At 37.9% G+C, this 49,044-nt stretch carries 47 protein-coding genes and 1 tRNA gene; 25 read left to right on the top strand and 23 right to left on the bottom strand.

Annotation, left to right across the window (positions count from 1 at the left end):
• Positions 1–208 precede the first annotated feature (208 nt).
• The gene (locus RM539_RS17585) at positions 209–874 is read left to right on the top strand and encodes a class I SAM-dependent methyltransferase (protein WP_311504733.1); all 666 of its coding nucleotides are present in this window, start codon (positions 209–211) and stop codon (positions 872–874) included.
• Positions 875–1,031: 157 nt separating this feature from the next.
• Here RM539_RS17585 and RM539_RS17590 read toward each other — a convergent pair.
• From RM539_RS17590 to dnaE, 4 genes are all read right to left on the bottom strand, one after another.
• Positions 1,032–1,105: transfer RNA gene (locus RM539_RS17590), tRNA-Asp, on the bottom strand.
• Positions 1,106–1,191: 86 nt separating this feature from the next.
• Entirely contained in the window at positions 1,192–2,121 is a 930-nt protein-coding gene (locus RM539_RS17595) for a DUF58 domain-containing protein (RefSeq protein ID WP_311504734.1), read from the bottom strand.
• An 81-nt stretch (positions 2,122–2,202) separates the two neighbouring features.
• Entirely contained in the window at positions 2,203–2,520 is a 318-nt protein-coding gene (gene trxA, locus RM539_RS17600; RefSeq protein WP_311504735.1) for a thioredoxin, read from the bottom strand.
• 313 nt (positions 2,521–2,833) lie between these two features.
• Positions 2,834–7,222: a DNA polymerase III subunit alpha gene (dnaE, locus tag RM539_RS17605; RefSeq protein WP_311504736.1), complete on the bottom strand. Its 4,389-nt coding sequence runs from the start codon at positions 7,220–7,222 to the stop codon at positions 2,834–2,836.
• 465 nt (positions 7,223–7,687) lie between these two features.
• Here dnaE and RM539_RS17610 point away from each other — a divergent pair, with 465 nt between their 5' ends.
• From RM539_RS17610 to RM539_RS17635, 6 genes are all read left to right on the top strand, one after another.
• Positions 7,688–8,032 carry a PadR family transcriptional regulator gene (locus tag RM539_RS17610; protein ID WP_311504737.1) on the top strand — a complete coding sequence of 115 codons (345 nt, stop codon included), beginning with the start codon at positions 7,688–7,690 and terminating at the stop codon, positions 8,030–8,032.
• The gene (locus RM539_RS17615) at positions 8,005–8,703 is read left to right on the top strand and encodes a hypothetical protein (RefSeq protein WP_311504738.1); all 699 of its coding nucleotides are present in this window, start codon (positions 8,005–8,007) and stop codon (positions 8,701–8,703) included. The genes RM539_RS17610 and RM539_RS17615 overlap by 28 nt, the downstream gene beginning before the upstream one ends.
• A gap of 237 nt (positions 8,704–8,940) precedes the next feature.
• Complete coding sequence (locus tag RM539_RS17620; protein WP_311504739.1) at positions 8,941–10,824, top strand: TlpA family protein disulfide reductase; 1,884 nt, start codon at positions 8,941–8,943, stop codon at positions 10,822–10,824.
• Positions 10,825–11,006: 182 nt separating this feature from the next.
• Entirely contained in the window at positions 11,007–12,005 is a 999-nt protein-coding gene (locus RM539_RS17625; RefSeq protein WP_311504740.1) for a hypothetical protein, read from the top strand.
• Positions 12,006–12,289: 284 nt separating this feature from the next.
• Positions 12,290–14,179 carry a sensor histidine kinase gene (locus RM539_RS17630; protein WP_311504741.1) on the top strand — a complete coding sequence of 630 codons (1,890 nt, stop codon included), beginning with the start codon at positions 12,290–12,292 and terminating at the stop codon, positions 14,177–14,179.
• Positions 14,176–14,934 carry a LytR/AlgR family response regulator transcription factor gene (locus RM539_RS17635; protein WP_311504742.1) on the top strand — a complete coding sequence of 253 codons (759 nt, stop codon included), beginning with the start codon at positions 14,176–14,178 and terminating at the stop codon, positions 14,932–14,934. The genes RM539_RS17630 and RM539_RS17635 overlap by 4 nt, the downstream gene beginning before the upstream one ends.
• A 116-nt stretch (positions 14,935–15,050) precedes the next feature.
• On the opposite strand, the gene RM539_RS17640 is transcribed toward RM539_RS17635, so the two are convergent.
• Positions 15,051–15,500 (bottom strand): ferritin-like domain-containing protein, encoded by a 450-nt coding sequence (locus RM539_RS17640; RefSeq protein WP_311504743.1) that lies wholly within the window; start codon positions 15,498–15,500, stop codon positions 15,051–15,053.
• 275 nt (positions 15,501–15,775) lie between these two features.
• Between RM539_RS17640 and RM539_RS17645 the strand changes: the two genes are divergently transcribed.
• Positions 15,776–16,363, top strand: a complete 588-nt coding sequence (locus RM539_RS17645) for a 30S ribosomal protein S16 (protein WP_311504744.1) — start codon at positions 15,776–15,778, stop codon at positions 16,361–16,363.
• 15 nt (positions 16,364–16,378) lie between these two features.
• Positions 16,379–16,906 carry a ribosome maturation factor RimM gene (rimM, locus tag RM539_RS17650; RefSeq protein ID WP_311504745.1) on the top strand — a complete coding sequence of 176 codons (528 nt, stop codon included), beginning with the start codon at positions 16,379–16,381 and terminating at the stop codon, positions 16,904–16,906.
• Between the two features lie 147 nt (positions 16,907–17,053).
• Here the strand turns inward: rimM and RM539_RS17655 are convergent, their stop codons facing one another.
• Positions 17,054–20,191: a leucine--tRNA ligase gene (locus RM539_RS17655; RefSeq protein ID WP_311504746.1), complete on the bottom strand. Its 3,138-nt coding sequence runs from the start codon at positions 20,189–20,191 to the stop codon at positions 17,054–17,056.
• Between the two features lie 143 nt (positions 20,192–20,334).
• A complete protein-coding gene (locus RM539_RS17660) occupies positions 20,335–21,261 on the bottom strand; it encodes a ketopantoate reductase family protein (RefSeq protein ID WP_311504747.1) in 927 nt (308 codons plus the stop codon).
• A 259-nt stretch (positions 21,262–21,520) separates the two neighbouring features.
• Here RM539_RS17660 and RM539_RS17665 point away from each other — a divergent pair, with 259 nt between their 5' ends.
• The 11 genes from RM539_RS17665 (at position 21,521) to RM539_RS17715 (ending at position 27,990) form a co-directional block, all read left to right on the top strand.
• Positions 21,521–21,868, top strand: a complete 348-nt coding sequence (locus tag RM539_RS17665; RefSeq protein WP_311504748.1) for a hypothetical protein — start codon at positions 21,521–21,523, stop codon at positions 21,866–21,868.
• A gap of 179 nt (positions 21,869–22,047) precedes the next feature.
• Positions 22,048–22,926 (top strand): cell division protein FtsX, encoded by an 879-nt coding sequence (locus RM539_RS17670; protein ID WP_311504749.1) that lies wholly within the window; start codon positions 22,048–22,050, stop codon positions 22,924–22,926.
• A 114-nt stretch (positions 22,927–23,040) separates the two neighbouring features.
• Positions 23,041–23,298, top strand: a complete 258-nt coding sequence (locus RM539_RS17675; protein WP_311504750.1) for a DUF3098 domain-containing protein — start codon at positions 23,041–23,043, stop codon at positions 23,296–23,298.
• 2 nt (positions 23,299–23,300) lie between these two features.
• Positions 23,301–24,095, top strand: coding sequence for an undecaprenyl-diphosphate phosphatase (locus tag RM539_RS17680; protein ID WP_311504751.1), 795 nt, complete (start codon positions 23,301–23,303; stop codon positions 24,093–24,095).
• A 13-nt stretch (positions 24,096–24,108) separates the two neighbouring features.
• Positions 24,109–24,393, top strand: a complete 285-nt coding sequence (locus tag RM539_RS17685; RefSeq protein ID WP_311504752.1) for a nucleotidyltransferase family protein — start codon at positions 24,109–24,111, stop codon at positions 24,391–24,393.
• Positions 24,383–24,712, top strand: coding sequence for a HepT-like ribonuclease domain-containing protein (locus tag RM539_RS17690; protein ID WP_311504753.1), 330 nt, complete (start codon positions 24,383–24,385; stop codon positions 24,710–24,712). The genes RM539_RS17685 and RM539_RS17690 overlap by 11 nt, the downstream gene beginning before the upstream one ends.
• The gene (truB, locus tag RM539_RS17695; protein WP_311504754.1) at positions 24,702–25,424 is read left to right on the top strand and encodes a tRNA pseudouridine(55) synthase TruB; all 723 of its coding nucleotides are present in this window, start codon (positions 24,702–24,704) and stop codon (positions 25,422–25,424) included. Before RM539_RS17690 ends, truB begins: the two co-directional genes overlap by 11 nt.
• A gap of 16 nt (positions 25,425–25,440) precedes the next feature.
• Positions 25,441–26,157: a TonB family protein gene (locus RM539_RS17700; protein WP_311504755.1), complete on the top strand. Its 717-nt coding sequence runs from the start codon at positions 25,441–25,443 to the stop codon at positions 26,155–26,157.
• A 4-nt stretch (positions 26,158–26,161) separates the two neighbouring features.
• Complete coding sequence (locus RM539_RS17705; RefSeq protein ID WP_311504756.1) at positions 26,162–26,743, top strand: DNA-3-methyladenine glycosylase I; 582 nt, start codon at positions 26,162–26,164, stop codon at positions 26,741–26,743.
• A 4-nt stretch (positions 26,744–26,747) separates the two neighbouring features.
• A complete protein-coding gene (locus RM539_RS17710) occupies positions 26,748–27,323 on the top strand; it encodes a hypothetical protein (RefSeq protein WP_311504757.1) in 576 nt (191 codons plus the stop codon).
• Positions 27,298–27,990 (top strand): DUF2490 domain-containing protein, encoded by a 693-nt coding sequence (locus RM539_RS17715; RefSeq protein WP_311504758.1) that lies wholly within the window; start codon positions 27,298–27,300, stop codon positions 27,988–27,990. Before RM539_RS17710 ends, RM539_RS17715 begins: the two co-directional genes overlap by 26 nt.
• 17 nt (positions 27,991–28,007) lie before the next feature.
• Here RM539_RS17715 and aat read toward each other — a convergent pair whose 3' ends face one another.
• The 3 genes from aat to RM539_RS17730 all read right to left on the bottom strand — a co-directional run bounded on the left by aat (position 28,008) and on the right by RM539_RS17730 (position 29,993).
• A complete protein-coding gene (gene aat, locus RM539_RS17720; protein WP_311504759.1) occupies positions 28,008–28,646 on the bottom strand; it encodes a leucyl/phenylalanyl-tRNA--protein transferase in 639 nt (212 codons plus the stop codon).
• 97 nt (positions 28,647–28,743) lie between these two features.
• The gene (locus tag RM539_RS17725) at positions 28,744–29,115 is read right to left on the bottom strand and encodes a DUF3127 domain-containing protein (protein ID WP_311504760.1); all 372 of its coding nucleotides are present in this window, start codon (positions 29,113–29,115) and stop codon (positions 28,744–28,746) included.
• 5 nt (positions 29,116–29,120) lie between these two features.
• A complete protein-coding gene (locus tag RM539_RS17730; RefSeq protein WP_311504761.1) occupies positions 29,121–29,993 on the bottom strand; it encodes a flavin reductase family protein in 873 nt (290 codons plus the stop codon).
• A 112-nt stretch (positions 29,994–30,105) separates the two neighbouring features.
• On the opposite strand from RM539_RS17730, the gene RM539_RS17735 reads away from it, so the two are divergent.
• Positions 30,106–31,260: a sensor histidine kinase gene (locus tag RM539_RS17735; protein WP_311504762.1), complete on the top strand. Its 1,155-nt coding sequence runs from the start codon at positions 30,106–30,108 to the stop codon at positions 31,258–31,260.
• Here RM539_RS17735 and RM539_RS17740 read toward each other — a convergent pair.
• The 3 genes from RM539_RS17740 to greA all read right to left on the bottom strand — a co-directional run bounded on the left by RM539_RS17740 (position 31,257) and on the right by greA (position 32,642).
• Positions 31,257–31,667, bottom strand: coding sequence for an acyl-CoA thioesterase (locus tag RM539_RS17740; protein WP_311504763.1), 411 nt, complete (start codon positions 31,665–31,667; stop codon positions 31,257–31,259). The genes RM539_RS17735 and RM539_RS17740 overlap by 4 nt on opposite strands.
• Positions 31,667–32,062: an HIT family protein gene (locus RM539_RS17745; protein WP_311504764.1), complete on the bottom strand. Its 396-nt coding sequence runs from the start codon at positions 32,060–32,062 to the stop codon at positions 31,667–31,669. The genes RM539_RS17740 and RM539_RS17745 overlap by 1 nt, the downstream gene beginning before the upstream one ends.
• Before the next feature lie 103 nt (positions 32,063–32,165).
• Positions 32,166–32,642, bottom strand: a complete 477-nt coding sequence (gene greA / locus RM539_RS17750; RefSeq protein WP_311504765.1) for a transcription elongation factor GreA — start codon at positions 32,640–32,642, stop codon at positions 32,166–32,168.
• A gap of 265 nt (positions 32,643–32,907) precedes the next feature.
• Here greA and RM539_RS17755 point away from each other — a divergent pair, with 265 nt between their 5' ends.
• Positions 32,908–33,339 (top strand): Rieske (2Fe-2S) protein, encoded by a 432-nt coding sequence (locus RM539_RS17755; protein WP_311504766.1) that lies wholly within the window; start codon positions 32,908–32,910, stop codon positions 33,337–33,339.
• 118 nt (positions 33,340–33,457) lie between these two features.
• On the opposite strand, the gene RM539_RS17760 is transcribed toward RM539_RS17755, so the two are convergent.
• Complete coding sequence (locus RM539_RS17760) at positions 33,458–35,797, bottom strand: TonB-dependent receptor (RefSeq protein ID WP_311504767.1); 2,340 nt, start codon at positions 35,795–35,797, stop codon at positions 33,458–33,460.
• Positions 35,798–36,189: 392 nt separating this feature from the next.
• Between RM539_RS17760 and RM539_RS17765 the strand changes: the two genes are divergently transcribed.
• Complete coding sequence (locus RM539_RS17765; RefSeq protein ID WP_311504768.1) at positions 36,190–38,610, top strand: hybrid sensor histidine kinase/response regulator; 2,421 nt, start codon at positions 36,190–36,192, stop codon at positions 38,608–38,610.
• Here the strand turns inward: RM539_RS17765 and RM539_RS17770 are convergent.
• The 8 genes from RM539_RS17770 to RM539_RS17805 all read right to left on the bottom strand — a co-directional run bounded on the left by RM539_RS17770 (position 38,600) and on the right by RM539_RS17805 (position 45,708).
• Positions 38,600–39,958 (bottom strand): sigma-54-dependent transcriptional regulator, encoded by a 1,359-nt coding sequence (locus RM539_RS17770; protein WP_311504769.1) that lies wholly within the window; start codon positions 39,956–39,958, stop codon positions 38,600–38,602. The genes RM539_RS17765 and RM539_RS17770 overlap by 11 nt on opposite strands.
• Before the next feature lie 319 nt (positions 39,959–40,277).
• Positions 40,278–40,613 carry a hypothetical protein gene (locus RM539_RS17775; RefSeq protein WP_311504770.1) on the bottom strand — a complete coding sequence of 112 codons (336 nt, stop codon included), beginning with the start codon at positions 40,611–40,613 and terminating at the stop codon, positions 40,278–40,280.
• A gap of 535 nt (positions 40,614–41,148) precedes the next feature.
• On the bottom strand, positions 41,149–41,550 hold the full coding sequence (gene arfB, locus RM539_RS17780) for an alternative ribosome rescue aminoacyl-tRNA hydrolase ArfB (RefSeq protein ID WP_311504771.1): 402 nt from the start codon (positions 41,548–41,550) through the stop codon (positions 41,149–41,151).
• Positions 41,551–41,553: 3 nt separating this feature from the next.
• Positions 41,554–43,104, bottom strand: coding sequence for a DUF4301 family protein (locus tag RM539_RS17785; RefSeq protein ID WP_311504772.1), 1,551 nt, complete (start codon positions 43,102–43,104; stop codon positions 41,554–41,556).
• Positions 43,094–43,672, bottom strand: coding sequence for an AAA family ATPase (locus RM539_RS17790; RefSeq protein WP_311504773.1), 579 nt, complete (start codon positions 43,670–43,672; stop codon positions 43,094–43,096). The genes RM539_RS17785 and RM539_RS17790 overlap by 11 nt, the downstream gene beginning before the upstream one ends.
• Complete coding sequence (pnuC, locus tag RM539_RS17795; protein WP_311504774.1) at positions 43,633–44,265, bottom strand: nicotinamide riboside transporter PnuC; 633 nt, start codon at positions 44,263–44,265, stop codon at positions 43,633–43,635. The genes RM539_RS17790 and pnuC overlap by 40 nt, the downstream gene beginning before the upstream one ends.
• A 43-nt stretch (positions 44,266–44,308) precedes the next feature.
• Positions 44,309–45,052, bottom strand: coding sequence for a phosphoglycerol geranylgeranyltransferase (locus tag RM539_RS17800; protein ID WP_311504775.1), 744 nt, complete (start codon positions 45,050–45,052; stop codon positions 44,309–44,311).
• Complete coding sequence (locus tag RM539_RS17805) at positions 45,049–45,708, bottom strand: 4'-phosphopantetheinyl transferase family protein (protein WP_311504776.1); 660 nt, start codon at positions 45,706–45,708, stop codon at positions 45,049–45,051. The genes RM539_RS17800 and RM539_RS17805 overlap by 4 nt, the downstream gene beginning before the upstream one ends.
• A 63-nt stretch (positions 45,709–45,771) precedes the next feature.
• Between RM539_RS17805 and ahcY the strand changes: the two genes are divergently transcribed.
• Positions 45,772–47,088, top strand: a complete 1,317-nt coding sequence (gene ahcY, locus RM539_RS17810) for an adenosylhomocysteinase (RefSeq protein WP_311504777.1) — start codon at positions 45,772–45,774, stop codon at positions 47,086–47,088.
• Positions 47,089–47,161: 73 nt separating this feature from the next.
• Here ahcY and RM539_RS17815 read toward each other — a convergent pair whose 3' ends face one another.
• A complete protein-coding gene (locus RM539_RS17815) occupies positions 47,162–47,494 on the bottom strand; it encodes a putative signal transducing protein (protein ID WP_311504778.1) in 333 nt (110 codons plus the stop codon).
• Between the two features lie 345 nt (positions 47,495–47,839).
• Between RM539_RS17815 and RM539_RS17820 the strand changes: the two genes are divergently transcribed.
• On the top strand, positions 47,840–48,871 hold the full coding sequence (locus RM539_RS17820; protein ID WP_311504779.1) for a hypothetical protein: 1,032 nt from the start codon (positions 47,840–47,842) through the stop codon (positions 48,869–48,871).
• Positions 48,872–49,044: the final 173 nt, after the last annotated feature.

Raw genomic sequence — 49,044 nt, forward strand, 5'->3', positions numbered from 1 at the left:
AAAGTGGTAGGTGTTGGAATAACCGGAATAGATACCGAGAAAAGCTCTACTGGCCAAGCATCTTTGCAACACTCTCTACAGGAACTCCTTTAAAGAGGGTAACCGCGGTCGCAAATATAAGTGGATTGGTATAGGTTCTACACTCCAGGTTTTAATACTTACTTTGACGTACATACTCTTTAAAGTTACAAACCGATTTATCATTTTAATGGCAAAAAAGAAAAATATAAAAAAGCCGTGGCTAACTAAAGATGCCATGGCGCAGATTTATGAACACAACTTATGGGGTGGTAAGAAAACTGAATTCTACTCCGGTTTAGGCTCACATCATCCTGAAACTGTAAATTCATACATAGCTGCAGTATCTGCTTTTTTGAAAGACTTTAAAACTCCTCCGGTGGTTTGTGATCTGGGTTGCGGGGATTTTAATGTTGGCAAAGAACTGGTAAAGTATTGCAAAAAGTACATTGCTATAGACATAGTTCCGGAGCTTATAACGCATAATAAAAAAGAATTCAAAGCAGATAATTTAGAATTCCATGCTTTAGATATTGCAACAGATGATTTGCCTTCTGGAGATTACGTGATACTGAGACAGGTGTTGCAACATTTATCGAATGCTGAAATAAAAAGTGTGGTGGAAAAATTATATGATTTTAAAGCTGTAATTCTAACCGAGCACTTACCGGAAGAAGACTTTGAACCCAATAAGGACATTATTTCCGGACAGGGAATCAGGCTAAAAAAACAAAGCGGCGTAGACCTTTCCGCATCACCGTTCAACTTTAAGGTCAAAGAAGAAAAACAACTATTGTCTGTTCAATCTCCCGGTTTTAAAGGAGTTTTGGTAACTAAAATATATAAAGTAAACTAACCACAGATTCCACCTTTCCCTCGGCAGTTTTCCCTAAACACACAATCATGAATTAGGCTTGATCCATGAATGATCCATGATTCAGGATCAGCAACAAACTCATTAAAATTCAGGTATAAAAAAAGCCTCTCATTTCTGAAAGGCTTTTGCAACTATGCGGTCTGGACGAGACTCGAACTCGCGACCCCCTGCGTGACAGGCAGGTATTCTAACCAACTGAACTACCAGACCGTTGCTTTATTGCGAGGGCAAATATACCACCGTTTTACAATCCTGCAAACCTTTTTTAATTTTTTTTCATCAAAAAAAAATCGTCTTCAACCAAGCTTTTGTCTTTCAACAAGATAAGAAGTTATAATTTTTTCAAAATTTCTATTAATATCCGCCTGCACGTAATTAATCTTATACCTGGCACATTCCAGCTTCATTGCTTCAATGTACTTCTCCACCTCCTGCCGATAATTTTCCCTGATATTTTCCGAATATAAATCTACCTGAGCACCGGTTTCCACATCGGTAAACCGTTTGGGAACATTGTCAAAATCAAAATTCAGTTCCCTTTCAGCATCCATAACATGAAAAAGCACCACTTCGTGTTTGTTATACTTTAAATGTCGTAAAGCCTCAAACAATTCCCCCTCCTCCACATCGGCCTGAAACATATCGGAGAATAAAAAAACCAAAGATCGTTTTTTCAATTTTTCAGCGATCTGGTGCAAATATTTATAAGTATCAGTAGCTTTTCCTGTTGGCTTATTGGTAATAAGATGACTTAAAGTATTTAACAGCATATAGTGATGCCGCTCGCTGCCTTTTTCAGGCGCATAAAACTCAAATTCATCGCTGTACACACTCAAACCCACCGCATCGCGCTGCCGCTTCATCATTTGCATGATACAGGCCGAAGCCAGGGCAGAAAAGCCAATCTTATTTAAGGAACCTATGCTTTGTTTTGACAATTTTGGATAATGCATGGAAGCCGAATTGTCCACGATTAAATGACACCTTAGATTGGTTTCCTCTTCATATCGTTTGGTATAGAGCTTATTGGTCCTGGCAAAAAGTTTCCAGTCGATATGTTTCGTGCTTTCACCGTCATTATAAATTTTATGCTCAGCAAATTCCGCAGAAAAACCGTGAAACGGACTTTTATGAATGCCCGAAATATAACCTTCCACCACCTGCCGCGCCAAAAGATCCAGATTGGTAAAGCCTCCACTTTTATTTATTTCTTCCTGTAAATTCATTAATCCAATTTCCAACTCCTGAATATAAACAAAAAAGGCCCGATTTTCATCAGGCCCTTTGATATTCTAGTTATGATCGTACTATAATAGTTGATCTATTGCTTCAGCATATGTATTTTTAGGAGCAACACCTACCTGGCGCCCAACAACTTCCCCATTCTGAAAAACCAAAACGGTCGGGATATTTCTAACTCCGTATTTCGCCGCAAATTCCTGATTTGCATCCACATCAAGCTTTCCAATCACAGCTTTTCCTTCATATTCCTGACTAATTTCATCAATTATAGGGCCTACCATTCTACAAGGTCCGCACCATGCAGCCCAAAAATCGACCATTACAGGTTTATCGCTTTTCAAAACTTTTTCTTCAAAAGTCGCATCTGTTATTTCAATTGCCATAATATATTATTTTGATTCGATTTTATACAATACGTAAAAATAGTCAATTATTTCTGCAAATCTTACACCCCTTACATCATATTTAACTATCTGCAGATTGGCTGTTTTTATGTTGCGGGTCCTCCGCTTCGCTTCGGCCGGGCTTTCCGCGCTACAAGGTAGCTTGCTACAATCCCTACCCGAAACCCCTCCGGCTTTCAGCCACCTCCCCTTAAAAAAGGGGAGGAACCATTTCTAACAGCAAGAAACTGAATATTGCCTGTTGATAAGCATTCCCCTCTCCCTTTTGGGAGAAAAGATCGGGTGAGGCTTACTAATTCAACTTATAATTCAACTGCTCCTCTTCCAGCGCCTCCAGCAACTCCTGCGAAATTTTTACTTTCTGGCGTTTACTGGGCATGTGCAGCTTCACCTGCTCCTTCATTTCATAAACCACAAAATTCAGTTTATGATCCCCGCGATGTGTTCTGAAAAGATCTTTTAAAGCAGTAATTTTCTCCTCCTTGAGGTCATTTATATCCAGTTGAATGGTAAGTTTTTTCGCATAGGTATCCATAAGGTCATGCAACAGCTGAAAACTGTTAAACTGGATCCTGGGTTCGCTCTTTTTCCCGGTTTCCTTATTGGTCCAGCCTTCTTTTATAAAAGCTTTGATATGCACAAAGGAATTCGGCACCAGAAAATGCCTGAACTTCAGGTATTCTTCCCCAAACATCCGGAATTCATAAGTTTCATTATAATCCTCTACAAAAAACGTAGCCCAGCCTTTGCCCATTTTTGAGGTGCGGTGCTGCACATCGCTTATCACACCGCCAAGAGAAAGTTCCCGGTTTACAAACTTCTCCATCTCGTTAAAATCGGCTAAAGTGGCATTGCAGAAATACTGCAGTTCCTTTTTAAAGTCGTCCAACGGGTGCCCGGAAATGTAAATTCCCACCACTTCTTTTTCCCTCCTTAGCTTTTCCATAGTGCCCCAGGAATCACATGGCGGCACCGTTGGTTCAGGGATTTGTACATCACTGGCTTCTCCAAACAAGCTTACCTGCGAAGAATTTTCGTTCTCCTGAAATTTCGCAGCGAATTTTATCACCTTTTCCAAAAAGCTCATACTGTCTCCGTCATTATGGAAATATTGTGCCCGGTGTGTATCTCCAAATCCGTCAAAGCCACCGGCCAGAGCCAGACTCTCAAAAGCTTTCTTATTGGCCGCCCGTAAATCTATCCTTTTGGCCATATCAAAAATGGAACGGTAAGGTCCCACTTCAGATTTACGATTTTCAACAATTGTAGCCACTGCTCCTGCTCCCACTCCTTTTATCGCACCCATTCCAAATCTTACGGCATTGTCTTTATTTACCGAAAATTTATAGTAGGATTCATTTACATCGGGTCCAAGCACATTTAGCTTCATACGCTTGCACTCTTCCATAAAGAAAGTGACCTGCTTAATATCATTCATATTATTGGAAAGTACGGCTGCCATATATTCCGCAGGATAATGAGCTTTTAAGTAGGCCGTTTGGTAAGCAATCCAGGCATAACAGGTGGAGTGGGATTTGTTAAAGGCATAGGCCGCAAATGCTTCCCAGTCTTTCCAGATTTTCTCCAGCACTTCCCTTGGATGACCTTTGGCTTCTCCCCCGTCTAAAAACTTCGGTTTTAGCTGTTCCAGTAAAGCAAAGATCTTTTTACCCATTGCCTTCCTCAACATATCGGCATCACCTTTGGAAAATCCTGCCAGTTTCTGCGAAAGCAGCATCACCTGCTCCTGGTACACCGTAATTCCGTAGGTTTCCTGCAGGTACTCTTCCATATCGGGTAAATCGTAGGCTATTTCTTCATTTCCATGCTTACGTGCAATAAAACTCGGAATATATTCCATCGGGCCGGGCCTGTAAAGCGCATTCATGGCAATAAGGTCATCAAAAACAGTGGGTTTAAGGTCTTTCATGTGCTTCTGCATCCCGGGAGATTCATACTGAAATATCCCTACCGTTTCTCCCCGCTGGAAAAGCTTATATGTCTCCTCATCGTCCAGCGGAAAATTATCAGGATCCAGGTCTATATCATGCCGGCCTTTTACAATCTTTACCGTGTCCTTTATTAAGGTCAAAGTCTTAAGGCCCAAAAAGTCCATTTTCAATAAGCCGGCACTTTCCACCACCGAGTTATCAAACTGGGTGACATATAAATCGGAATCCTTAGCGACAGATACAGGCACATAATTAGTAATATCACTTGGGGTAATAATTACTCCGCAGGCATGGATACCCGTATTTCTAACCGATCCCTCAAGAATACGGGCCTGGTTAAGAGTTTCTGCTTCAAGATCGTCTCCTTCAGCAATATTGAGAAGTTCATTGATCTTCTCCATTTCCTCACTTCGGAATTTACTTTTCAGCGTTTTCTCATCTACTCCAAAAATCTTCCCGAGTTTGGTATTCGGAATAAGTTTCGCAATCCTGTCTGCATCCATCAGCGGCAAATCCAGCACTCGTGCCGTATCACGGATGGAAGATTTGGCGGCCATGGTTCCGTAGGTAATAATCTGCGCCACCTGATTGGCCCCGTATTTCTTGATCACGTAATCCATTACACGGCTCCGGCCTTCATCATCAAAATCAATATCAATATCGGGCATGCTCACACGATCCGGATTCAGGAAACGCTCAAACAGCAGGTCGTACTTTATGGGATCAATATTTGTAATTCCCAGGCAATAGGCCACGGCACTTCCCGCCGCCGAACCACGCCCCGGTCCTACTGACACATCCATATTTCGTGCTTCACGAATAAAGTCTTCCACAATAAGGAAATATCCGGGATAACCGGTATTTTCTATTACCGAAAGCTCAAAGTTCAGCCGTTCTTCAATTTCCGGCGTAAGATCACTATAGCGCTTTTTGGCACCTTCAAAAGTAATGTGCTTTAAATAGGCATTTTCGCCTCGTTTCCCCCCATCTACTTTATCTTCCTCCACTAAAAAAGCCTCCGGAATGGTAAACGCCGGTAATAGTACATCCCGTGCCAGTTCAAAAGGCTCAATTTTATCTACAATTTCCTTCACATTGGAAATCGCTTCAGGTAAATCTTTAAAGAGATTTTTCATCTCTTCTCCAGACTTAAAATAGTATTCCTGGTTTGGCAAACCATAGCGATAGCCTCGGCCACGGCCGATTGGCGTGGCTTGTTTTTCCCCGTCTTTTACGCAAAGTAAAATATCGTGCGCATTGGCATCTTCCTGTTTCCAGTAATAGGTATTATTGGTGGCAACAAGTTTTACATCATGAGTTTTGGCAAAATCTATCAACACGGGGTTCACCCGGTTTTCATCTTCCTGGTTGTGCCGCATAATCTCCATATAAAGATCATCGCCAAATTCTTCCTTCCACCATAACAAGGCTTCTTCTGCCTGCCTTTCCCCAACATTCAACACCTTACTGGGAACTTCCCCATACAGGTTTCCGGTGAGTACAATTACATCTTCCTTATATTTTTTAATCACCTCCCTGTCTATCCGCGGAACGTAATAAAAACCCTCGGTATAGGCGATGGAAGACATCTTTGCCAAATTATGATAGCCTTTCTTATTCTTAGCCAGCATCACGATCTGGTAACCATTGTCTTTCCTGGATTTGTCAAGATGATTTTCGCACACAAAGAATTCACACCCCACAACAGCCTTTAATTCTTTAGCTTCTGCAGGCTGATTATTTTCCAGCGCTTCAGCATTTTTGGCTTTGACCGATTTGTTATAGGCACCAACCTCTTTCACAAAATGGAATGCACCCATCATATTGGCATGATCGGTAAGTGAGACCGCCGGCATATTTTCTTCTCCTGCAGCTTTTACAAGGTCGGGAATGCTGATGGTAGACTGCAATACCGAAAACTGGGAGTGGTTATGCAAATGCGCAAAAGGAACCTCATCCAGTTTTTCAAGGTTTTCCTCAATTTCGGCCGTTGTAATCTCATCGGAAGGTTTCTCCTTTTGAAGTTGTTTCCTTATTTCTTCGGAAGCTTTCTTGAGATTAATATGTTTTAGGCCGATAAGTTGTACCGGCTGCGGATTTGCTTCTGAAAAGTTCTCAAAATAATCTGCCGGAACATCCAGTTGTTCTTTGGTGAACATTCTTTTGCGCACCAGCTCCAGGAAACAACGGGTAGTCGCCTCCACATCGGCAGTAGCATTGTGGGCTTCAGCAAAAGGTTCGTCAAAAAGATATTCGTGTAGCTCGGTTAAAGTTGGAAGTTTAAATTTACCGCCGCGGCCACCGGGAATTTTACACATTTCTGCAGTCACCTCGGTACATGTATCCAGAATTGGCAATTTTTGTAATGAATTTTCCATCTGAAGGCGAAAAAATTCAGCTCCCATAATGTTAACGTCAAAACCAACATTTTGGCCCACAACAAATTTTGACTTATTGAGCGCAGTTTGAAATTTTTCTAGAACTTCATTTAAAGTTATTCCACTTTCCTCTGCGAGTTCAGTAGAAATACCATGAATTTTCTCTGCATCATAAGGAATATTAAAACCTTCAGGTTTTACCAGATAATCCTGACTTTCCACAAGCCTTCCCAGCTCATCATGTAACTGCCAGGCAATCTGGATACAACGTGGCCAATTGTCAGAATCAGTTAGGGGAGCATCCCAGCGCTTTGGTAATCCGGTAGTTTCAGTATCAAAAATCAGGTACATCGAGGTAGGCTTTAAATGATAAGTAGAAAAGCTATTACAGCATCATCCTATCTGGCTAAATTAAGAATAATTTAAGGTGAGTAAAAACCAAAATATCATCAGTTATCAACCATCGAATTTGCAGTTCACGCTGCTCTCTTGCAGTTGGTCGGAAATTACTTCTGAACACTGAGAGCAAGAAGTTTATTTATCCAAATTAAAAAATTGGTACGACATTACTGGTGGTGACGTATCCTAAAAGTATTGGAGGATTTAACTACTGCTTTTTGATTGGTACTAAAAACCATACTTAGATCTGTCTCAATTCGGAAGTTCGTTCTCACTTGCAATGCCATTATCCTACGGAAAATCAAGCTTGCAAGCTCATCTGTTTTTATGCAGGACGTTGTAACCAATAAAAAAAATCAGATTTATTAGCTATACATCGAACTTCTATGTATATTTATTGTTCTAATTAAAAATTAAATGGAAAACTTATCAAAAGAATTAATTGGGGCCTCTTCAATACCAATTATTTTATCAATTCTTTCAAAGGGCGAATCTTATGGGTATGAAATAATTCAGAGTATTAAGGAAATTTCTGGTGGAAAAATGGAATTTGGAGAAGGAACCCTCTATCCTGTTCTCCACAAATTAGAAAAAAAAGGATTAGTTCAATCGACTTGGAAAAAGGCAGAGTCTGGAAGAAAGAGGAAATATTACCAAATCAGTAATGAAGGAAAAAAAGAGCTTTCCGTTGAAAAAGAAAACTGGATGACTATTAACGAAATTATCACTAAACTATGGAAAGCAGAGCCAAATTTAATTTAGAAAGAAGTATAGAGGATTGGAAAACTACATTAAAGTCCAAAAAATCTTTTTCAGAAAGTAATGTTCAGGAATTAGAAAATCACTTACTGGATTTGATGTCTGATTTATCTAAAAAAGACCTAACTCAAGAAGAATCGTTTCTTGTTGCGAGAAATAGAATTGGAAACATAGATGAAATTAGTTCAGAATATGAAAAAGTTGATAGTAGTGCGGCTTTTATAAATACACTAATTCCATATTTAAAAGGAGCTTTAATATATATCGCAATTGATACCCTAATTGAATTATTAACTAATTCTCTTTTAATATCTTCAGTATCCCTTGAACTAAATCACTCCACCATTAGGATTATATATCTCCTGCTATTAGTAATTGTTCCTTTAGTTCTTTGCAGTTCAGTATATTTCAGTTTTAAAAAAGGAAAACCAATATTGAAAAAACTTATTAATATTCCTGTACTAGTACTAATTATTATTGCCTCAGAGGCTCTAAACGGGATAATGAGGTTGTTTATAATAAGAAGATTAACAAATCAGATTCCCAATCTGTACTCTACCATCGTTGCTGATTTTTCATTTTATAAACTAATAGGAGGTTTCCTTTTATTGACCTTTTCATTCATTCTATTTAAAAAGAATAAGAAAAATAATGAAGTAAAAATAGCTGAATAAAATACTATAACTACAGATAACCAATGCTATTAATACCCGGATTTAATCCATTTTTTTCGTGGGAGGCTTCTAAAAATATTGAACAATAACTGGTATTAGGAAGTCTTTAATGATCACAAATTTTGAAGAATTGGATAATCAAGCTCGCCAACTCATACTGTTATCATGAGATGTTAAAATAATTTGAAATACTTTTTTATTACCTTTAAAAGGTTAATTTTTTTTTAAACCATAATTTTGAAAGCAAAACTTTCGATTCTTTCCGTTCTCATCGCCTTTTTTAGCCTGACCGACCTGACCGCACAAAACCCAGCCTACGACCCGGCTTTATCTCCTGAAGTTCCTGAAAATATTGAAAAATGGATGGATGCAGAACTGGCAAAGGTTAAACAGGAACCTATCCAGGATTATGAAAGCGACAGGTTCTTCAGCAAAGAACCAGCTAAATTGATTGGTTATATCAAAGGTTATGACAGAAAAGCAGGATTCGATACTGGGATTTATTATGCATCAAATCAATTAACGCGGGAAGATTACCCGGTTACAATTGAAATCCAACCAGATGGAAGGTTTGAAGCAGAGATTCCTTTGATCCATCCCATAACATCTTATTTAAACTTCAATAACAAGTCATTAAATTTTTACCTCGAGCCCGGGCAGACCTTGGGAATAGTACTGGATTGGGAAAAATTTCTCGAAGCAGAACGTCACAATAGCAGGTACTATCCCCAAGATGCCGTGGTTTTTAAAGGTAAGCTGGCAAGGATCAATGAAGAAATCACAGGCTTAAATTTTTCTCCTTTTAATTACTCAGATTTTAAAGAGAATACTCTAAGCCTTTACTTTGAAGATCTAAGAAAATTAGCTCTGGACGAAAAGAAGGAAAATGAAAGACTAATAGCAAAATATATTTCAGAGAATAAATTATTGGAAAAGACAAAAATACTCCTGACCAATAAAAAAGAACTCATCACAGCAACACGGATTTTGAACTACATAATGTATAAAAAGGATTTTCAAAGGTCATATCCAGATAATGAAATCTTAAAAGAGAAAATCGAGCCAGAACATTATAGCTTCTTAAAAGACCTTCCACTTAATGACCAGTCACTTCTTGTAGACCGGGATTTTGGTCAATTCATAAACCGTTTCGAATATGCAGATCCTATAAAATTTGTTGCAAACCAAAAAAGATTTAATCCTGAAATTAGCTTGCTTGAATATTTTGATTTGCAAAAGATCCCTCTCACAGAAGAGGAAATAAACCTTTATAAACCTCATTCTTTTGAGTCGACGGCAACGGATGAAATCAAAAAGTTTGAAGAAAAAATAAAACCAGTTAATGAGAAATATTCAGAAGAAATTCAAGCTTATAGAAATAAATATGTAAATCCATACATAGAAGAATATGAATCTATTGATTTTATGGAGCCATGGCATAAAAAGGATTCGGTAATGGTAAATCACCTTCATTTAGAAAATGATTTGGCCTACGACATCACAAAAGTTAGAAGCTTAAAATTTACTATGGGACGAATAACAGATGCAGATGTGGCTAATCAATTTTGGAGTGAACTTTCTGCTACTATTGACAATGGCTTCCTAATAGAAGAGGGCAATAGAATTATTCAAAAAAAATTTCCTAAACTGAATGCTAAGCCCGATAATGCAAATACTCATACAATTGCTATAAAATCCGAAACTATTTCTCTTCCAAGTGGTAAAGCAAAAGATCTATTTTATGAAATAGTCGATCAATACCAGGGCAAAATCCTCTTTATTGACTTTTGGGCAACAACCTGCGGACCTTGTATAGCCACCATAAAAAGGATGAAAGAAACCAGAAAGAAGTATGAAAATAATCCCGATTTTGAATTTGTTTTCATCACAGATGAGGCTTTATCTCCAATTAATAGCTATAATAATTTTGTTAAGAAGCAGGAAATGAAAAACCTACACAGGGTGACTACCGACATTTATAATAGGTTCCGGCAGCTTTTCCAATTTAATGGTATCCCGCGGTATGTTGTCCTTAATAAACAGGGGGAATTAATAGATGGAGATTTCCCCATGAACAATTTCAATTATGAGTTACCAAGGATTCTGGAGAAACATAAATAAGTTTATTGCTTGAAAAAGACTCAAAAAATCAACTTTACTTAGAATATTTTTGAGTTGTATGATGTCTAAGGTTTTTCAAGTTCATTTTTAATAGATGACAAGGGAAAAATTATTGCTAGAGACTTGAGAGGAGAATTTTTATTTGATGTTCTTAAATTACACATCAAAAATGCAAAATGATAATGGCTCAAAAACAAAAACCAACCATGGAAAAATCACCCTTCATAATCCTGTTGCTTTTAATTAGTGGTTCCTGTTTCTCCCAGGGAATTGTTCAAAAAATGGACTGGAAAGCTGGAGACTCCAAAGCAATAAGTATAAAACTAAAAGGGAAAGAAATAAGAAACGGCATAACTACTACAGACACTATAGTATCTATAAAGAACCAGCTTTTTATCGAGGAGGAAACAGTGGACAATTCTAAAATCAGGTTTAAAACGGAGAATAAACTTGTTGCTCTAGGAAGCACTTTCTACGATGAGTTATTGGGCGAACTTTCCAGTCAGCCTAATCTCGACAGGGAAATTGTAGTAAGTAAGGATTCATTGTCCTCGACCTTGTTAAATGAAAAGGAATACCATTCCGATTTGCGAAAAATCCATAGCGGGATAATAGAAGTTTTAAAGGATAAAGCTCCTGGAAAGCTAGAGGCTGCAACTGTTCAGCTGAACGATCTCTTGGCTGAACTTCAGGAAAGCGATGAAGCCTTGAGGACCCTGGACCTTATCCTGGATTCATACAAAATCAGATATACAGAGGTTGACACCCTAATCACAGTGGATACTATGGCAAATCCTTTCCAATTAGAAAATTTTAACGGTGCCAAAGTAAAAACTTATATGGCAAAAACCGAGAACCCCAATACCTTTAATGTTGTCAGGGAAAAGGAATTTGACTTTGAAGCTTATAAAAAGTCGATGTCGGCTTTTTCCAACCAGGCCACAGAAGCAGTCGGAGGAATGGTTGGTGAAGAAAATAAAACAAATGGGGTTGACCAGATAGGGGAAATATTTAAGGCCCAGTTCAACTCATTCGAATTTGGCGCATCTGAATCACTTACTGTTACCCGGCAATTAGGTTCAAACTGGCCTGTGAGGCTATTCCAGGAGACGGTTTTGAAGTTAAAAAACTCAGATGATGAGTCAATTGCGATGATTGATATCATGATCGATATAAATTAAAAATGCTATTGCTCCTTATTTCCGAAAGGCCAAGGGCTACCTGCTAATTTAAAATATTTAAAGCCAATCCTGGCAAATCTTTAAAGTCTGGGATTTTGGGTAAAATGGTGCAGGCCAAGTATCCAAAGAATTGCTGAATATAAATTACCTATAGCTTTACACCAATTATTAATGAGTTTTTGCAACCCGTCAGATTATATCGCACTTCGTCGGAAAACACTTCTGGACACTGAAATAAGAAAGTTTATTTGCTCTATACAACGAACTTTCTAATATTTACTGCAATGAATAAACTTCTACTTCTAATCCTTTTCATAAGTTGCTGGGGTAATTCTTTTAGTCAATCAGAAATCAATCTCACTCCTGAACAAGAAAAGGAAGCCTGGAATTTTCTTTTACAACAGTTTTATCCCAGTGAAAGATTCTATGATGACATCAGCTACTATTTAATTAATCCAACTGAGAAAGACAGTTTAACACTTCAAAATCTAATTGATCAGATTGATCCTCTAATCTCTCAGACTGTTTCTTATTCCAAAACAAAGGAAGAAGCTAATTTCCTCATAGAGATTAGTACAATAAAAGACTCTACAAAAAACGCTATAAATTTTCGTGTTGACCAAACCAACTTAGAAATTGGAAACAAAAATGGTTATTATAACAACGAGATTATTTTACAGAACTTATCTTTGGGAGCCCCCGAAGAATATCGCGCCAGTACAATATTTAAATGGGCATTAAAAGGTTTAATTAAAGCAGATTTTTCCAGGTACAGAAAGATTCCTGAGAGCAATTTTGAATCTGAGAGCATACTAATTAACCCGTCCATAGATCAACAAATTTTAATAGATCAACAGATTTTAAATGACGACTCATATTATAAACTTACAGATTTAGACAAGTTCTTGATATGGAAATTATATTCCAATGATTTTAAAGAGCAGGTAGAAAGTTATATTGTGGACAGGTATGGATACTGGGCCTGGTTAAATTTTATATTCTCACCAGATGTCCTTCAGACATTAAAACTCCTGGTTTTTGTATTTCTTATCATCCTGATAGCCTCCCTACTTTTTTGGCCTATAACGCATTTCAAATTAAGATATAAAATTCTTAATTATGTTTTGCCAAGCCTTATCCTTGCTATTATAACCGCGTCTCTATTTCTGCTTTACAGCTATTTCAAAATCCTGCCCAGTCAAACGCATCCCTCTGGTGACGCATACGAACACAGGGGTATCGTAGTCTTTCTTGCACTCATACGCAGTATTAGTGTTTTTGCAGTTTTATTTTCATTACTTCTATTTACTTTAGATCATTTTATTCTCACCCAATCCAGAACTTTATTTACCCGGTTTTTAACAAGAACCGCAAATTTTGTAATATCAGTATTAGTTGCAGGACTTTCCATATTAGGACTGACTCAAGATTTTAGTTCTAAATCTATATCGATAATAATTTTCGGAAGTATTTGTTTGCTAACTTTCAGTTTGGTCCGCAGTATATTCTTTTACTTTAGGGAAAAAAACGAAAATTTAATCCTGGAAAAAGATCTTCAGTTAAGCCAGCTTACAGCATCCAAAGCCGAAGCCGAAGTCGCGTCCCTTCACGCACGCATCAATCCGCATTTCCTGTACAACTCTCTCAATTCAATTGCCGGCCTCGCTCATATCAACGCAGACAAAACTGAAAAGATGGCTTTGTCGTTATCAGATTTGTTCCGGCATAACCTCAACAGAAAAAACCAGCCCTTTTGTACCATCCAGGAAGAAGTCGATGCTACCAAAGCTTATATGGAAATTGAACAAATCCGCTTTGGCGAAAAACTTCAGTTCAATACTGAAATTAATGAAACACTCTTTGATTATCTCATTCCGAGGAACATTATTCAGCCTTTACTGGAAAATGCAATTAAACACGGGGTTTCCACATTAGATTCCACCGGAAAAATTAAACTCAGTATCATTCAAATTTGGGAAAACATAGAAATCTCAGTGTTCGACAATGGTCCTGCTTTTGAAGAAGGTAGTATTTCAGGATATGGGCTGCAAAGTATTTATGATATTCTAAATTTGACCTATAAAGATAAGGCCGAACTTTCCCGTGAAAACACTCCTGAAAAAAGAATTTGGATATGCATTTCCAAAAATGAATTAAAAAAAGCTGCCCAATGATTTATAGAACTTTAATAATTGAAGACGAAGAGCCGGCAAAAATCAGGCTTACCAGGCTTTTATCAAAATATCCTGAGAAAATCAATATCATTGGATTCGCTATTAACGGAGAAGATGGACTTACACAGATCCACAATCTCCAACCCGATCTTATTTTTCTCGATATCCAAATGCCCGGGATGACAGGTTTTGAAATGCTGTCGAAACTTAAAAAAATCCCCCTCGTGATTTTCTGTACAGCCTATGATGAATATGCACTACAGGCTTTTGAAACTAACAGCATCGATTATCTGCTTAAACCCGTAAAGCAGGAACGACTGCAAAAGAGTCTTTTAAAACTCGATAACTTTCATCCTCATTTTGGGAAAGCTGAAATATTTGATTTTTTGCAATCAATAGAAAATAGTAAGCCTAAGAAAGAACTGACGAGCATAACGGTAAAAACCGACAAAAAAATTATCTTTTTAAAACTTCGGGAGATTGCATATTTTAAAGCAAAGGATAAATATATAAGCGCACTTATGAAAAATGGTCAGGAACATCTGGCTGAGCAAAGTCTACAAAATTTAGAATCTCAGCTTCCTGATTATTTTAGAAGAATCCATAGGTCTTTGCTATTAAACACTGACTATATTAAAGAAGTTCACGGCTATTTTAATAGTCGTTTCGCTTTTATACTCGAAGACAAAGAAAGAACAAAGCTTATTAGCGGAAGATCCTATCAAAAAGAAATTAAAGAATGGCTAAATGCATAAAAAAAGCCTCACAAACAGTGACCATAAGGTACTTATTTGTGAGGCCTGATACGAACACTTAAACTACTACTACTTCAGTCAAACATTTGTTCGTATCTTTTCTTCTTCATCTTTATTTAATCAAATTGCTTTTCAAGAATTTTTACTTTATTGAGCGATTCCATAATAGCATTTTTCTGCTTCATTAAAATGTTTCCTGTAGAAGCCGGGATACTGGAATCTTTAAGAATATCCTCATAATCTTCTACTGCTGCCTTTTCACCTCTCGCAGCTTCTTCAAGCACAGCTTCCTCTTTATCTGAGGAAAGCTTTGTTTTTAAATTCATCCACGTTCTGTGAGCATCACCTGCCAAATCTGAACCTTTTTCTGGCTCTTCGCCAAATTTGGCTATTTCAGCTTTAAGTTCATGACCAAAGTCATATCGTTCCTGTGCCTTGCTTTTAAAAAATGATTTTAATTCTGAATTCTTTACATTTTCCGCTGCAAATTTGAAACCTTTCTCTGCATCGTAACTTTTTTCTAAAAGTTCATTTAATTTCTTGGCAACTTCTTTTGAATAACTCATAGCTATTGATTGTTTTTATTTCTTACTAAGATACATCTCTATATCACTGATACCAACCCATTTAACAGGGTTTAGCACTAATTAACTGCTTTTAACAGCATCCAAATTACTTTCCCTAAAAGCATCATAATTAGCATTTCAAGCTTCTGAACCAGTTTATATTATAGCAGAATTATAAAGAAAATTGAATATCCAAAAACTTGTAAATTAGAAAAATGTAGTATCTTTGCAGCCTTATTAATAACCGGGGTCGGGAACCCCACAAATTAATTTTTATGCCTGTAAAAATAAGATTACAAAGACACGGTAAAAAAGGAAAACCTTTTTACTGGATTGTTGCCGCCGATTCGCGAGCAAAAAGGGACGGTAAATACCTTGATAAAATTGGGGTTTACAATCCAAATACTAATCCTGCAACTATCGAATTAGATGTTGACGGTGCGGTAAAATGGTTACAGAACGGAGCACAACCTACAGATACTGCCCGTGCTATCCTTTCTTACAAAGGTGCTTTGCTTAAAAAACATCTTGCTGTTGGAGTTAGAAAAGGCGCTTTAACCGAAGAAGAGGCTGAGAAGAAATTCCAGGCCTGGTTAGAGGAAAAAGAAGGTAAAATTAACTCTAAGAAAGAAAATTTAACCAAAGACCAGCAAGCAGCCAGAGCTAAAGCTTTGGAAGCTGAAAAAGAAGTAAACGCTAAGCGTGAGGCTGAAGCTAAAGGTACTGAAGAAGAAACTGCTGCCGATGAAAATTATGAAGGCGCTGCAGTAACTGAAGGAAATGAACCTGAAGCAAATGTTGAAAAAGAAGTGGACACTGAAACTGCCGACGAAGCAGCTACAGAAGAAAAAAAGAACGCTTAATTCAACCTGCCGGCGATGACTAAAGAGGAGTGTTTCTATTTAGGAAAAATCGTTAGCAAATTTAGCTTTAAAGGGGAGGTGCTTATAAAACTGGACACCGATGAACCTGAATCTTACACAGAAATGGAATCAGTTTTCGTTGAATATAACGATAATCTGGTTCCATTTTTTATTGAAAGAAGTGCACTTCACAAAAGCACTCTGTTACGTGCCAAATTTGAGGATATTGATACTGAATATGATGCTGAAGATATTATAGGTTGTGAACTTTATCTCCCTCTCACCCTGCTGCCAGAACTGGAAGAAAACCAGTTCTATTTCCATGAAATTATTGGCTTTACTGTTATAGATGCCACCCATGGCAATATTGGAGAAATAGCTTCTGTAAATGATTCTACCGCGCAGGCACTATTTGAAATTAAGAAAAATGGTAAAGAAATCCTTATCCCAATGAATGACGAGTTCATTGAAAAAGTGGATAAAAAGGAGAAAACCATCTACCTTAGCACTCCCGAGGGCTTAATTGATCTTTACCTGGGGTAATTATTTTAATTTCAGTTGTGGTTTGCAGTTTTTCCAGCTTAATCAGGTAAAATATTTTTCAGAATTAAATATCCTTTATAGATCAAGAGAGGATATTAAAAACCCTGAAAATTAATTCAGGGCTTATCAGCTAACAATTTCGAGTACTTAAATCACTAAATTCACTATCTTACCCGGAACAACTATCACTTTTTTAGGGGCTTTACCAGATAATTGATCTTTGGTTCTCTCATCAGCAAGAACGGTGTTCTCAATTTCTTCTTTGCTAAGATCCAGAGGCAATTCCATAGTGAAGCGCATCTTCCCATTGAAGGATACAGGGTAATTCTTAGTGCTTTCCACAAGAAATTTTTCCTCATAAACAGGATATTCCGCAGTGACTATAGAATCTGAATGACCTAATTTTGCCCACAATTCTTCAGCGATATGCGGCGCATATGGCGCTATTAAAACTGCCAGTGGCTCCAGCACTTCCCGCTGATTACAATTTTGAACCGAAAGCTCATTTACACAAATCATAAATGTGGAAACCGAAGTATTAAAGCTGAAGTTTTCAATATCCTCAGTCACTTTTTTAATAGTCTTATGCAAAGTTTTTAAAGAGTCTGCCGAAGCTTTTTCTTCTGAAACCTGAAATTCTTCACCGTTGTGATATAATTTCCAGAGTTTTTTAAGGAAATTATGCACCCCGGTAATCCCGGCAGTGTTCCATGGTTTTGCCTGTTCCAAGGGGCCCAGGAACATCTCATACATTCTTAAAGTATCGGCACCATAATTTTCACAAATATCATCAGGGTTTACCACATTATATTTGGACTTGGACATTTTTTCGACCTCTCTTCGAACAATGTAAGTATCATTATTACCATCTATAAAATTTCCTTCTTCCCCTATAAACATTGCATTATAGTATTCAGGTCTTGATTTTTTAAATCCATCAATATCTAACTGGTTCGAATCATTAATTAGACTGACATCAGTATGGACTGAATAAGGATGATATCTAATCGTAAATTCTTTGTTTTGAATTCTAGATTGAATTTCTTCATCAAAAAGGTGACTTAGTGCATTTTCACATTGTCCTGGCTCGTCTTGAGATTCTTCCATATTTTTTCTTGAAATAAAAATAGGCTTGTCACTAATATCTATTTTAGTTATAAATGCTTTCTTATATTTATCTTTTACGGTGTTAAGATCATCTGTTACATTCTCAAATAATTCTTTTTTAGATTTTGATTCTCCAGTTTTACCTTGGAAACTCAAAGAGTTTCTATCATACACTTCGATGGTATTCCCCAATTTAAAAGAAAAAGCACTCGTTCCCAAAATCATTCCCTGGTTAATCAGCTTTTTAAAGGGCTCTTCAACAGAAAGGTATCCACGATCCTTAAGGAATTTTGTCCAGAAACGGGAATATAATAAATGGCCGGTGGCATGTTCACTTCCACCGATATATAAATCCACGTTTTGCCAGTATTCCTGCGCTTCTTTAGAAACAAAGGTTTCCTCATTATGAGGATCCATATACCTGAACAGGTACCAGGAACTTCCCGCCCATCCAGGCATAGTGTTTAGTTCCAAACGAAAGATGGTCTCCTCATCAATTTCCTGATTAGGAACTATTACATTATTTACTGTATCCCACGCCCACTCAGTAGAATTCCCCAAAGGTGGTTCCCCAGTTTCGGTGGGTAAATATTTTTCAACTTCAGGTAAAGTGAGTGGCAAATGTTCCGCAGAAATCATTTGCGGCATTCCTTTCACGTAATAAACCGGAAAAGGTTCTCCCCAGTATCTTTGCCTGCTGAAAACTGCATCCCGTAGCCTGTAATTTGTTTTTCCGTAGCCATGACCTGTTTTTTCCAATTCCAGGATAACTTTCTGAAGTGCCTCCTTATATTTTAATCCGCTGAGAAAATCTGAATTTGCAATCACCGTTCCTTCTTTTCCTGAAAAAGCTTCTTCAGAAATATCAGCATTTTCGAAAATATTGTTGATTGGCAGATCATAATGTTTGGCGAAATCATAATCCCGTTGGTCGCCGCAGGGAACCGCCATTACCGCGCCGGTTCCGTAGCCAGCCAGCACATAATCTCCAATCCAGATTGGCACCGGCTCTTTGGTAAAAGGATGCTCGGCATAAGCACCGGTAAAAACTCCGCTAATGGTTTTCACATCGGCCATACGTTCACGCTCACTACGCTTCGCACTGGCCGCTATATAAGCATCCACTTCTTCTTTTTGTTCAGGAGTCGTGATTTTCTGTACCAGTTCATGTTCCGGTGCCAACGTCATAAAAGTGACTCCGAAGATTGTATCGGGACGCGTGGTGAAAACACGAATCCCCCCAGCCCCCGAAGAGGGAGCTTTTTCGGAGTCTGCTTTCTCTTCCCCTTTGGGGAAGGATAGGATGGGGAATTCCACCATAGCTCCCACCGATTTCCCAATCCAGTTTCGCTGACTTTCTTTTAAACTTTCTGTCCAGTCGATTTTATCGAGATCCTGAAGCAGACGTTCTGCAAAGGCAGAAATCCGCATGCTCCACTGCGTCATTTTTTTCCGAACAACAGGGTAACCGCCACGCTCTGAAACTCCGTTTACAATCTCGTCGTTAGCGAGAACAGTTCCCAGTTGCGGACACCAGTTTACTTCGGTTTCAGCTAAATAGGTAAGACGATATTTAAGCAATATCTTCTGTTTTTCTTCGGAAGTAAAAGTGCTCCATTCTTCCGCAGTAAATTCTTCAATGTCTTCGTCACAAGCCGCTTTTACTCTTTTATTTCCTTCCACAGAAAAAATTTCTTCCAGTTCAGAAATTGCAAGGGATTTATCCTGCTCCTTATCATACCAGGATTCAAAAAACTGAATAAAAATCCATTGTGTCCATTTATAATAATCGGGATTGCTGGTGCGCACTTCCCTGCTCCAATCAAAGGAAAAACCAATTTTATCCAGCTGCTCCCGGTAACGTTTTATATTATTTTCAGTAGTAACCGCCGGATGCTGACCTGTTTGTATGGCATACTGCTCTGCCGGAAGACCAAAACTATCGTAACCCTGCGGGTGTAATACGTTAAAACCTTTATGCCTTTTATAGCGGGCATAAATGTCGCTGGCAATATATCCAAGAGGATGCCCTACGTGAAGGCCCGCCCCGGAAGGATATGGAAACATATCCAACACGTAATATTTGGCTTCTTCAGAAGTATTTGAGGCTTTAAAGGTTTGATTTTTGGCCCAGTATTCTTGCCATTTGGCTTCAATTTCGTTGAAGTTGTATTTCATTTCTTCTCTTAACTATTGGTCATTGCGAGGAATAATGGTGTGGCAATTTAAGACTGCTTCACTTCGTTCGCAGAGACGTTATCACTAATTGCCTGCAAATTTACAATTTTATAATTCTAAAGAATTCTCCTGGTGTGCAATTCTTAAGCTTTTCGGGCTGTATTCTCCATGGGCAGCAAAAGCTCGAAAAGCATTAGGTTAACTGGGGTAGAAATTTGCAATTTTTCACCCTCCTTTACAATATATCCGTTAAAATTTTCCAATTCTGAAGGTTTGCCATCCATGATATCCCGCTGTGTAGAGGTCGTTGTTCCTTTGGACTGACTGTTTACTAATTCAAAGGCCTTTTCTATATGCTCATTTTTTATTGCAATTCCTTTTGCATTTGCCACCGTTTTTACTTCCTGCGCAGTTTTCTGCATAAGATTATATAAATAATCACTTTCCCTAATTTTATCAATTGGTACACGGGTTAAACCGCCAATAGCACTAACGGTAGTGATATATAAAAATTTTTTCCAGATTTCCAACTGAATATCTTCAGGAATAGAATTACTGATCCCCGCGCTGTCAAAAGTCTTCTTTAACTGCTCAATACGGCGGGTTTTTGAATTATCCAATTCCCCAAAAATAATATTTGGCTCCAGGGCAGTATGTTTAATCTTACCGGGAGCTTCAATAAAACTGATTATGTGGCAAAGGCCGCCTATGATATTGTTCTCAGGAATCACTTGAAGCAGCTTTTCCACATTACTGGCACCGTTTTGCAAAGGCAGCACCATGCTGTTTTTACCAATTAAAGGTTTTATGGCTTTTGCGGCTTCAGAAATTTGCCAGGATTTCACACCAAGAAGTACCAGTTCTGGCGTGGAAACTTCAGAAACATCATTGGTAGCCACTGTTGGTTCCACTTTAAAATTCCCGTTGATACTCTCCACTTCCAGTCCGCGTTTACTTATTGCTTCAAGGTGTTTCCCACGAGCGAGCATACTAACCGAGTTACCTGCTTCTGCAAGTTTGCCGCCAAAGTAACCGCCTACTCCGCCAATTCCATATACCAGTATTTCCATTATTGTTTTTTCAAATTTAAGAAACTAGAAAATCCATGTCTCCACTTTTGATAGAATATCCCATAATTTGCCGATGGAAAGATAACCTCTGTAAATTTTAACATTTTTTTATATCTTAGTCGCGGAGTCCAGAAACCATAAACGGGGCGAACCGAAAAGCCATAAGAGTAGGATTAAAAAAATTAAACATTTTATGAAATCTAAAACTACATTTTTTATGTTAGCCATCATTGGCTCACTTACTTTAACAAGTTGCTCAATGCGACTTGTTGATTTTACCGTCATCAGTTCTAAAAATGTCAATCTGGACATAGATAGGTCTCAAGGGGTAAAAACTGAAGGTAAAAAAACTTATTTTCTTGGAATTGGATGGAACATTAAAGACGCTATGGATGAGGCTTTGGAAAGTGCCGGTCCGGAATATGATCTTCTTATAGACGGGGTTGTACGTTATGGAACCTATCCATTTATCGCAACTGTTACTGTTGAAGGAACAGCAGTAAGCTCTTCAGCAATGAAGGCAGGTATGAGTGAAGCTGATTACAAGGAATGGTTAGAAAATCAAAATGTTTTAAGCGAAGAAACTGCAGTTGTCATAGAAGAATAATCTATTCGACCTAATGAACTTAAAGGAGACTGTTTAAAGACCAAGGTTTTTTAAGCAGTCTCTTTTTTTACATAACTCCTGTAAAAGTATTGCAAACCAAATAAAAAAAATCTTTGAACGTTTTAGAGAAAAGGGAATCATTAACTTTCTTATTTTTACAAAAAATCTGAGTTCAATTTATGAGCACATCTTTTGAAAAGTACCAGAAACGCAGGCTGATTTCCTCTTATTTTTCAGTAGTAATCAGTATCGCGTTAGTACTTTTTTTATTGGGAATTCTTGGTTTACTGGTCCTGAATACGAAAAAAGTAGCCGATCATTTTAAGGAACAAATTGCTATGACCGTTTATTTTACAGATACGGCCAAAGAGGGTGAAATGGAAGACTTAAATAAAAGCCTTAGCAGTGCCGATTATACAAAATCTGCCACTTTTGTTTCCAAAGAAGAAGCGGCGGAGCAACACAGTGAAGAAATTGGTGAGGATTTTATGGAGTTCCTGGGATACAATCCCCTGCAGAATTCTATAGATATTTATATGAATGCCGATTACGTCTCATCTTCCCGGGCAGATTCTATCGCTACCGACCTCACCTCCAGAAGTTTTGTGGATGAAGTGGTATATGACAAACCCCTGATTTCTCTGCTGAATGAAAACGTACAAAAGATTAGCCTTTGGGTGTTAGTTATAAGCGCCGTTTTTACATTTATCGCGGTATTGCTCATTAACAGCAGTATCAGGCTGGCTGTTTATTCCAAAAGGTTTACCATTAAAACCATGCAGATGGTAGGTGCAACTAAAGGATTCATCAGAAGGCCGTTTATATGGCAGAGCGTAAAATTGGGAATAATTGGTGCTGTACTGGCTTTAATTGGAATGGCTGCCGTTTTATATTATCTTAATAAAAGTTTTACGGAATTAAACCTGCTGGGAGATGTAAAATTACTATCTGCTTTATTTATAGGTGTTTTTCTCATTGGAGTTATTATTACCTGGATTAGCACCTATTTTGCCACCTCCCGGTTTTTAAACCTAAAAACTGATGAACTTTATTATTAAAGAAGTAAGAAAAATGTAAATCCCTGAATTGAGGGTAAATCTTCTGAGTCGGAAATTATTAAAAGTTATAACGAAACGTCAACTACAAAACCTTCTTTAGTGAAAAATAAAAATATGAATAAAAACAATAATCCCGCCCCACAGCATACTTCTTTCGTTTTTGGAAAGAAGAATTATTTAGTGATGTTTATAGGACTTGCAGTTATTGCACTGGGTTTTATTTTAATGGCCGGGGGAGGCAGCGATGATCCCAATGAATTTAATCCCGCCATTTATAATTTCCAGAGAATACGGCTTGCTCCAACTCTGGTATTAATAGGTTTTGCTATTGAAGTATATGCTATTTTGTTAAATCCCAATAAAAGAAAATAAGTTTGGAATTATTAGATGCTGTTATTCTTGGAATAATACAGGGCCTCACCGAATTTCTGCCTGTTTCTTCCAGCGGCCATCTTGAACTGGGAAAAGCAATACTTGGAGATAACAGTGTTCCGGAAGAATCTCTTCTTTTTACTGTTGTACTGCATTTTGCCACTGCCTTAAGCACACTCGTGGTTTTCAGGAAAGATGTAGCCGAAATTTTTAAAGGCCTTTTTCAATTTAAGTGGAACTCAGAAACAGAATTTTCCGTAAAAATCATTATATCAATGATTCCTGCCGCACTGGTAGGCCTTTTTTTTGAAGAAGAACTGGAAGTGCTGTTTGGCGGAAACATCATGTTTGTTGGCTTTATGCTTATTATTACCGCGCTTTTGCTATGGTTGGCAGACAAGGCCAAAAACACCGGAAAAAGTGTTAGCTACAGTAACGCACTTATAATTGGCATTTCTCAGGCCATAGCAGTCTTGCCCGGAATTTCAAGAAGTGGCGCCACCATATCTACTTCGGTTTTACTGGGGAATGATAAAACCAAGGCGGCAAGATTTTCCTTTCTAATGGTTGTCCCATTGATTTTCGGAAAAATTGCCAAAGACATTTTAGATGGAAATATTGCACATACCGGAATTCAAACTTCAGTTTTGATTTTAGGTTTTATAGCGGCATTTCTTGCCGGGCTTGCCGCCTGCACCTGGATGATAGCTCTGGTTAAGAAAAGCAAGCTCTCCTATTTCGCAATTTACTGTTTTATTGTAGGCCTTATTGCTATTATTTTTGAGTATATGAATTAGTTATCTTTGTATTATGAATGCAAAGATAAATCAAATAATCATCGACTGTTTAAAGGCATATGACCCCCGGGAAATAGGTGTGTTTGGCTCCTATACCCGCGGAGAAATGAATAATGACAGTGATATTGATATTTTGTATTCCCTGGATAAAAAAATCTCCCTTTTTGATATTGTTCAAATTAAACTGGACCTCGAAGAAAAATTGAATCGGAAAATAGACTTTATTTCCAAAAAAGGTTTAAAAGAATGGATAACTCCTTATGTAATGAAAGATCTGAAAGTTATCTATGAAAAATAGCTTTGGATACATTCAGGATATGTTAGAACATATCTCTTATATAGAAGATTTTCTGTTTGAAGTGACTGAAGAGGAGCTGAGTAAGAATAAAGAAAAGGAATTTGCTATCATCAGAAGTTTTGAAGTTATTGGAGAAGCCGGAAAAAAGGTAGATGAACAACTAAAACTTAAATATCCTGATATTTCCTGTAAAAAGATGGCAGGATTCAGAGACATTCTTATCCATGACTATGACAGAATAATGACCGAAATCCTTTGGGTTACAGCAACAAAAGAATTACCGCCGCTCAAGGCAAAACTTCTTGAAAATGAATCATAAAGAATTTACTGCAGAAGATTTTAAATCGGGACAAATCCTTTTATTTGACAAGCCTTTACACTGGACTTCCTTTCAGCTGGTAAACAAGGTACGGGGGCTTATCAGGAAAAGCTGCGGCATTAAAAAAATTAAAGTGGGCCATGCCGGTACACTGGATCCCCTGGCTACAGGTCTACTAATTATCTGTACCGGAAAATTTACGAAGAAAATTAATGAACTGCAGGGACAGGAGAAAGAATACACCGGCACCTTTAGTTTGGGAGCTACCACTCCTTCTTACGATCTGGAAACTGAAATTGATCAAAATTATCCTGTTGATCATATTTCCGAAGAAGATCTTAAAATAGCTATAGAAAAATTTACAGGGGAGATTGAACAAATACCACCGGTTTTTTCTGCATTAAAAAAAGATGGTAAACGACTTTACGAATACGCCCGAAAAGGCGAAGAAGTAAAAATCCAGCCTAGAAAAGTTAATATTCCTGAATTTGAAGTGGATTCAGATAAATTTCCGCTTATTGACTTTAGGGTGGTTTGCAGCAAAGGGACTTATATTCGATCCCTGGCGCACGAGTTTGGGCAGGAATTAAATAGCGGTGCGCATCTTTCCGCATTAAAAAGGACAAGAATCGGTGAGTTTTCAGTGCAAAATTCTTTAGACCTGGAATCTTTTCAGAAATTGTTACCTTCACGGGAGAATAATTCTGAGTGAAGATAATTCTTAACCTATGGAGGAGTTTTTTGACAAACACAAAGCGCTGATAATAACCGTTTTATTATTTCTGGTATTATTGCTTGCGCTTTACAACTTCAATTTCTCCAGCCGCAATGTAGCAACTTCAGAAATGCTGGTAAACCTTGAACAGGTTAAGGAGTTGCAAAATGAGGAACAGGAGGAGCCTGAAGAAACTCCGGCGCAGCAACAACAGCAGGTCCAAACGCACAGGGCATATAATAAAAATCAGGAAGCAAGACAACAGAATTTTGACCGGCAGCTGAATGAAATTTTTGAAAGAAACAGTGCAGCCCGGGAACAAACTTCCGAAGAAACAGAGAGCAATTCTTCAACTGGGGATTACAATTTAAGCAAAAGAAAAAAGGAACAATCGCAAAAAAGATCTGACGGTAATAATCGCAGCGAAGCTACTTCAGCAAAATCGGGAACGATGGAAAACAGTTCCATTTCTTTTTCTCTAAAAGGCAGAAATGCTGTAGAAATTCCTAATCCAATCTACACCTGCGACACGTCCGGGAGAATAGTGGTAAATATTACCGTAAATGCTGACGGAAGAGTGACTAACACCGGGCTTAACAAGGCCAGCTCTACCTCAACTAACGAGTGCCTGATTGAACAGGCACTGCAATATGCTGCAGGAGCCAGATTTACACCTTTGTCCGGTCGTAATTCCCAGCCCGGTAGTATAAGTTATCAATTTAAACCTTAAACCTATGTCTGAGTCTGAAGTTAAGCGTTGCGGCTGGTGTGTGGGCGATCCTCTTTATGAAGCCTATCACGATAATGAATGGGGGGTTCCAGTTTATGATGATGATACAATTTTTGAATTTCTAATCCTGGAGACATTTCAGGCCGGTTTAAGCTGGATCACTATTTTGCGAAAAAGGGAAAATTTCAGGGAGGCTTTTGATCAATTCGATTATAGAAAAATTGCACAGTATTCTGAAGAAAAAATTCAGGAACTTCTACAAAATTCCGGTATAATAAGAAATAAGCTAAAAGTACGCGCCACTATTACTAATGCACAGCTTTTTATTAAAATTCAGGAAGAATTTGGAAGTTTCAGCAAATATATCTGGAGTTTTGTAGATGGAAAAGCTATCCAAAACAAAGTTAAAGATTATAAAAAAGCTCCCGCAACTACCGAAATTAGCGACAAATTAAGTAAAGACCTTAAGAAGCGCGGCTTCAAATTTGTAGGTTCTACAGTAGTGTATGCGCATATGCAGGCAACCGGAATGGTGAATGACCACGAAGTATCCTGCTTTAGATATAGCGAGGTAAAAACTTTATAATTAAATGAAGAATCTACTCTACATAATTTTATTGACAGGTTTTTCAGCTTTTGCACAGGGCAAAAAGATTGAGCAGGAAGACCGAATTTCCGGAGAAAAAATGCCTGAAGCAGCAATGCAATTAATCAATTCTGAAAAACCAGACAATGCCCGCAGGCTTAAGTTTTATTTTGAAACCGATGGTGAAACAACGAGTTATGAAGCTAAGTTCAAATTTAAGGGCCATGATTATAGCGTGGAATTTAACAATAACGGAATATTAGAGGATATTGAAGTTGAATTGAAAAAGAAAAATCTACCTGAAGCCGCCTTACAAAAGATTAAAAGTTTTATTGAAGAAAATAACGAGAGACATAAAATAGAAAAGATTCAGGCTCAGTATTTACCGGCTCTTTCTGAGATTAAAGCATTCGCATATGCTAAAAATATACAACAAAATGTTCCACAGAATTACGAACTGATCGTAGCTGTTAAAAATGACGGAAAACTGCAAAGGTTTGAAATGCTGTTTGATAATTCTGGAAATTTTATCGAAAAACGAGAAGTGATAAGAAATGAGTACGACTATCTCTTATTTTAAGTACTTTATCCCGATATCCTTTTTTCTTTCCTGCCTTAGCATGAAAGCACAGGAGAATTTTTCACTCTTGGCAGAGCCGGAAATTTCTCTTAATCTTAACACCCCAAACCGCTGGTCCTTTAACTTTGCAGCTGCCAACAGAGACCTTTTGTATGCAGATGAAAGCGGGGTGTTTGAAGCTCAGTTTATTGACCTTACCCATTTTAGCAGTTATGAAGTTGGTTTTTACAGCAAAATGAGCCTTGGTATCCGCTACAGGTTTAGAGAAATTTTTAATGAAGACGTAACAGACGAATTAAGGCTTATCCAACAGTACGGACATTCCAGAAAATATAATAAGCTGAAATTAGCCCATCGTGCCAGGCTGGAAGAGCGCTTTAGAGAAAATACTACATTCAGGACTCGTTATGAATTCTCTGTTGAATCCCCGCTAAGCGGATTGCGACTGGACAGAAATGAATTTTTTGTGGTTGCAGATACAGAAGCCTTATGGAGTTTTGGTAAATTTGAAAAACCTTCTTTTGAACAACGGCTGGGGCTTTCAATTGGTAATCAGATTGGTGAAAACACAAAAGCCAGTATTGGCCTTCAATTTCGCTATGATGATTATACCAACAATCCTTCTTCAGAATTGTTTATCCAGACAGGAATTTCAATTTCCTTATAAGTATAATATCAACGGTACTATTTTAAATAATCAAGGAATTCACTGCGTGAAATCTCTTCTGCCCCAAGACTCTCTAAATGTTTGGTGTACACCTGGCAATCTATAAGTTTCACTCCATCTTTCCGCAGGGCCTTCACAAGATGAATAAATCCATATTTTGAAGCATTGCTTACTTTGGTGAACATGCTTTCTCCACAAAATATCTTCTTTTCCCTTAAATAAATTCCGTATAATCCACCTACAAGTTCTTCCTCACTCCATACTTCCACAGATATCGCCAACCCCATTTGATGCAAGCCCCTATAGGCATCTTTCATTTCTTTTGTAAGCCAGGTGCCGTTTTGGCCTTTACGCTTAATTGATGCACAATTATTGATGACTGTAGTAAAATCTTTATTGAAGCTCACTTGAAAGGCATTTTTCTTCAACAATTGCTTCATGCTTTTAGAAATTTTCAGATTTTCAGGGAAGAGCACCATTCTGGGGTCGGGACTCCACCACAAGATTGGCTGGGAAGCATCATACCATGGAAAAATACCTTGCTCATAGGCACTTTTAAGCCGCTGCAATGAAAGGTCTCCCCCTATAGCCAGCAGACCATCTTCGTGGGCATATTCTACTGGGGGAAAATGTTCATGTCTTTTTAGAATATGCATAAAATGTTAATCTCAATAAATATAACGGATAATCATAAATGTAAAAAAGCCCGGCTTTCTAATTAAAAGCCGGGCTTTAAAATTTTATTAAAGTTGTCTAGAACGGCAAATCATCATAATCTTCATCATTCAAATCATTGGCGGGTTCAAATTGATCCGGAGGTGGTACATTAGAATTTCCCGTCTGTCCTGCTTCAAGATTCTCTATTCTCCACCCCTGGATGGAATTAAAATACTTCGTTTCCCCCTGAGGGCTCACCCATTCACGGCCGCGCAGGTTAATGCCAATCTTCACCGGCTGCCCCACTTTGTAGCTATCCAGCAAATCGGTTTTATCCTGAACAAATTCCACCATCAAATGTTGCGGGTACTGCTCTTCAGTAGTAACCACCACTTCTCTTTTCCTAAATCCATTGTTGCCAAAGGTTTTTGTGTCACCTATTAGCTTAATCTTTCCTTGTACTTCCATTTCTTCTATTTTACTAATAATAATTTCCAGGCTTCTTTGGTCTTGTTTTCTTCTATTAAAAGCTGTGCCTGTATATGAATTCCTTTTGTATCCCCTTTAGCCACAACCTCCGCCAGTTTGGGATTTTCTTTAAGGTAATTTTCTATTTCTTCCTTTGTTGGGAAAGATTCTACATTTCCTAGTTTCCCAAGGTCATTCCCGGTGAGAATATTGCTATTTCTGATTTTCTGCGGAATTTTATCGACTCCTATTCCCATTTTTGACAATGGCTTGGGTACTTCAAACATTCCCAAATTTGCCCTGCTATACCAATTCCCGCCCATTCGTGCAACCTGGTCTATTTTATGCTGGTCTATTGAACCATTCTCATCAAGCACCTGTTCATTAATGTGAAGTTTTAATACTTCACAAATCACAAGATTTCCGGCCCCTCCTTCACTGCCCAGTTCCACTACTTCATTTACCCTGCACTCAAACTGAACAGGAGATTCAGCCACGCGAAAAGGTTTTACCAGATCAGACTTCAGCATGGTAAGGCCTGATTTTTCAAATTCATTTATGCCTTCTTCATATTCCGTACTGGAAAGGGACATTTGCTGAACAATATTATAATTTACAATATTTATCACTACCTCCCCCGTTGTTTTAGAATTAGTATAGGTATGTTTCAGCGTTTTGTCCCTGCCCCTTCTGGATGGCGAAAAAATAAGAATGGGAGGATTAATACTGAATATATTAAAATAACTAAAAGGCGAAAGGTTTGGCCTTCCACCTTCATCTACCGTACTTACAAAAGCAATGGGCCGCGGGCCAACGGCACCAAGCATATATTGATGTAAAGTACCCGTACTTACCTCTCCGGGAATAACACTTCTCATTCTTTATTTTTCACAAAGGTAACGAAACAGGGAAGGAATGAAAAGCACAGGCACACAATAATATTCGGGTAAAAACGCTTATCTTTAAAACGAACAAACTTTGCTTTTCTTCATGAATTTTACCGATGGGCGTACCTTTAACCGCTGGTTTATTGTAATTTCCTGTTTAGCCGTAGTAAGTCTTGTTCTCTGGAATACGAGCATTTTTTTTCAGCATCTTAAAGAAGACGAACGTTCAAAAATGAATATTTGGGCAAGGGCACAGGAAGCACTAAACCGCACACCGGCCCCTGAGGATGCCGACCTTGAACTTATCCTGGAAATCCTGAATAGCAACACTTCTATTCCAATTATACATACTACCGAGAATGGAAAGGTGGCTTACAGTAGTAATATTAATCCTGAATTACTGGATGACGATGAAAAAGTACAGGATTTTGTCCGTCAGTTTAAAGCTGAAAATGAGCCAATTGAAATAGTACTGGATGAAGACCAGCAACAATACATTTATTACGGCAACTCCCCCACCCTGAATAAGCTGAAATATTATCCTATTGGATTACTGCTTATTGCTTTCCTGTTTATAGGGGTTATTTACTTTTTCTACACTACCACTAAAAACAGTGAACAAAATAAGCTCTGGGCCGGAATGGCTAAGGAAACCGCACATCAAATAGGGACTCCTCTATCTTCGCTTATCGGGTGGACTGAAATCCTGAAAGATGAGAATGTCAATAAAAATTATATCCTGGAAATGGAAAAGGATATAGACCGGCTAAAAACAATAACTGAACGCTTTTCTAAAATAGGCTCCACGCCTGTTTTAAAGGTAACAGATCTGGTTGAAGCCACCCGGCATAGTTTTGAATATCTTCAATCAAGAAGTTCAAGGCTTGTAGAATTTTCTATTATAGCCCCTTCTAAAGTAATTGAAGCAGAACTAAACCACCAATTATACAGCTGGACCATTGAAAACCTGGTGAAAAATTCCATAGATGCCATGCGTGGCAAAGGGAAACTTAAAATTGAAATTAAAGAAGAAACCAGGTGGGTTCATATTTTTATAAAGGATACCGGAAAAGGAATTGAAAAAAGAAAGTTCAAACAAATTTTTGAACCCGGCCATACCACAAAAAAGCGCGGCTGGGGACTTGGCCTGTCTTTAGCAAAAAGGATTATTGAAGATTATCATAAAGGTAAAATACGTGTAGTGCAAAGTGAAATCAACAAAGGCACAACCTTTAAAATTTCCCTGCGCAAGATCTAAAACTTCCGCAGGATTTCCCGGAGTTCATCTGGAATCCTGAAGGTTTTATTTTTTTCAAAATCATAACCAACCACCACGTCTTTTCCCTCAGCGCATATTTCATTTTCACTATTCAGTACGAGGTGCCTCAGACCAAAACTGGTATTTTTCATAAAATCCAGTTTTGTTTTCACAACAGCCTTTCCCGGGTAATGCAGAGATTTTTTAAAATCGCAATGGGTTGAAACCAGCATTGTACCACGGCTGGAAGTGTTATAATTTTTATAAATGCCCGTCGCTTCCCAAAAATTAACCCGGCCAGACTGCAGGTAGCGCATGTAAGAGACGTTATTTACATGCTGGTAAAGGTCCAGATCACTCCAGTCTATCCTAATCTCAAGACTTAATTTATATTCTGAAAGATCCATTACAGTACTACTTCCCTGCTAATTTCATCTGCGAGTTTAGCAAATTCCTCTTCAGACATTTTATAATTATTCGAAAAATCCATGTCTTTCATACTATTAAGAGGAATAAGGTGCACGTGCACATGCGGAACTTCCAGGCCAACAACAGCCATGCCTACCCGTTCGCAGGACACTGCTTTTTCCAGCCCGATGGCTACTTTACGGGCAAATAGCATTAATTCCCGGTAGATTTCTTCTTCCAGATCAAAAATTTTATCTACTTCTTTTTTCGGAATGCAAAGTGTGTGGCCTCTGGCATTGGGACTTATATCCAAAAAAGCCAAAAACTGACTGTTCTCAGCTACTTTATAGCAGGGAACTTCACCATGCACGATTTTTGTAAATAAAGTGGCCATAATTGTTCTTTTTTAGATTAGTTACTATAAAATTAAAAATCCTTTTCGGAATTCTTAGTTAAAAGACCTGAAAAGGATTTCCTTATTCTATAATTACTAATTATTATTCACGCCATATCTCTAAAATCTCAAATTTCATGGTCCCGTTTGGAACTTCAATTTCGGCGGTATCACCTACTTTTTTCCCTAGCAGTCCTTTACCAATAGGAGAATCTACAGAAATTCTACCCGATTTTAAATCGGCTTCGCTTTGTGCCACAAGCTTATATTTCATTTCAGCCCCGCTGGTTTGATTTTTAATTTTCACAAAAGAATGCACCAGAGCCTTAGAAGTATCCAATTGCGATTCATCTATCACCCTTGCATTTGCCACTATTTCTTCCATTTTGGAAATTTTCATTTCCAACAGCCCCTGTGCTTCCTTGGCTGCATCATACTCTGCATTTTCACTCAAATCTCCTTTGTCCCTTGCTTCTGCAATAGCTTCTGAAGCTTTTGGACGCTCAACATCCTTTAATTGGTTAAGTTCATCTCTTAACTTTTTGAGCCCTTCTGCTGTATAATAAGATACTTTGCTCATAATTTTTTGTTTTAATCTACAATAGAGGACATAAGCCCCCGTTACATCTTAAACTATTAATATAATTGTGTTATTTTTTGATGAAGTTGAAATTAACGACACTAAATATTATTGCCATTACTAAAACTAAGCTTCATGATTTAACATAAAAAATCCCATTCTGGGACGGGATTTCTTTTAACAAATGTAATAAATATAAACTTTCGGTACAATTATATTATTTTCACCGGAATATGATTTATCAGTGATAATTAAAAACAAATTTATGAAAAGAGCAATTTTGGTTTCAATAACTGTTTTCTTTATGATGAGCTGCTCTTCTGAAGATGACAATTACCAAAACAATCCTAATCTTGTAGATCTTAATATCCAGTTACAACTCAACCTTAACCTGCCGGAATACAATAACTTGCAGTACCCGGGAAACAGTTATGTTACATACAACTACGGCATCAAAGGTATCGTAATTTACAACCTCAACAATTCGCAGTACATCGCTTTGGAATTAAGCGATCCCAATCACCCACCTGGCGAATGTTCAGCAATGGTAGTGGATGGTATTACCGCAAAATGCCGGTGTGATGATGGAAATGAATATAATATTCTTACCGGGGAACAAACAGCCGGAGAAGGACGGTTTGCCATGAAACCTTATCGCGTGGAACGCCGCGGCAATATTATTGAAGTTTATAATTAGCGACAACTGTATTAATATCAATAAAAAAGCCGTCTAAGAATATAGATTTTACCGGGGCTGCTCCTTAAAAGATTCAGGGTGGTAAATTCTTATTTCTTAGACGGCCTGTGGATATAATTTAGAATTTTAAAGTTAATCCCGCCAGATAATTGGTGGTGGCCTGCGGATAATAGCCGGCACCATAGGCTGGATCGTAATAACCATTAGAAACATATTCTTTCCCAAAAATATTGTTTACCAGGCCGGTAAGAATTACTGATTCAAAAAGCGGAGCATTTCTCCAATTATATTGAACATTAAAATCATTAATAAAATAATCGCCAAGTTTAGAGCCTTTAGCTTCGGTATTGCTCATATATTGCTCTCCTACATATTTTGAAAGCCATTTAAGTTCCAGCCCGTTCACCGGCATATAACTTATTATATTACCTGCAACAATTTCCGGGGAGAAAGAAATATTAGTTTCGCCGTATTCAACCAGCTCTCCGTCTAAAGTAGACACAAAGTCCACGTTTTTATTTCGACTTAAAGAGACATTTGGCCTTACCCAAAGGTTTTCGGTAATTCGTACGGTAGCATCTATTTCCAGCCCCAGGCGATAGCTGTTTCCGCTATTCTCCCTAACGAAAGCCCCAACATCATCAATCCCACCGGTTAACACCAGCTGGTTTTGATAATCCATATAGTAAAGGTTGGAATTTACCTGGAATGCCGGACTGTTAAACCTCCAGCCCAGTTCAAAATCATTCAGCTCTTCAGCTTCCGGATCTCCGTTCTCATAATCACTACGCGTGGGTTCACGGTGTGCACGGGCATAAGAAGCGTAAAACTGGCTTTTATCATTTGGCTGATATGTTATTCCCGCTTTAGGATTAAAAAACTCGAAAGAATCATCTACATTAAAATTACGGCCATCATCAAGAATTCCGTTGGTTTCATAATTAATGGTCCTTAGCTGAAGATCTCCGTAAGCCGCCAACTCTTCGGTAATGGAAAAGGTTGCCTTTCCGTAGATATTAAAATCGGTTTTAAGCGCCACATTATCGTAGTATGTTTCATCCGGATTATTGTTCCTGGCGAAAAGGGTATAAATTACCTCACCAAAGTGGTCGCCTTCATACCTGTTCCAGCCGCCTCCCAGTACCGCATCTACCTTTTCATTTTCATAATTTAAGCTGAAAACAGTTCCGTAAAAATCATTATCCAGCCATTCCCGGCTTACAAGATCTGAAGTATTGACCTCTTCCCCTTCTGCCATAAAAGGCTGCAACCCGAAATCCATAAAATCCTGATTTGACTGATATTCCTGGTAATACCCCCTTCCTTTGGTATAATGTAAAGCGATGTTGGAAGACCAGTATTCGTTATAATCCTGGTTCCAAAGTAACTGGTAATGGTCCTGCCAGTAATTATCGGTCTGCTCATCATAAAACTGTTCATTCCCGTCATCATCGGTATACAATCCTGCGGGATTATACCTGCGGTTTTCTCTTAATGTTTCGCCATCAATACCATACCATGCATGGTAGGTGGTTTCAGTTCCGCCAAAAGAAATAGCTTTTACAAGGGTGTTATCATCTACATAAGTTCCCTGTAGGAAATAAGATTTCAGCTCGCTCTCTGCCCTGTCTATATAGCCGTCACTTCTTATTTTTGAAGCCCTTCCGGCAAATTCCCAGTGATTGTCCATAAGACCGGTGCTGAATTCCAAAGTATGTTTGAAGGTATTATAAGACCCGATACTGTTGGCCAGTTGGGCTGAAGCTTCTTCCTGGTAGCGATCTGTAAGTATATTTAAACTGGCACCAAAAGCACCCGCCCCGCTCGTTGAAGTTCCCACCCCGCGTTGCAACTGAAGGTTTTGAACTGAAGAGGCAAAATCTCCCATATTTACCCAGAACACTCCCTGGCTTTCAGCATCATTAAGCGGGATCCCGTTTACGGTCACATTTACCCTGGTGGCATCGCTCCCACGAACCCTTATACCCGTATAACCCACTCCGGCACCGGCATCACTGGTAGAGACCACGTTTGGCATATAATTCATCAGCACAGGAATATCCTGTCCTAAATTACGATCTTCAATTTCTTCATTAGAAAGATTACTGTAAGTAATAGGTTCATCAGAAGAAACCCTTACCGAAGACAGGAAGACCTCATCAAGCACCTCTTCTGCTGTACTCATGTCTACATCCAGCACTTTATCTTCAGTAAGATTCACCTGGATTCTTTTGCGATTTCCAAAAGAATATAAAATGGTGTATCTCCCTTCTTTAAGCTGAAGGGAATAATCGCCATTTTCATCGGTTTGTGTTCCGGTGCCGGTACCAACTGCAAAAACAGATAATCCCTGTAAAGGAGTTTGTCTATCGGTTACCTTACCACTGAGGGTGTAATTTTGTGAAAAAGCCTGCGATGATAAGAAAAGCAGACCCAGGAAAAATAAAACGTTTTTCATTCGTAACAAATTTTTTTACGAATAAAAGGGGCAATTATTCCTTGGTTAATTAATTAAAATAAAAAATCCTGAAACAGCCGTTCAATTTTGGCACTTTCAGGAGTATAACATACGCTACGCTTTCGCGTTTTCCCTTGGCAGCATTACCCGCCCAGGTTCATTGGGTATGATCTCAGCCTCTTTTAAAGGCACCCCTTTGAGATGTGCCGCAAATGTAAAGAGCTTTTTTCAATATTCAATATTTTATTTCGTTTGATTTATTGATGTAATTTTACCTCATCCGGAACCATAAGAATTGTTTCCGACCTTTGCATGTTCCTTTTGTACCCAAAGAAAAGGACAATAGAGATACGCACAGGCAAAAACACAGGTAAATTAGATAACCCGAATTGATGCAAAACACAAAACGTTCCATAACCTTTAAGATAATTGCCGGATACATGGTCCTTGCCATGCTGGTGGGTATTGCTATTTGGTATGTTTATTCAGAAGTAATTGCTTTTACCAGCCTCAACCAATCTAACAGTACCAATAATGAGCAACTATTTATAGTTAGTGAGATTACCACCGACCTCTATGAAACTGAAAATATAAGCCGAAGGCTTATTCAAAAGGGAGCTCAGGCAGACAGTATACTGTATAGAAATCAAATAGATAGTATTAGGGCAGATATGCATTTGCTGAAAAGAACATATTCTGACAGCTTTATGCAAAGCGAACTGGACAGCATTTCTAAACTGCTCACTCAGAAAACCGAAAACCTTTGGGAACTGCTGGAACTGAGAAAAAAGGACCGTAACACCAATTATTATTCCCAGGTACTGCGTGAGTTGAGAAGAGTTGATGAAACATTTGCCCAGGATAATTACGAAGGTCGTTTTCAAAACCTGAAATCCTATCAAAGGGAAGTGCTTATTGACTGGCTGGAGTATGCCCGGAAGGATAATGCTGAAACACTTACCAACAAAACAGCAGATTCCCTAGTTAACTCGGTAAAAAAAGTATTAAGCGAGCTGGAATATGCTAACAGGCAATTTCAAAATACAGTAATTCAAAAGGAAAACGAGCTTCTTGATAACGATATGATTTTGAACCAGCAGCTAAGGCGCTTTCTTGCCAAAATTGAACAGGAAGAGCGGGAGGCGGCAATTACCCGAGCCCAGGATTCACAGCAAATGCTGGAAAGCACTTCTGAAATTATAATAATAGCCGGAATTATAAGCGTGCTCATAATTCTGATATTTTTAATACTTATTCTGCAGGATATCTCCAGAAGTCAGCGTTACCGCGTGCAACTGGAAGAAGCCAAAACCTTTGCGGAATCTTTGCTCAAGAGAAGAGAACAGTTTATGGCTGCTATTACGCATGATTTGCGATCACCACTCACTACAGTTATCGGGTACTCAGATTTAATGAATAAGACGGGGCTTAATAATAAACAAAATCATTACCTGGACCAGATAAAGAGATCTTCAGATTTTATTCTTCACCTGGTGAACGATTTGCTGGATCTATCAAAATTGGAGGCAGGAAAAATGCTGGTGGAAAAATTACCATTTAACCCGAAGAAGCTTATAGAAGACACTGTATACAACAATATTCCCGCTGAAGAAAACGAAAAAATTAAAGTTATTGTAAATACGTCTGAAGAAACCGATTCAGAATTTTTAAGTGACCCCTTTCGTATTAAGCAAATTATTGCAAATTTGGTTACCAATGCCTACAAGTTTACGGAGATAGGAGAGATTAGTGTTACTGCCAAAATCAGAAAAAAAAGCAAAGGAAATGATCTCATCATCATAGTAAAAGATACGGGAATTGGTATTTCTGATGAAAAGCAGGAAGAAATATTCGAGGAGTTCTCCCAGGAGAACAGCAATATTGAAAAACAATATGGCGGAACAGGCCTTGGTCTTACCATTACCAAAAGCCTGGCACATCTCTTAAAAGGTGAGATAAAACTGAAAAGTAAGCCGGGAGAAGGAAGCGAGTTCACAGTCATTATTCCAGTAAGCAACATCCGGCCTTCCACACAGGAAAAAGAAGCACTGCCCGAAGTAAAAGCAGAACAGGTAGATTTAAGCGGAAAAAAAGCCTTAGTAGTTGATGATGAGAATTCCCAATTAGCCCTTACCTGCGAACTGGTAAAATCCATAGGCTTTAACTGCATAACAAGTAAAAATGGAAAAGAAGCCCTCGAAAAATTGAAATCTGATAAATTTGACCTCGTGCTAACCGATATTCAAATGCCTGTAACAGACGGATTTCAGCTTGTAAAAACCATCCGCACAACTCCTGAATTACAGCAAATACCGGTAATTGCTCTTTCAGGCAGGAGAGAAGTCTCTTCGGAAACCTATAAAGAAGCCGGCTTCAACAGAAATCTACTTAAACCCTATCGACCTGCAGAGTTAATCCAAACTATTGCAGAGATTTTTAAAGTAGATATTCAGCAAAAGAAGAATAAAAAGCAAAAACAAAAGAATAAATCCCGGGAATACAACCTGGAGGATATCTACTTGTTTTCAGGTGGTGATGATGAAGCCATGAAGGTGATTTTGAAAGCCTTCCTAGAAAGTTCCCAGGAAAATATTGCTGCTATTGAAGGTGCTTTGCAAAATAAAGATGAAGAAACACTGGCAACAGTGTCCCATAAAATGCTCCCTATGTTAAAGCAAATGAAGGCAAAAAAAGTAATACCTACCCTGGAAAAACTGGAAAGGCACAAAGAGGTTTCAAAACAGGAAATCCAGAAAATGCTTTCTGATTTAAAAAAATTAATGAAGAACCTGGAGGCCGAGGTTACAGTTTAATCCCGTACTGTTTTAATTTATTGTACAGCGTCTTACGATCTATTGAAAGTAAACGTGCGGCCCTACTTTTGTTTCCTCCAGATTTTTCCAAAGCGTCCAGAATAAGTTGTTCTTCATTTTTATTTTTGAACAGTCCGTAATTATCTTCAGATTTTTCAGCAGTGGAAATTTCATGCGGCAAAACTTTCAGAGGGATCAAATCTTCCTGGGTTAAGAGTACTGCTCTCTTCACCATATTTTTAAGCTCACGTAAATTTCCCGGCCAGCTGTAATTTTTAAAAGCCTCTATAGCTTTAGGAGTAAAACCTACCACACTCTTTTCCAGTTCGGCATTTGCTTCATTTAAAAAATGATCTGCAAAAATCATTAAATCTTCACTACGTTCTTTCAGAGAGGGAACTTTTACAGAGAATTCGTTTAAGCGGTGGTAAAGATCTTCTCTAAAATCTCCTTCTTTAACTGCCTGCGCCAAATCTTCATTGGTAGCTGTAACCACTCTGATATCTACTTCAATTTCTTTATTACTTCCTACTGGCTTTATTCTTCTTTCCTGCAGGGCACGAAGCAACTGCACCTGCAATTCATAGCTTAGGTTGCCAATTTCGTCTAAGAATAAGGTTCCACCGTTGGCAGCCTGGAAATGGCCGGTTTTATCATTTATAGCACCGGTAAATGAGCCCTTAATATGACCAAAAAATTCACTTGAGGCAATTTCCTTTGGAATTGCCCCGCAATCTACCGCAATAAACGGAGCTCCCCTTCTTTTACTTTGACTGTGAATACTTTTTGCCACCTGCTCTTTTCCTGTTCCGCTTTCGCCCATTATGAGCACAGACATATTGGTGGGGGCCACCAACTCTATATAATCGTTTAGTTTTCGGGAAGCCTCACTTACACCTTTGATAAAACTGCTATCTGAAACCGCAGCGGGTTTTTCACTTTTTGGCTGCTCTACGTGATCCTCTAGTGCTTCTTCCTGTTGAACTGCACTGGTACTTAAAGCATTTTCTATGGTCTGTAAAATTGATTCCGGCCGGAAAGGTTTGGATACATAATCAAAGGCACCAAACTTCATAGCCTTAACTGCCATACTTATTTCAGCATAACTTGTCATTACTATCACCTGCGTAGAAAAGTTAACAGATTTTGCTTCTTTCAAGATGTCTAAGCCACTTTGGTCAGGCAGGCGAACATCGGTAATTACCATATCAAATTTAAGTGACGAAATTTTTTTAAGAGCCTCTGAAGCAGAAAAGACCAGCTCTACGTTATAGTTTCTTTTAACCAGGAAAGTTTTTAGCATGGTTCCAAAAGCCACATCATCTTCTACCAGGAGAATTTTTGTCATAATTTTTTTAATGTACCTGCAAAGTTAATAATCTTTGAGTCATTTAAAATTTCAAATTGAATATAAAAAAAAGAGGCCTAAATTGACCTCTTTTCCTACAATTGTAAATTATATTATAACTTATAATTGTTTAACTTCCATTTTAACGGAGCCTATAAATTCAGTTTTCGTATCCACTTGCAGAAAATTTCCGGGTTAGTTATTGTTAGAATGGTTTTCAGATTTCTCTGAACGGAACATTTCCCAGCTTTCATTCCTACCTGTTTAAGCCTCCGTTGCTGTAAGAGTCGGCTTCTCTTATTAAATCAGCTATAGCTTATTAATTTTCGTCCTCAATCCAGTTTCCCTCAGCATCTGCTTTAACAGTTTGAGTCTGCCCGTCTACATTAATATCTAGTTTATAGATCTTCTCACCGTTTTCTCCGGTTTTCACCCAGGCGCTTTCGGTTGTAGCTCCTTCATAACTTTTTATTACAGCTACTTTCACTGCTTGTGGCAAAGCCATAATCTCTAAGCTTTCAAATCCGTCTTGCTGAGTTTCTTGCTCTACTATTACTTCTTCTTCTCCCTGAGTTTCTGTTTCCTGTGCCTGGGCAACATTGGTTGATACAAAAAATGCACCGGCTGCAATTAATGATAATCCTAGTTTTTTCATAACATTCAAATTAATTGTTCATAATTAATACTCTAATAACTGTACCAAAATAATCAAACCAAAAGTAACATTCTAAAATTCAGTTATTTAAAAAAATTCAGGAAATTTTAATTTATCATTTTATGTAGAATTTATGAGATTTAAGAAAAAATTATGTGGATTCTGTTCTACAATTTTCTCGAGCAATACACGGAGTATTGAGAAGGAACACGTTTTTAACTTTAAACATTTACAAACGAGGCCAGCTTCGGGGGTATTTATCCTATTTTAATAAAAAAAAGAGGCTTTCCCAAGCCTCTTTTAATCCGAAAATCTAAATAATTCAACAATTGTTGTTGTAATTAAATAAGTTAATCTATCTATCTAACCTAATAGAAACACAGAGAAAACCATACCAACTATAAAAAAGACCTTCAATATCATCTAAATCTTCTTTAATTAAGCTTTAACGCGTACCAATTTTCTTTTGAACAAAAACTAGCTGTAGAAAAGTTGTTTACTACCACATATAGATGTGGAAAAAATCTACAGTTTTCTATCTCAGAGGATCTTTACGGTTTGCTTTTCTCTCAGCATTTATTTTTTTCTTTTTGAGGCGTTTAATTTTTGATGCTTTAGTAGGTTTAGTCTTCTTCCTTAATTTAGGCTTTACAGAAGCAATCTTTAAGATTTTAAAAAACCTTTGGACCACCAACTCTTTATTTCTATGTTGGCTCCGCGATTCTTCGCTACCTAAAATGAGAATATTTTCCTTAGTGAGCCTTGACTGTAATTTTTTAATAACGCGAGTTTTCACCTCATCCTTAATCCCAGCGGAATTTTTTACATCAAAATGCAACTCCACCTTGGAAGATGTCTTATTTACATGCTGCCCGCCGGCCCCCGAACTACGTACTGCCTTAAATCTAAGCTCTCTTAAAATCTGCTCTTCGTCCAAAACTTAATTCGGCTGATGGGATTTCTTCAAAAGATCGGCTACTGTTTTTACAGGATTAAAAGTAGAAACAGGAACTTCCACAAAAACAGTATTCCATTTAGCCATTGCACCATTCCAAAGACCGGGCCGCTCCAAGGCTTTTAAAGCTTTTCCATCTTTGGTTTTATCTGCAATAAAACTGGTTTTAGGATCTACATAATTATTAAGGTCAAACTTCTGTCCTTTGTAATTTTTAAGTCCGCAAACTAAATCCACAGGATTAAAATGAGTTGCTTCCTGTGCTGTTTTTACCTGCTGCGGGTTATCCTGGTCTATTTGCGCACCTTCAATTATCTGCAGTGAAATTTCCCCATTTTCGTTTCGCACCAGAAAAGGCCCACCTCCGGGCTCTCCTTCATTTTTCACCATTCCGCCTACTCTAATTGGCCTGTTAATTTTATCCTTAAGGTACTGGATTTTTTCTTCGGAAGATAAATTTTTAAAGTTTTCATCGCTCTGAAAAAGCTCTTCTTTTACAAATTTTGAAATCTGCTGTATTCCTTCTTCTGAAGTATTCCCGGATTCAAGTTTTTTCATAGCGTCAAAACACTGTTCCTGTAGTTTCAACAGTTTCCCAGCCAGCATTTTCTTGTACTCTACCACTTCAGGGATATTTTTCTCAGTAACGACATTATCGATATTCTTCAGAAATGCCAAATCGGCTTTTTGATTGTTAAGATTCTCAATTAGTGCACCATGTCCACCGGGACGAAAAAACATTTTTCCTTCCGCAGTACGAAAAGGTTCATTATTATCGTCTACCGCAATTGTATCGGTTTTTGGATCCTGAAAGGAAAAAGAAATATCAAATTTTACTCCGGTCTTTTCTTCCGCTCTGTCTTTTATTTTTTCAAATTCAGCTTTAAATTTATCTTCATGCTCTTCAGAAATGGTAAAATGAAGTTTTGCCATTCCATTCACAGCTATATACCGGGCTGCTTCTATAAGATGCTCTTCAAAGGCTGTACGAAAACCGTCTTTATAATCATGAAAAGGAACAAGGCCCTTGGGATAATTGCTCAAATTAAGCCCATCTTCAAATAAAATGCTTTTAACAATTTCCAGCCGCTGTTCGTCATGAGAAAGATCGTCAAAATTCCCTGTATTTTTATGAGCGTAATCCAAAGCTAAATTATAGAATGGAAGTTTTTCCATTTTCTCAAAAAAGCGCTGCAAACTGTGGTTTTCTTTTTTATCAAGATATGTTCTTAAGCTTTCTTTTGAAGGGTCAAATTCTGCTACAAAATTATGCAGGGCTTTAAACATTCTGGTAGCCGCCCCTGAAGCAGGCACAAATTTGGTAATTTCAAGATTCTCCTTTTTAGAATTATAAAAAGAAATAAGATCCTGTTTTTCCTCTACAGAAAAGGAAAAAATCCCTTTTCCTATAGTTGCTGCTTCGATAATATCTACTTTAATATTACCTCTTTTGAAAATGCTTATTTGATTTTCAACCTCCTGTTCACTAATACCTTTTTCCTTTATTTGAGAAAGGTCCTTTTCACTAAGTTTCACTATTTTGTATTTTTAATTTATTATCAATTATTGAGACAGCCCTTTTGAAACGCTCCTCTTTGTTACCTTTTAAAATAACATAAGGCTTGTTATGCTCTTCAAGAGCAGCTCTAAACCTGTTAAACATTCCAATGCGATCATCGGGTTTGTCCCGAAGATCATCGGGTTTCCAGGGAGTATCAATATACGTTAAAAAATAGGAAGAATAGTGGTTGTTTAACGCATGTTTAAGAAGTTTCCGGTCACAGTAACCTTCATAATATGCTTCAGAATAAACCTTTAGCTCCATAAGATTAGTGTCACAAATCATCAAGTTACCCGCTCTTCCAGCAAGATCATTTTCCAGCTTCATCTGTCCTTCAGCAACAGGGATTAAGTCTTCAAGTTGACAAATCTCCCGTTTTTCATCCCATTTTTTCTGAAGGTATTCACGCATATACTCCTTCACCAGGGGAGCATTATAATGTGCAGCTAATTGTGAAGCCAAAGTGGTTTTCCCTGAAGATTCAGGGCCAAATAATACAATTTTTATGCAGGACGAAGGTCGTTGCGCAAGTTTCTCTTCCATGCTTTGTAGCCGTAAATGGCGATTATTGTAAATATAAAATATTGAATGGCCGTGAAAGTAAGGCCCTTATAAAAATATAAGGGTACCGATATAATATCACCTACAATCCAGAAAATCCAGTTTTCAATTTTCTTTTTAGCCATTTGCCACATCCCCACAAAGAAGATTGCCGTGGTAACTGTATCTACATAGGCGGTCCAGTTGTTCCATTTTTCAAAATATTCATAAATGGCGAAAACAAAAACCATTGTAGCTATAAATATATAAACCGACTGCCAGTTCTCTTTAGAGGTGGTATTGGTAATGGGGGTAAAATGTTCAGGATCTACTTTTCTAGTCCAGATGTACCAACCGTAAATACTCATGGAAAAATAATAGGCGTTAATCATCATATCCCCCAGCAAACCATAAATGGCAAGGATATAAACAAAAATGGCAGTACTTATAATTCCTGTAGGATAAACCAGAATGTTGTCGTTTTTAGAGTAAATAACGCTTAGGAAGCCGAAAAAAACTCCTATTAATTCAAGTACTATAAGATAGGTAGGCGTACCATAGTACTGATCAAAGAAAAAATCGAAAATCGGTTGCATATTGGATGGTTCAGATAGATTAGAAAAAGTTTTACGTTAATTTTTAGATTCCGGATGATTCCACAGAAAGTTTAGAAATTTTATCTGAAAAATTTTTATTTTCAAAGGCAGTTCCAATCACAACCATATCGGCTCCCGCACCATAAGCCTTCTCCAGTTGCCGTGTGCTGCGGATTCCTCCGCCAACAACCAGTGGAATATCAATTGCTTTTTTAACAACTGAAATAACCTCTCCAGAAACAGGAAACTTTGCACCGCTCCCCGCTTCCAAATAGATTAGTTTTTTTCCTGAAAACTGACCTGCCAGTGCCGTATCTACAATTAGCTGTACTTTTTCCTGCGGAAGGGGGAGCGTATTGCTCACCCGCTGTACCGCAGATTCTTTCCCGCCATCTACCAGAATATAGCCTGTAGGAATAATTTCAAGCTTTGATTGTCTTAAACGGGAAACCGATTTTACATGTTGTCCTATTAAGTATTCCGGATTTTGACCTGAGAGCAGGCTTAAAAACAAAATTGCATCTGCTTCTTCAGTAATTTGAGTATGGTCACCCGGAAAAAGTATAACCGGTAAATTTGAAAATTTCTTTATTGTTGTTACTATATTTTCAGTTTTTTCAGGCGCCACCGTACTTCCGCCTACAAACAGAAAACCAGTTTCGCGGGGCAGGTTTTTTAAAAGGCTTTGCACATTTTCAGCATCAGTTTTTTCAGGATCAATTAATATGGATAGCTGCTTTTTATCATTTAGAGCGGCTTTAAGAATTTCAGAATAAATATAACTCATGCCGAAATATTTGATCCCTCATAATTCTGTGCGCGTAAAGCATACACACAGGTAAAACCCTCGAATTCAAGAAAATAAATATCAAAAACACCTGTATTACCTTTAAAAAATATCTTTCCTGTAGTGGAACTATCATCAAAATCAAAATCGGAAATATTTATGTGCTGAAGAAAACCCAGCCCCGGCTCTGCCTGCAACTTATAAATAGATTCCTTGGCACCCCAAACAATAGTTAGCTTCCTTATAAGGGCATCTTCATTGGCCAGCATATGATATTCCTTTAATGGAGTGAATTTATTTGCAATTTTAAGGATTTTATCCCGCTGCTTTTCAATGTCTATCCCCACTTCTTTGTCACTTACAACAATTCCGGTAAAATTGAAGGAATGTGTGATAGAAATATATTTATTGTCCTTAAGATGAGGTTTTCCAAATTCGTCATAATATAAATCCTGATCTGTGTACCCCATTTCGGCCATCAAATGCCTGATACTCATAAATCCGCGCCTATGAATTTCAGACTTCATCCCTTCCACACGTTTACGGCAATGTTCAGTTAACTTAACATCTCTACTCAGCCATTCCAGCGACTCTTCAATCTTCCAAATGAGGACTTTAGTATGCTCATCAACTGTTATTGTTTTGTAAAGTGACATGCAGTTTTGTTAGATATTAATTACTTTTGCAAACTAATTGTTACTATAATCAAATATAATAATATGTCTACTAAAACGGTGGCTTATACGCCTTATAAAGTAAAAGATATTTCCCTTGCTGCATGGGGAAGAAAAGAAATTGAACTGGCTGAAGCCGAAATGCCGGGCTTAATGTCTTTGAGAGAAGAGTTTAAGAACGAGCAACCTTTAAAGGGTGCAAGAATTGCCGGATGCCTTCATATGACCATTCAAACCGCTGTGCTTATTGAGACTCTTATTTCTCTTGGTGCTGAAGTTACCTGGAGCTCCTGCAATATTTTCTCTACACAGGATCAGGCTGCTGCTGCAATTGCTGAAGCAGGAATCCCGGTTTATGCCTGGAAGGGGATGACTGAAGAAGAATTTAACTGGTGTATAGAGCAAACGCTTTTCTTTGGTGAAGAGCGCAAGCCCCTTAACATGATTCTTGATGACGGCGGGGATTTGACGAATATGGTTTTTGACAAATATCCGGAACTGACTGAAGGAATCCGCGGACTTTCAGAAGAAACCACTACTGGGGTTCACCGTTTATACGAGCGTATGAAAAAAGGCACACTGGCCATGCCGGCCATTAACGTGAACGATTCAGTTACCAAATCAAAATTTGACAATAAATACGGTTGTCGTGAAAGTGCAGTTGATGCCATTCGACGTGCAACAGATGTTATGCTTGCAGGAAAACGTGTTGTAGTTTGCGGTTACGGAGATGTTGGTAAAGGTACCGCCGCTTCATTTAGAGGAAACGGAGCTATTGTAACAGTTACAGAGATTGATCCTATATGTGCTTTACAAGCTGCTATGGATGGTTTTGAAGTCAAAAAACTGGAAACGGTGCTGCCAAAAGCTGATATTGTGATTACCACTACCGGTAACAAGGATATCGTTAGGGGAGAGCATTTCAAAGCGATGAAGGACAAGACCATTGTGTGCAATATTGGCCATTTTGATAATGAGATTGCTGTGGCCTGGTTAAATAATAACTATGGTGACACCAAAAATGAAATTAAACCACAGGTAGATAAGTATACCATAGACGGGAAGGATATTATTCTCCTTGCTGAAGGAAGACTGGTAAACCTTGGCTGCGCTACAGGACATCCAAGCTTCGTGATGAGTAATTCATTCACAAATCAAACCCTGGCACAAATTGAACTTTGGAATCATACTAATAAATATGAAAATAAAGTTTATATGCTTCCGAAGCATTTAGATGAAAAAGTTGCCGCACTTCACCTTGAAAAAATCGGGGTAGAATTAACCGATCTCTCCCAGGAGCAGGCTGAATATATTGGAGTTGAAGTAAAAGGGCCTTTTAAGCCGGAATATTACAGGTACTAGACATAGAAATTTTATTCAAATCAAAAATCCTGTTCAGAATGGATCTGAACGGGATTTTTTATGCTTTTAGTTATCATCCCGCGAATAAAGATAAAAGTGCAAGTGTGATGAGAATGGCAATTATTCCAATCAACCATTTATTGAACTGCGATTTTCGATCGGGATTTTGAGTTTCAGAAATATTTTCACCTGCAAATCCCGCGTTTTCAAGTATTTCCCTGGCACGGGAATAGTCTCCTTCCTCAACCGCTATCCTCATACCATCATTACCCATACCACCAATTCCGGCAGCACTATCCATTGCCTCTCCGCGAACCTGGTAATATATATTTTCTGCTTTGAACAGATTTTTAATATTCGAAATTTCAAACTGGTAAGAAGACCTGAAAATATCAATCAATTTCATAAGTATTCCGATTTTATTCCTTTTAAATATAAAAATTTCAGGATTTTGGCTTTTGTGGTTTAGCTTTATTGTGTTCAACAGGAATAAACCATCTTTAAAATATCCCATCACCTTCATTAAAAATCTGAATTCATCTAGCTACCCCCAAAAAATATAGTGTACAACACCCATATCAGGAGATTCATCAACTATTACCCCACTAAAGTTTTGTTAAGATGATTTAATTAAGGCCCTGTCCTTCAAAGCCTGAGGTTTTTCAGCAATACTAAATATTTTATAACACGAAACTGGAGCAACGAGTTAAACGTATATTTAAAACTTACGAACAAACAAATTAAGAGAATTATGAAGAAAATGAGATCAATTTATTTACTATTACTAATTTCCACTGCTACTTTATTTACATCCTGTAGTGACGATGATGACGTCACAGGAACAGATGATGATATGGTTGAAGATGCAAGCTGGTTATTCGCAACCACACATTCCGGGGAGATTGTTCAGTACAACTTAAGTACCGGGGAAAGCATTAGCGTTAGCAGTTCCTCAAATGACGCCGAAGGTGCTTACTATGATGAGGAGGAGGATGCATTAACTATTGTATCCCGGGATCCTGCACAGGTTCAATATTATAGCGGAATTGAAATGTGGGATGAAATGTCTTCTTCTGCCGATGCTGATTTTTCAGGCACAATGGACCTACAAAGTCCGCGTGACATTGCCGTTAATGATGATGTTTATGTAATTTCTGATAATGCCGACGTTGATGGTGATGACAACACTGCTGATGGTAGGTTTTATATCTATACTAAAACAGATTCCGGTTTTACTTTAAGAAATACAGTAACTGTTAATTTTAAAGTTTGGGGAATTGAGTTTATTGGGGGTCATCTATACGCAATTGTAGATACTACTAATATGCTTGCAAGATTTGACAATTTTACGACATCAAATACTACAGATGCAAATGTTGAGGCTTCAAAAATGATTGCTATAGAAGGTATTGTGCGTACTCATGGTTTAGACTATGATGATAATACAATGGTACTTACTGATATTGGTGATGCCAGTGATGATTCTGATGGTGCCCTTCATGTAATCCCAAATTTCGATTCGAAATTTAATGATACTGAAGATGGCGGTATGTTGGCAATAAGTGAACAAATGAGAACATCAGGATCCAATACTCATCTGGGGAATCCTGTTAATGTTGTATATGATGAAGACAGTGACATGATTTATGTTGCAGAATTAGCCAATGGTGGCGGGAGAGTGCTTGAATTTTCCAATGTGTCTTCTGAGAGCGGTAATATGAGTCCTTCTATGGACAATATGCTTTCAGGTGTGTCAGCACTTTTTCTAGAAGATGAAGATTAATTGAATTTCTAAATAATTGAAAGAGGCTGTCTTAAGAGGCAGCCTCTTTTTTTTGCAGTTATTGATAATTTGCAATAATTCCTGAAAAGGTAAATGTTCTTTCTGTGCATAAACATCAACTGCAACAGCCATCATTAAAGCCAAGCAGTTTCGCAGAGAATAAATAAGCTACA

The sequence above is a fragment of the Autumnicola musiva genome (genome assembly GCF_031846585.1).
In the GTDB taxonomy this organism is placed as follows: domain Bacteria; phylum Bacteroidota; class Bacteroidia; order Flavobacteriales; family Flavobacteriaceae; genus Autumnicola; species Autumnicola musiva.

Excerpts from the sequence above, each read along its gene's own strand:
- RM539_RS17585 (WP_311504733.1), top strand. The coding sequence starts at position 209 with ATGGCAAAAAAGAAAAATATAAAAAAGCCGTGGCTAACTAAAGATGCC.
- RM539_RS17595 (WP_311504734.1), bottom strand. The coding sequence starts at position 2,121 with ATGAATTTACAGGAAGAAATAAATAAAAGTGGAGGCTTTACCAATCTG.
- trxA (WP_311504735.1), bottom strand. The coding sequence starts at position 2,520 with ATGGCAATTGAAATAACAGATGCGACTTTTGAAGAAAAAGTTTTGAAA.
- dnaE (WP_311504736.1), bottom strand. The coding sequence starts at position 7,222 with ATGTACCTGATTTTTGATACTGAAACTACCGGATTACCAAAGCGCTGG.
- RM539_RS17610 (WP_311504737.1), top strand. The coding sequence starts at position 7,688 with ATGGAAAACTTATCAAAAGAATTAATTGGGGCCTCTTCAATACCAATT.
- RM539_RS17615 (WP_311504738.1), top strand. The coding sequence starts at position 8,005 with ATGGAAAGCAGAGCCAAATTTAATTTAGAAAGAAGTATAGAGGATTGG.
- RM539_RS17625 (WP_311504740.1), top strand. The coding sequence starts at position 11,007 with ATGGCTCAAAAACAAAAACCAACCATGGAAAAATCACCCTTCATAATC.
- RM539_RS17630 (WP_311504741.1), top strand. The coding sequence starts at position 12,290 with ATGAATAAACTTCTACTTCTAATCCTTTTCATAAGTTGCTGGGGTAAT.
- RM539_RS17635 (WP_311504742.1), top strand. The coding sequence starts at position 14,176 with ATGATTTATAGAACTTTAATAATTGAAGACGAAGAGCCGGCAAAAATC.
- RM539_RS17640 (WP_311504743.1), bottom strand. The coding sequence starts at position 15,500 with ATGAGTTATTCAAAAGAAGTTGCCAAGAAATTAAATGAACTTTTAGAA.
- RM539_RS17645 (WP_311504744.1), top strand. The coding sequence starts at position 15,776 with ATGCCTGTAAAAATAAGATTACAAAGACACGGTAAAAAAGGAAAACCT.
- rimM (WP_311504745.1), top strand. The coding sequence starts at position 16,379 with ATGACTAAAGAGGAGTGTTTCTATTTAGGAAAAATCGTTAGCAAATTT.
- RM539_RS17655 (WP_311504746.1), bottom strand. The coding sequence starts at position 20,191 with ATGAAATACAACTTCAACGAAATTGAAGCCAAATGGCAAGAATACTGG.
- RM539_RS17660 (WP_311504747.1), bottom strand. The coding sequence starts at position 21,261 with ATGGAAATACTGGTATATGGAATTGGCGGAGTAGGCGGTTACTTTGGC.
- RM539_RS17665 (WP_311504748.1), top strand. The coding sequence starts at position 21,521 with ATGCGACTTGTTGATTTTACCGTCATCAGTTCTAAAAATGTCAATCTG.
- RM539_RS17670 (WP_311504749.1), top strand. The coding sequence starts at position 22,048 with ATGAGCACATCTTTTGAAAAGTACCAGAAACGCAGGCTGATTTCCTCT.
- RM539_RS17675 (WP_311504750.1), top strand. The coding sequence starts at position 23,041 with ATGAATAAAAACAATAATCCCGCCCCACAGCATACTTCTTTCGTTTTT.
- RM539_RS17685 (WP_311504752.1), top strand. The coding sequence starts at position 24,109 with ATGAATGCAAAGATAAATCAAATAATCATCGACTGTTTAAAGGCATAT.
- RM539_RS17690 (WP_311504753.1), top strand. The coding sequence starts at position 24,383 with ATGAAAAATAGCTTTGGATACATTCAGGATATGTTAGAACATATCTCT.
- truB (WP_311504754.1), top strand. The coding sequence starts at position 24,702 with ATGAATCATAAAGAATTTACTGCAGAAGATTTTAAATCGGGACAAATC.
- RM539_RS17700 (WP_311504755.1), top strand. The coding sequence starts at position 25,441 with ATGGAGGAGTTTTTTGACAAACACAAAGCGCTGATAATAACCGTTTTA.
- RM539_RS17705 (WP_311504756.1), top strand. The coding sequence starts at position 26,162 with ATGTCTGAGTCTGAAGTTAAGCGTTGCGGCTGGTGTGTGGGCGATCCT.
- RM539_RS17710 (WP_311504757.1), top strand. The coding sequence starts at position 26,748 with ATGAAGAATCTACTCTACATAATTTTATTGACAGGTTTTTCAGCTTTT.
- RM539_RS17715 (WP_311504758.1), top strand. The coding sequence starts at position 27,298 with ATGAGTACGACTATCTCTTATTTTAAGTACTTTATCCCGATATCCTTT.
- aat (WP_311504759.1), bottom strand. The coding sequence starts at position 28,646 with ATGCATATTCTAAAAAGACATGAACATTTTCCCCCAGTAGAATATGCC.
- RM539_RS17725 (WP_311504760.1), bottom strand. The coding sequence starts at position 29,115 with ATGGAAGTACAAGGAAAGATTAAGCTAATAGGTGACACAAAAACCTTT.
- RM539_RS17730 (WP_311504761.1), bottom strand. The coding sequence starts at position 29,993 with ATGAGAAGTGTTATTCCCGGAGAGGTAAGTACGGGTACTTTACATCAA.
- RM539_RS17735 (WP_311504762.1), top strand. The coding sequence starts at position 30,106 with ATGAATTTTACCGATGGGCGTACCTTTAACCGCTGGTTTATTGTAATT.
- RM539_RS17740 (WP_311504763.1), bottom strand. The coding sequence starts at position 31,667 with ATGGATCTTTCAGAATATAAATTAAGTCTTGAGATTAGGATAGACTGG.
- RM539_RS17745 (WP_311504764.1), bottom strand. The coding sequence starts at position 32,062 with ATGGCCACTTTATTTACAAAAATCGTGCATGGTGAAGTTCCCTGCTAT.
- greA (WP_311504765.1), bottom strand. The coding sequence starts at position 32,642 with ATGAGCAAAGTATCTTATTATACAGCAGAAGGGCTCAAAAAGTTAAGA.
- RM539_RS17755 (WP_311504766.1), top strand. The coding sequence starts at position 32,908 with ATGAAAAGAGCAATTTTGGTTTCAATAACTGTTTTCTTTATGATGAGC.
- RM539_RS17760 (WP_311504767.1), bottom strand. The coding sequence starts at position 35,797 with ATGAAAAACGTTTTATTTTTCCTGGGTCTGCTTTTCTTATCATCGCAG.
- RM539_RS17765 (WP_311504768.1), top strand. The coding sequence starts at position 36,190 with ATGCAAAACACAAAACGTTCCATAACCTTTAAGATAATTGCCGGATAC.
- RM539_RS17770 (WP_311504769.1), bottom strand. The coding sequence starts at position 39,958 with ATGACAAAAATTCTCCTGGTAGAAGATGATGTGGCTTTTGGAACCATG.
- RM539_RS17775 (WP_311504770.1), bottom strand. The coding sequence starts at position 40,613 with ATGAAAAAACTAGGATTATCATTAATTGCAGCCGGTGCATTTTTTGTA.
- RM539_RS17790 (WP_311504773.1), bottom strand. The coding sequence starts at position 43,672 with ATGGAAGAGAAACTTGCGCAACGACCTTCGTCCTGCATAAAAATTGTA.
- pnuC (WP_311504774.1), bottom strand. The coding sequence starts at position 44,265 with ATGCAACCGATTTTCGATTTTTTCTTTGATCAGTACTATGGTACGCCT.
- RM539_RS17800 (WP_311504775.1), bottom strand. The coding sequence starts at position 45,052 with ATGAGTTATATTTATTCTGAAATTCTTAAAGCCGCTCTAAATGATAAA.
- RM539_RS17805 (WP_311504776.1), bottom strand. The coding sequence starts at position 45,708 with ATGTCACTTTACAAAACAATAACAGTTGATGAGCATACTAAAGTCCTC.
- ahcY (WP_311504777.1), top strand. The coding sequence starts at position 45,772 with ATGTCTACTAAAACGGTGGCTTATACGCCTTATAAAGTAAAAGATATT.
- RM539_RS17815 (WP_311504778.1), bottom strand. The coding sequence starts at position 47,494 with ATGAAATTGATTGATATTTTCAGGTCTTCTTACCAGTTTGAAATTTCG.
- RM539_RS17820 (WP_311504779.1), top strand. The coding sequence starts at position 47,840 with ATGAAGAAAATGAGATCAATTTATTTACTATTACTAATTTCCACTGCT.